Source organism: Reticulibacter mediterranei, from assembly GCF_016587455.1.
Map to the genome: position 1 here is coordinate 229,047 of NZ_BNJK01000003.1, position 57,671 is coordinate 286,717.

A 57,671-nucleotide genomic window follows, 5' to 3' on the forward strand; every position below is an offset into this window, starting at 1 on the left:
GAGCTGCCTCTCTCCCTCCTGCACCCACTCTCTGGTTGTTTTCTCGTGACTGTGAGCAAGAGGAGAAGTCATCAAAGAGAGGTGCTGTGCAGGAACCAGGGCGAGGGTCTGAAGAAATTCATGGACACTGGCAAAGCGAGCACCGGGATCTTTTGCCAGTGCTCGAAAAATGGCCTGCTCAATCGCCGGGGGAAGGGAAGGTTTCACCGCGATGAGTGAGGGGGGCATCTCGGTTGCGTGCAAATGAAGCAACTCCTGGAGAGTTGCCGCTTGAAAGGGGACGTGCCCACGCAGAAATTCGTAGGCAATACATCCCAGAGCATACTGATCAATTTCTTTGCAAATGATCCTCTTAAATTGTTCGGGGGCCATGTAGTCAACACTGCCAACCACTTCAGTATCACGCTGTTTACTCACTTCTTGCGCGATGCCAAAATCGGCTAAGTAGGCATGACCATCTGCGCGGAAGAGGATATTCTCCGGTTTGAGATCGCGGTGGACAATGCCCTGGTCATGAGCGTATTGCAAGGCTTCTCCAATTTGTTGGAGAATTGAGAGCACCTGACTCCAGGGCAACGGCTGCTCAAGGCGATCGCGGAGAGACCCTCCATCAGCATAATCAGTGATCAAGTAGGGTCGCTGTTCATGAAAGCCCACATCATGCAATGGGAGGATATGAGGATGCTGTAATTTATAGAGGACTTTAGCCTCATCGAGAAATCGGTCTCGGTCCTCTGATGCAGTCAGGTGCGTGTGCAGTAGTTTAATCGCCACTCTCCGCTCGGTAAGAATTAGATGTTCTGCCAGATACACGATCCCGGACCCTCCGGCATCAATTTCTGTCAGTAGACGATAATTGACAATCTGCTTTGGATACGCCTCTCCATTCATGCAGGATGATCCTTTCCAACTCTTCTCACTTTTCAGGCAAGATACACAACATCGTTCTTCTTGTCTATATTACCGTTTGTTCCAAAGAATATCCATGCTATGAGACACGTTCCTTGTTGCTCATAGCATGGGTTCTTTGGAAACGCACTGATGGGTAGCTATTACCGTTCTACGAACATTTCTGGGATAAGCATGGATTCTCTCCTATCATAATCATTCTCTTTGCTGCTTCAAAAGACGGTGAACTGCTCTATTCGCCTCCCCAGCAGGTCACGCGTGAGCGCTCTCGATACGAGGCGTCAACACATTGAGGACACGACGACGGGGAGGCGAAGGTGATGGTTCCCATTCAAGCAAGATGTGCCATCTCTTGCAGTGCTTCTAACGACGGGACCCTGTGTGTCTCCTTCCATTTAACACGGTCAATCCATGCTTGTAGCGCTCGGCGACTCTGCTGGAGCAACGTCTGCTCATCGAAGCGAATCACTTCTGGAATACGACCATCTAGTACACAATCGGATAAGCTACGCTTGGCGCTAATGATGTCCCAACGATATTCGTCCCAGGACCAGCGCGCTCCATCCTCTTCCAGGATGATCTGGGGAACGATGATCTCAATGACCTTGAAGCGACTGCCCTGTCGTCTCGCCCGTCCAATGATCTGCTCAAACGCTGCCCCTGTCCAGGGAAGGCTGACCACGATGATGCGATCGCAGCGTTGTTGGAGGCCATCGAGTCCTGTGCTGATCGCACTGCTTCCAAGCAACACGTCTATCTTGCCATCTAGAAATGGCTGGAGGCCTGATTTGTCGGCACCAGTATAGAAACCAACGGAGAAGCCCTGGTTCCTTATGGACTGTTCAAGCACTGGGAGTATGCCTTCCACATACTGGGTAGAGATGAGCGTCCCAGGTCGCACAAAGGACTGAATCGCGTCCAGTTTTGCTGGAAGCAAAGCCTGTTCCAGTGCAAGCGCACTGGATTGTGCGGCGGCGAGTGTTTCTGGTAGTTCATTGTATCGTATTGGAAGGAGGCGCAGGTGCATTTCCTGCTCATAGGGTGGGCGAAAGCGGAACCCATAGCGTAAGAGGGCGCGGTGCATCGCCAGAGCATTATTGACCGTCGGGGCGATTCCAAGATCTGGAAAAGGTATACCGGTCGTCAGTTCTAACAGGCGCTTCGCCTCAAGTAATGTATTGATCACTGGAGTCGCGCTCATGGCCAGGACACGCAGATCGCTCTTGTGTGCAGCCACCTCTCTGATGAGTGTCCCGACGGCGAGGCTTCGCTGGCTGATCGTTCGGTCACGCTGCTTGACGAGTTGGACTTCATCCAGGACAATGAAATCTATCTTCAGTCTCAGCAACTGCTCCACCAGGCGGTGCCGACCAGAGCCTTGAAATTTCTCATAGTTGAGGATCAGATAGCAATACTGGTGGGGATCTGTGGGCGCATTCACCATGGCAAGATCGGTTGAGACCAGACTATCCGGATAGACCTTGGCAATGCTCTCTTGCCATCCGGCGACGGTTGCGTAGTTGGTCACCACCAGTGTCATATGCGCTTTGCACACCCGTGCACTCAGGAGGGCGGAGATCGTCTTTCCAGCACCTACCCCCGACCAATTACCAACACGGCGATACTCCTGAATCATGGAGGCAATTCTCCGTTGCATGACGTTTGGACGAGCTGGTTGTCCATCAACAGCAAAAGCCCACCCTTCGGTCCAATCAAGACGCTTCATGGTCTCGACCTCGTCCATGAAGCGACGTTTCACTTCCAGGAAGAAGTGTCCCTCCTCTTCTGTTGCACCCAACAGGTCGGTCACCGCTTCTGATCCCTCTGCGCTGTAGATGTCCCAGAGCAAGCTGACTCGACTGGCGACCAGATAGTCTGCCGCCTCATCATCAAGCCCCCCAGGAAGTTGTGCAAGACGATCCATCAGGTGAAGATGGATCTTTCGTTGTGGGAGTGCCTGAGTATCGACACCAGCCGCTCGCTCGCTGTCTGCGTTCAGGACGGTCTCAAGCAAAGCCGACTGCTCGGCAGCAAGATGCTCTGGAACGAGGGCATCGTTGTCCACAGCACCCTCTTGCAAGCGCTCCAAATCCTCATCGGAGAGCTTCTGGAGGGCTTGCCTGACGACGCCTTCCCCAGTGAAGATGCGCTGCAACACCGGAAGCACTGATGTTTCCCCAAGGGCGAGACGCAAGGCTGGGAGCGCTCCTCCCTGCTGAAGGACGATATAAAGCTCACGTTCCGAAAGATGCGGGAGCGCTGATTGAAGATCTTCCAGCAGCGAGAGCAACGCGTTGCTGTTCCACTTGTTGATGATGCCGAGCCAATCGCCCCATCCTTTAAAATCCGATTGGTACGTTCGATCAGGATGACTCGGGATATCAGCAGGCTTCTGGCCGCTTTGACAATAGGCCCTCCACGCTTCATTGCCTGTGAGTCGAAGGGCACGCACATAGTCTCGTGCCTCTTGAAAGCAGCGATAGGATCGCTTGAATGTGGCAATAGTATGCGTTCCAAGCCAATCCCCTATACTTATGAAATCGGTCTGGTAGGCTTTCCGAGGCGTCGCTGGAATGTCTTCCGGTTTGTTGCCAGAGCGACAATACGTGCTCCATTCCTTCTCGTCCCGTAACTCCAGTGTGTGCACAAAAGCCCGTGCTTCTTGAAACGGTCGATACATTTTATATTGAGAGGCAACCGTATGCGTTCCAAGCCAATCCCCCATACTCACGAAGTCAGTCTGGTAGGCTTTCCGAGGCGTCGCTGGAATGTCTTCCGGTTTGTTGCCAGAGCGACAATACATGCTCCATTCTCTTCCACTGGCAAGACCCAACGTTCGCACAAAGGCGCGGGCTTCGAGAAACGATCGATACACTCTTTTCGAGCTCGCAACGAAATCGGTCCCTACCCAATCGCCCATGCTGACAAAGGCGTCGCCGTACACCTGATCAGGGGCACTCGGGATATCCTCCGGTTTGTTGCCGGAGCAGCAGTACGCTTTCCACTCCTTTTTATTCCGAAGGCCCAGCGTTCGCACAAAGCTGCGGGCTTGAGCAAAGGGACGCCATGTCTTGTTTTGATGCGCAATCATTCCGTTTCCCAACCAATCGCCCATACTGACAAAGGCGTCGCCGTACACATGGGAAGGTGCGGCTGGAATGTCCGCTGGTTTGTTGCCGGAACGACAATACGTGCTCCATTCTTTGCTATTCTGAAGGCCCAGGGTATGCACAAAGCTGCGTGCTTGGGCAAAGGGACGCCATGTTTTATTTTGTGGGGCAACCGTTCCACTTCCCAACCAATCGCCCATACTGACAAAGGCGTCGCCGTACACATGGGAAGGGACGGCTGGAATGTCCGCTGGTTTGTTGCCGGAACGACAATAGGCATTCCACTCCTTTCTATTCCGAAGGCAGAGCGTATGCACAAAAGCGCGGGCTTGCTGGAATGACTGAAAGATTCGGTGATTCTTGGCCAGTTCCCCATTCCCCAACCAATCGCCCCATCCGATGAAATCCGCGGTGTACGTACGATCAGGATAACAGGGAATATCTTTCGGTCGCTGACCACTTTGGCAATAGACCCTCCACGCTTTATAGTTTTTGAGATGAAGGGAGTGCACATAGGCTCGTGCCTCTTCAAACGAGCGAAATGATGGGCTGGAAGGTGCGCTCTCATCAATGCCAAGCCAGTCTCTCATGCCAAGAAAAGAGGGGCGATAGATCTGATCAGGATAGTCAGGCACATCCACTGGCTTGCGGCCAGAACGGCAATACCTCTTCCATTCCTGATAGGAGGTGAGTTTCAAGGATCGTACAAAGTCTCTTGCTTCAGCAAACGGACGCCACTGTATGGTCATCTCCTGTCCTTCTTTCATCACGATACGTCAGGAATTCCAGCGTGCCTCCAGAATCGTGATGATTCCATGCGAAAGGAAATGTTCAAAGGAAACCCAAATCCTTGTGGGAAGCCACCTCATTGCGCTTCCTTGTTTCGGAGATCGCCGAGAACCAAACGGGCATTTTCCACACGTTCCGGTTTCGGGGTGACGCTGGACTTCCTACGTAAGAGGAAGACGATAGATACCCACACTGTAGCAAGCAAACATGGGAGCAAGACGGGAACAACAGAGGAAAAACATGGGTAAACACAACAATTCTCTCCAGAGAGGACGAAAGGTCAGGGAGACACAAAATCCCATACGGGAGGCTTCACGCTCGTACAGCGTCCAAAGAGTCTCCTGGATGTTGGAAACGCAGGTACTCCTCATAATTCCGCCATAACTCAGAAACGACATGAGCGAACTGACTGGGTTTCGCTCATGTCGTTTCTGAGATTCAGAGAGGTACCCACCACATACACCCTTTTTCCCCATCTGCCTGTGGTGAAAGGAGCATCCCCAGGACACATTCCCTCTGACTTTGTCACGATATTCTTTTACAGGTGCGACCAGGGAAGGAGCGAGGGGCGATCCAAGCGAAAGGCCCACAGGTCCGTCGCCAAGGCACCGTTCGTGACACTGTCTGCAAGCAGTTGTCCGAGCCGCAGACCAAAGGGCATGCCATGTCCAGAAAAGCCCCCAACAAAGAACAGGCCAGGAAGACCTTCTGCTCTATCGACAATCGGATGCGCATCACTGACACATCCCATCAGGCCAGCCCAGCGGGCAGCAACCCGGAGATGAGAGGAAAGTTGGGGGAACAGACGCGGCACAATCTGCTCCAGTGCCTGCTGAACCACCGCAAGCGGTCGCTGGTCCCAGATGCCGACACCTCCCTCTGGCGCAAGGATACCACACCCCCCTACCAGCAGCGAGCCATCAGGAGTCTGCTGGAGATACTCCCCGTCAACCGCATCAACTCCTATGCCGACTGTAAAAAGCGGCGGCAGTGGTGCATAGGCGAGCATTTGTTCGAGGACCGGCACGAGGAACGGAGCCAGTTTGGGGAGCAACTGGCTGGTCCAGGCATTGACAGCGAGAATAACCTGGTGAGCCAGAAGAGTACCCTGGGTGGTCTGGAGCAGAAGTCCCTCTTTTTCGCTGTTCACCATACGCACTTCTGCCTGATACAAAGATGCTCCATGCCGCATGGCAGCCTGGGCAAGCCCCTGGACCAGGAGAGCCGAGTGGACAAGTCCTTGTTCTGGACGAAAACGCGCACCAACGATCTCGTCTCCGAGCGGGGTCTGAATCAGTTCCTGCGTTTGCGCTCGGTCTAACCAGCGTGCGTCATAGCCATCAGCCTGCAATTCAGCAATCTCCCTGCGGAACCGGAGGGCCTGTTCTTCGGAAAGCGCGAGGCGTAAAGAACCGGGTTCCCGATACGCACAGGCTATTGCTTCCTCAGCAAGCACCTGTCGAAGCAATGCGCGATTCTCTGTGGTGATCTTCATGACTTGCCGGGCGGTCTCTGCCCCCAGGCGTTCCTTCGCCTCAACATACGAGCCTGCTGACCCAATCCGCACAAACCCACCATTGCGCCCAGAAGCTCCAGAGGCGAGGGCTTCACGCTCCAATAAAGCAACAGGGACACCCGCACGTGCCAGCCAATAACAGGCTGCCGTCCCGAGAAGACCTCCACCAATCACGGCAACCTCGACGGAGGAAGGGAGATCAGAGGCAAGCGCAACCGTTGGGGTAGTACGCTGCCAATAGGAAGGAGGCACACTATCCATACTAACAATCCTTTCTCTTTAGAAGAAACCAAACAGAGGTTTCAGAGGCTGTGGACAAAGACGGTCTTTCAACAAGAACATCGTCCTTGTACAGAATTACTCTCATTCCTGTTGCCTTTTCTGTAGCCACTGCTGCCTTCTTTGTTCAAGATAGTGCTGAAGCATCTGGAGACGCTCCTCTCCGATGTCTCCAGCAAATTCCTGTGGTAAACGCTCATTTTTGAGAGCATTGCAAATTTCACACGCTGGAAGGCAGTTGAAGGAGCTGCTTGACCCACCGTGAATAATCGGAAGGAAGTGCTCCAATACTTCATATGGTCCAGTCTGGCAAAATGCACAGCAGAGGTTGAACTGACGAAGTGTTTCTACCCACTCCTCAAATGTGAGTGATGCAGCCTGCCCAATTCGCCTGGCACGATGGACTTGGCTATTGACGATCCGCTTTTCTCTTTTGACATCAATACGTTCATCAATTGGCGCCGTGACTACCTGGTTGCTGTAGTAGGCTGTGACAGCAGCATCGACGCGTGTTCGATAGAGCCAGCAGGTAATCACCGGACTGGCAACACCATGATATTCTGACTGGAGCGCTTGATCCAATCCATCCTCGAAAAGATCCCAATCTTCTAGAGACAGATATCCTTTGTTTTGAAGAAGCTTCAGTCCTTCGATCAGGTCTTCTCTTGAAAGATCGCTTCCCCATGTGAATTGTCTTCTCATTGCATCGTGCAGTTCAGCTAACGTCATGCTCAACCAGGTATCGGGATAACGCTCATAATCAAGATTGAAAGGGGCCTGAAAGTCTTTGAGGAAGTATTGATAGAAATCAGGAGAAATGACATCGGTGTAATTGCGCTCCAGCGTTCTGAAAAACAATTCGTAGGGACTTGGTATTTGAAAATAGAGATACAGATAATCTAAAAGAGCGGCAGCAATCTGATCACCATCGCAAATGGGTGCCAGCATCAACGATTTGCTTTCAAGGGCCAACGTTGCCATGTATAGTTCCTCCTTGGATAAGATCTCCTTTTCTTTTCTTCTCATTCTACTCCAACTTATTGCTCATTGAGTATATTCTCATACAAATATTTGAGAGAGGTCTGCAGGGAACGACATTCTCTTGAAACAGCCTAGAACAGAAAGAAATGAACAGCTTGCCTGCGATCTTTATTTCCTATGGATAGAGTAACCACGGTAGACTTTACCTATCAACAGAACGCTAGTGAGATGTGCGTCAGCGTTACTAGCATCTCCAAAGAAAACCGAGTATACTACCAAGTAGTTTCAATAAGAATTGTTCTGGAGAAGAGTAGGTCAAGAAAAGGGGAAAAACTTCCTCGTACTGAGAAAGCGATAGACGGCATGGCACTACGACGTAGCGTACCTGATTCCCTTCTAACAGACGAAGAAGATTTCGGAGCATTTATCGAGCGTATTCGCCGCCGCTGTCGCATACAAATCAAAGAGATTGTCGAGCTTTTTCCCGCTCATCTCAATGAACATACCTGTGGAAACAGGTGGAATCGCTATACGTACTCACATCTTGTAGGGGAAAGAAGACGCCGCATCCGCTTGCAAGAACTGCTTCCACTCTATACATGTCTGGTGCTAGCCGGCGTGCACTTTAATGCAGGTGAACGGAATCGGTTTCTCTTCCTTGCCTGGCGGATGATCGAGGAACCGGCAAACAATGATCCCTTTCCCACAGACGGTCCATGGGCCTTGCTTCTTCAAGAAGTTGCAACATTTGATGGCCTTCCCCTTTCTCCAGAGCCGAAACCACTGCTACACGTCTCTACGAATAATCTGATCGCCCCGTTTCCCGTTGATCTTCAAGAAGATCAACGACATCTCGTCGGGAGAGAGACCTGGATACACGAGATACAGTCCCATGTTCGCACCAATCCTCCTAGAAAATTGGTGGTCATCCCAGCAGCCCTTGGCGCAGGCAAATCAAGCGCGCTCCAACTCCTCAGGCGTAAACTTGAGGAACAAGGAAGCTATCAGGTGTTCTTCTTCACCTGCTCCACTGCGACGAATATGACTGCCGAAGAACGCCTGGATCGTTTTCTAGCCGACGCCTTTGTTTTTTTTCACCTTGACGCTTCTCAACAGGGGCACCTCTCTCTTCAAGAACGAACGGAAATGCTCCTAAAGTATGCCGCACAAGTGAACCACCAAGTCATCCTCTTCATTGACAATGGGGAAGTCATTTTACAGACAGATGGGCAACTGACGGCATGCTGGCATCAGTTTTTTCGAGCTGTAGTACACTATCAGCACGCTGCTACCTTTTTTTTTGCAAGCAGGGAATGGCCTGGATGGACAGAGCGCAATCGCTCCTACTTCACATTGCAGAAACTTCCTGCGCTCTCACCACAGGCTGGGGCTGCTATCTGGCGAAGAATGGGCTTCGACGACGTGGACGAAGAGCTTCTCCAACAGGTGAGTATCCGCTGCGGCGGCAACCCCTGGCTCATCGAATTGCGTGCCTCTACCCTGGCAGATCTTCCGTTCGACGAAGAAGACGGCATGCTCCAAGCGCCGGAAAATGCACAAGAAAACATGCATACCCGTCTCATCAGGCAGCTTTTACAAAAACCACGCTTGTTTGGCCCCGAAGCTGACCGTGAGACCCAGCACATGCTTCAAGAGGTCATTCGTGGTCATCTTTCGCCCCACGCCCATCTTCTCTTGGATGTGTTAGCGTGTTCGCCCCTTGCCCTTCCCCTCCATCCTTTGAAAGCATTCATCCCGCAAGTAGAAGAGGCGTTCGAGGAATTACAACATGCTTCTCTTGTTGATCTGGATACAAAGATCTATGCGCACCGTGCCCAACTCCTGCCAGTGGTTTCTGAAGCGGCCGTGGCGTGTCGGCTTACCGAACCATCTCGTCGGGAATCCATCGAGGAGATGGTGGCCGACATCTATGCACAGTGGCTCAAGGACGGGATTGAGAGCGATCAAGAAAAAAGCTCGGTCGTCACCGAACTCATCCTCTTTTCGCTCGGGAGAAAACGGCTCCTCGAAGCGGCAGAACAACTTTTACCTTATAGCTGGTTGCTTGCTCGCTTCGGACATGCCACGCGTATTGCACGCGTCGTCTACCATTTCATGGAAAGCGAGCCGTGGCGCTCCACACTTGGGCAGGAATGTGGAGGATTCCTCCTGCGCCACCATCTAGCTCCATATCTTGGGCAGAAAAGCTCCTACCAGGATCTGGAGTACGCCTACCAGCACATCTACTCGGCGCTGCTCTCAGGAGAAGTTTCTTTGTGTCTCTCTACCGAGTTACATGTGGTTCACCAATTGATGCGATTACATCGAGACTCGCTTCATTTCCAAGAAGCTGAACAGCTCATCGATCACACGTTAGAACGCCACCCAGATATGCAGCGTATCCATCCCACCCGCTTCGCTTCACTGCGAGGCAGACAGGCTGCATTGTTGGGAGCATGGAGCGACTATGCGAGCGACGAACAACAACACGAGCAAGCCCGCCTCCTGCGAGACCAGGCCATAGCGCTCCACCGACAATGCATCGGCCTCTGGGAAACATTGGAAGAACAAAAGCCAGCAGCAAAACGCAGTGGTGATCGGTATCGACGAGCCAGGCTCCTCAACGATCTGGGCTATTATTTGCGCAAGCAAGGACATGTTGAGCAAGCCCTCGCCGCCATCGAAGAAAGTTTACACCTGAAAACGGCGGGCTACGTTGAACCTGGCTCATTAGCCACAAGTTATAGCGAGAAAGCACAATGCCTTGCTGCTCTTGGCAAATTTCAGCTAGCTGTACACTTTGATCAGCTAGCCGTCGAGGATATCCAACAGGCAGCAGCTTCAGGAAATAGTTTGCTGCAGGAGGAGGTTTGGATTTATCTCGTTGAGCGTGGGAACCTCTTCTTGCGTCTTGGGAAGTTGCAAGAAGCAGAATCTCTCTTCCAAAAAGCATCAAACAACATTAGCAAAGATAGGAGATCTTATCGCGTCCTCGCGCAAGCAGGTCTCACTGAAATACGACAGTGGCGGCAAACCTCCCCCGAGGAAAAGCTCGATTGGCGCTGGTCATCTCGCTATCGTGACATCGTACGTTACGATCCCTTTGAGCTGATGACACCTGGAGCCTTTACCCGTTCCGAACAGGACGAGTGGGACTTTCTCCAGGAGCAGGAACCCAATGAGGAGAATCAGAAACGCATGGGAGAGCTACTGAGCCGCTCTCGCGACCGTGAGGTGCTGGACGCCGAGAGAGAAGGCCGCGATCCACAGTTCAGATACCCACGGATTCGCAAAAACCAGATCACCAAAACGATTGAAGAACTGGCAAGGCTCACCGCAGACATCGACTCGGCAGATGCTGCGATACGAGAACCCAATGCGCACGTTCGCACGTTCTACCTGGGTGTGGCCCAGGAACACACTTCCTACCTGAAAATGATTCAAGCAACGCATGACGGAGACACAACTGCCTTTCTGCGCTATAACGAAGAGGTCTACGGAAAACCCCTCGCAGAGGAAGTGGAACAGGCACTTACCTACATTGGTCGCCTGATTGCACTAGGACGGCAACGAGCAGATACCGTCGAGGTGAGTGATCAGGTGACGACATTTCTTCGGTCTATCGGCGCTCCACTGCGCATTCCAGCACATGCCGTCCCATTGGTCGTGAGGGGGCAACGAGCCATGCCTCCAGCAGAGACAATCAAGTTTTCTGCCTTGACACTGAAACACTTCCTGGATGCAACCTTACCAGAGTATGGCTTTGATGGGTGGCGGACACGAATTGATGCAACCGCCACGATCGAACGGATAGAGCAGCTGACCCAGGAGCTTATTTTGCCAGAGAAAGCGCGGACTCTGCCGGCAGTGCGTCGGCTCCTGAAAGAAGAACTCGAAGATCATATGCAGCGTGCTGTTCAGGGAGCGGCATCGCGCTTGGACCTGCTCGCGACTGGAACACGGAACTTTATGGCGACAGAGGAGGGGTTGGCCCAGTACGGGGATCGTGAGTTGGCTCGTCTCGTAGGAAAACCCGTAGAGGAGTTTACAGCTGGCAGCTTGTTTGGCACGATTTCGACGGGCCTGGCGGCTGGCGTCCTGACAGAGGCGCTTACCTTCTCGCGCCTCTCCCGCTTCCTGGTCCTTTTGCTTATCCTCTATAGAACGGTGATGGGCATTGACAAAACCGTCGAGCAAGCACAAAGTCGCGCACCATCCCTTGCCCGGCAACGATGCCTGCGCACGTTCCGAGGAGTACCCGATCTCTCTGTGCCAGGAGTAGCGCTGTTCAAAGACTGGCTCTACCACTACGGCTATCGCTGCGTCCTCTCTGCTATTGAACAAGACCCAAGGATACATCAACGGCTGATGGTTGGTGTTGTCGGCCTCGCGGATCTGGAAGCGTTGGCAGAACTTGATATTACTGAACCGTCTCTGCCAGTGAGGAGGCTTTCACAAGACCCTGAATTAGAGAAACGGCTCCTCGCGTTTCAGCTCTCGTAACTGGCCGTATCAGTAATCAATGGAAACCCTTCATGACTCTGTGATATGGTATGCTTAGCCCAGAAGTAGGTTATCTTGTCACAAGGAGTGGAACACATGCCAACAGAAAATGAAGGCGGCGAGGGCGAAGGCGGCGAAGAGTAGCGTGTTCAGCTAGTGAAGAGGGGCAACTCAGTGTTCGAGCAGTGAGTTGCCCCTCTTTATTTCTTCCCACCAAAAACATGGCACATGCATGTGCCACGAAAATGGCCCATATGTGACGACAGAGAGATCAAACTTTGGCTATACTTTCCAATAAGAGATGCACAAGGACTTGTGCTACGGCACATTACCAACTAAATAGCAGAAAAGCGTAAGTAAGGAGCATCGGGAGTATGCTCGCCCTCACCGACATCTTTGTTTGATAAAGATGTCTATGAGGGTCGGGTATACTTTGTGCTAGATGATCTCTAGTATGTTCTTTTCTTCTGCTGATCATGCAACTTGAAAAACTTTTCTCTCACGTCATCGCTTTTTTGACCAGATCAAATGCATGCGATACACTATAGACAGATCCATACGTTGGACGCATAGTGCTTAGAGAAAGATACAGGCATGATCAGAGACGAAAATCAAGGGATAGTCCTCTACTCCTATGAACTTTTTCGGCCATTTCCTCAGGTTGTCAATATTGTAACAACCCGTATAGGAGGAGTAAGCAGAGATCCTCTCAGTTCACTGAACCTTTCGTTTAGCAAAATGGTCGATGACGAGGAGCAGGCTGTGATTATCAATCGATCTCGCCTGTACAATCTCATCAATATAAAGCCAGAACACGTGGCGCAAGCAGAATTGGTTCACGGGTCGAACGTCGAAATAGTTTCTCATACAACGCCTTGTGGCACATTTGAGAAGCTTTCCCGCACGGATGGACTCATCACCGCTCTGCCAAATACGGCTCTTCTTATTCCCGTAGCGGATTGTGCAGCAATTTCCTTTTTTGATCCTCAAGCTCACATCGTTGCGATGATTCACGCGGGTTGGCGAGGGGCCACAAGAGGTATCATTTCGGAAACCGTCGAGAAGATGAGCACACTTGGCAGTCATCCCTCTGACATCCTGGTAGGCATCAGCCCCATTTTAAAAAGCTGCTGCTATCAAGTTCGTCAAGATATGGTTGATGCCGTAACACGTGCGTTTCCTACGCAAGCACAGGCTTTTTTCGTGTTGCAAGCAGACGATATTCATTATCAGTTCGACTTTTTGGCGATGCTCCGATGGTGCCTGGAAGAGAGTGGTATCCTTCCTCACCACATGGAGGATTCTGGAATATGTACCTCCTGCTCAACATCTGAGTTTTACTCGTATCGCGCAGAGCAAGGACCAAACGGCAGAACCGGCCGCTTTGCAGGCCTGATCGTTATGAGAGAGTGAGGAGACTCATGAAGGACAACACACAGCTCGAATATGTTTTTTAAGCTGTGCAGCCTCCTGCTTACGACCTAATTTGCACAAAAGAGTGGCATAGCGTTCCTCTGTGGTAATAACTTTCGGATTGTCTTCGCCCATCATCTTCCTCCGCATTGCTAACACTTGCCGATAAAGGTCCTCTGCTTCTGTATAGCGACCTTGCGCCTCTCGGAGAAGGGCCAGATGGTTGAGACTGTTTGCCGTCTGAGGATGATCTCGCCCTACTAATCGCTCGCGGATGACAAGCGATTCTAGGAGAAAAGCATCTGCCTCCTCATAACGATCTTGCCGCTTCTGCTCTATATAGAGCCATGCTAGATTTTGCAAACTTCTGGCAGTATCAAGATGCCAGTGACCAAGCAATCGTTCGCGGATGTCCCACACCTGCCGCAGGAGTCGTTCAGACTCCTCGTAGCGTCCCTGACTCGCATACAACAATGCCAGATTACTCAAACAATGTGCAGTTCTGGGATGCTCCAATCCAATACTTCGCTCGAAAATCGGAATAGCCCGTTGAAAGAGCGACTCGGCTTGTTCGCTCTTCCCTTCCCACAAATAGTATAGGAATGCCAGATTGTTCAGGCTCAAGGCGATATCCAGGTGATCCGATGGTAATGTCTGCTCACGAATCGAGAGTGCACGTCTATTCAGATGCTCACATTCAGCGTACTCACTCAACTCAAAATACACACGGGCAAGATTATAGAGCGATTGGGCAGTTGCTAGATGATATGCCCCCAACGTCTGCTCACGGATTGAGAGCGAACGTTGACAGAACATTTTGGCATCTTCATACGATGCACACTCCCGCAAGTAGTATCCCACCTGATTATATAAGGTGGCAGCTTCTGGGATTGCCAGTTGATAGGATTCTAGATAGGCGAGAGAGAGAGAAGCATGAGCCAGTAAGCGCTGGCAGCGAGGCCAGACGTCAACTCTTACCTCGGCAGGAAAGACTGTAGCCAAAGCCCGGATAACACATTCGGCCCACATGCGCTGTTCCGCCCCATTCAACGTTTCCTTGAGTATTATTTGCACTAACCGATGTAAACTGATGCTTCTCGTTTCGGTATTTCGGCGAATGAGTGAATACTTCCAGAGGACACTCACCGCCTCATCAAATGCAAAAGGATCTGAGGCAAGCAGGGACAGCCGAGGGCCTAGTTCTTTGGCTCCATCAAGAAACAATTCGATAGGGATGGCATCAGGATCGAGAAAGGCACAAACACGAAGGATGTCTGCTGCTGCTGGTAGCGCTCGTTCAACAGCAGCAAAAGAAATCGACCAGGTAGCGGCCACTGTTTCTGGGTGATCACCCAAAATGTCTCCGCGTAGCGATAAGAGCGCCAGACGGCGACGCGTTTGATACAGACTCATATAGTCAGTGAGACGGCACTGATGTTCTTCTATATAGGCTCCTGCTTGATCAAGTGCGAGAGGCAGTCCTCCCAGTTCTCGTGCCAGTTCTACTGCCAGATTGCGTTCAGCAATGGATGCGGCATCGAACGATGCATCAGGTGCGATCCAACTTGTTCTCCGTAAGAGAAAGAGCGCTCCCACTTCAGGTCGCAGTTCTTCTACCTCTAGACGACGTGCAATCCGCCCAAGTGCCTGCACACGTGTTGTCAGCAAGACATGGCCGCGACATCCCGTCGGCAAAAACTCCTGAATGAGCGTCAGGTCATCTACATTATCAAAAATCAGAAGCCACGAACGCTGCTCTCTGAGCCAGCACGCAATGGCCCGCAGGATCACGTCCTGATCCTGCACATCACGTTCTGGTAATTCCAGGAGGGAGGCGAGCGACAGCATGCCAGCAAGCAGATTTTCACGACTGTCAGCTTTCACCCACATAATCGCCTGATACTCATCGCGATACCGATAGGCATATTCAAGCACAGTTTGCGTCTTGCCCACGCCACCCAGCCCACAGAGCGCATAGGCGACGTGACCACCTGCATCAATTCCATTCTGGTGGAGGACGTGATGTAGGTCGGCGAGCTCCTTCTCGCGCCCGGTAAAGAAGGGATTACGTTGATAGGGAATATTCCAAATTTCCCGTTTTCTCAGTAAATCTTCTGGTTGCACTCCTAAATATTTCGCCAGTGACTCCAGTTTACCAGGCGGGATCGGTGCCCTTTCATCGAGGATGCGCCAAAAAGTACGGTCTGCAATATCCACGTCCCTTATTACAGCCGCAACCCGATGAGTACCCATGCAGGCTCGAACATTATTCGGATATTTTCGCTTCTTCTCTGTCTGCTTTGCCATCTATCGACTCCTTCCGGCTTGCTCAGCCAGAAAACTGGCAGGATTTTGGCACGCTTTTGAGTTCACTTTCGTGGATTGAGCGGTATACACTTTATGTAGCACAAGGACTTGTACTCCCTAATGTACCTTACCAATTGAATATATAGACAGAATCCGAGAAATAACCAGTGGCAGCAGTGTTCTAAGTTGAGCTTATTTGTCGCGAAATGGTTCGGGAATACCCTCAGCAAAGAGGGGGAACGAGTAATCTAAACGGTAGACATCTCCACGATCTGTGAGATACTGGATCTCTAAAGGATGTCCTTGATCATCAAAGGTGCGACGGAGAATCTTAAACAAGCCACTTGGATCATCTGGAGACAATCCAAAAAGCTCCCGTTCAACGCTAGAGGCTTGCACCATATCTACTGTTTCTCGGCACCACGTAGGATTCTTTCCAAGTTGGCGCATGAGCTGATACAGATCAAAGTCTGGCTTGTTCATTTCTGGCATCAAAGAGGCAAACCAAAATGGCACATAGCTATCACAAATTGCAACAACTGTGTCATTGCGACGCTGGAGATTGCGATGGAAAATGACTGGTTCTCCTGGCTTCAATTCAAGGAGAGATGCGATTTCTTCATCTGCATATTGCATCTCCAGTTCAAGTGTATCCTTACTGGCAGCGTGGCCAACGTCAGATACAAAGTCGCCCCTCCGCGTCGAGAGCATGCGGTCTCGTACGTTGAAGTTCGCTACAAAGTAGCGATTGATTGCAGCATTATTTGGCCCTGTTCTTTCCCGAACAGGTTGAACTTGCACCAGTCCTTCGACGGCGAGGCGTAACAAAGCCGTTTGCGTCTCGATATTATTGAGGCCATAAACGTCCTTGATTGTTTTCACTGTGAGTAGTTGCCCAGGCCGATACTCACCGGTGAGGATTTTCTCTCGCAGATCAAGAATAGCTTTCGTCACTCGTGATTGCGTTCGCAACTCTGGTGGAGGGGTCGCTAAAATTTTTTGGGGAGATGGTCCTCTCATATATTCCCCCGTTGCGCATGTCTATTCACCAAATCCAACAAAGCCTTAGCTTGCTCATGCATGCTTTGCACCATTAGTTCAATCAGTATTTTCCCCTTTGCTGGATCGGCTTGCTCTGGCGCTCCCCAGGTCCCATCGCGGGTGACTGCATAAGACCCAAGAGCCTGGAGAATTGCCTGGGTCTTTGCCGGGGCAATATTTGGTTCAAAATGAATAGCAGCAGGAAGAGACTCTGGAACCAGGTGAGGCCAGTACGCCTGAACAATAGATACTTCCACGGCTCCGGCGTGAACATCTTTCGCGCCAGTTATCTTACTTTCATCCCAGGCACGCGCGACCGCTGCAATTGATGGAATGACCGCAGTATGAATGTTCTCCGTTGCTGAGATCTCGGTTGCGAGGGTGGCCAACACATCGTTTCCTCCATGCCAGTTAACAAGAAGGAGAAGCACAGGCATATCCCATGCCTTTAAGCTCCTTGCCATATCATGCAACAAAGCAGCAAGCGTGCTGACTTGTAACGCCAGAGTCCCCAACCCTGAGTGTTCATATGAACAGCTAAAAGGAATAGCAGGCAAGAGGAGCGTTTCCTCTTTTCCAAATGATTGCTCTAGGTTCCCAGCGAGTAATTGCGCGATTCTCAGGTCGGTGTCAATGGGCAGAAATGGCCCGTGCTGCTCGCAACTTCCGACAGGGAGTACCACTATTTTCCGTCGTAGCCCTCGAAAGGAAGGGGCAGCGTTCGATGTATCCATAGACTAATGACGTCCTTCTACTAAAACCCAGCAGTCTGGGAACTTTTCCTAAGAGCTTCTGGATAACAGCTCTCAAATTAAAAACTGAAAATGATTCTTTGAAAAACACTTTCATTGTAGCATATATTAAAAACGTTCTTCGATATATTTTTTCAAGCAAAAGCCTTGACATTTCAAATTCCTTATGCTACTCTCATTTTAGAAAGATTCTTTCAAGCTTCGAAAGATATCTTCCAGACAATCATCAGATCAGAAAGAATGGTAGGGAAGCAGAGGTAAAAACAAAGACGCCTGGAGCTGCAACTCCAGACGCCTGAATGTTTTTGACCCTGGGTATCTGAGCTTCTTTGCTGCCACGGTTTCGCAGTCACCACAGCAAAGAGGCTCCTATTTGAGCCAGCCTTTCGGCTGGTTAAAAAAATCGGGTCCTATGTATCATGACATGCTTTGGCCCGATCTGTCAATCTCGGAAGGGAAGGACTCACACGATGGGCAACAAGCAGCTTCGAGGATGGAAATTTCGTGGGGCGACCCTTGAAGATCTTCAAGGGCATCTAACAACACCTCACTATTTCGATCCCGATGACCCTTTCTTCTTCGATGAACCAAAACCATCGGAACAAGGGCAAGATCTTGCATGCCTGCCATCTGCCACTCCTGACCAACACGCATTCGAGAGCGTTCAATTGGTCACAGGTCCTACAGCTTGGAATGTGCAACTCAGGCTGAGCGAAGGCACATTCGCAACTCAGTGGTATCTTCCCTTTTTGCCAGGAGAATTTCCTCATGCTCCTGGCACTTTCTTCTGGTTTCATGGCGATCCCTACCTGCTCCAGGGAATTGCTGGGTGCAGGACGCTACGTGTATTTGCCCTCTCACGCGCTCTTGATCCACAAGATGATCCAGAAGACTTTCTGGTTTCACTTTGCGATCTGAGAAGGCTCTGGGGAAAACGGGCCAACGCGTTCAAAAAAATGACGCCCTTGCAGGACGTAAGTTTCGCCCAGCCTGATTTTGATCAGATCGCTGTGCATTACTGCTATCAGGTTGAGGCAATGGAGCTACCTGCTGATTTGTATGAACGTCTTCCAGAAGATACGCGGCGCTGCTATGTGCGGTTCGTCTCACCGTGCGGCGAGGCAGGATACTTTGCAAAGGTGGCACAGACGCCGAAGCAACTTGCGGAAGCTCGCGCCATTCCGCTTGCTGTACACGATGCACAGATCTTGGCCTCAGTCATTCAGGATGCACAGATGCTTCCTATCAAGGTGCAGGATATCCGCGTCCTCCCGGTATATCTTCTGCCCGGTACACTCAGGAGCAAAGTGAGTACTTCACTTTCTTTCCTTCTTTCCATTCCTGGCAGCCATACGGAAGCTGCTCAGTATGATGCATCTGCCTCGATGGTTGGATCGCTTATCAGCGTGCAGATGGAACGCATCCAGCAGTGGGCCAGGGATACCTCCTCAGCACTCTTCGACATTGCCTACATCGCCGTCACGGATGATGTGAGTGCCGATGGATTACGGAGAGTCGAGGTAGCGGCGTTTGTAGATCGGCTGACCGGGAGTCGTAGTGGATCGGTCTATGAATGCTGGCTGGATCAGGATACCATTGCTCAGGCACTTCCCTGGACTCCCGCATTTGACCGGCACTCCTCCCATGTACGCCGCGTGCAGGCAACTGCCTATGCGCTCGCACATGGAGCAGCACGACCGACTGTCGAGGATATCACCAAGGCTCTCCCTCGTCCACGAGCCGAGGAGCAGGAAGAGCTTGCGTTCATGGCATCGAAGAACATTCCTATTCCGACGCCCCTGATCCAACCGCTCCTTGAGGCAGCTGACAAAAGCAAGCACGAACCGTGTCAAGGGGACCTGATTCGCCTCGCCCGTCTCGTCGTACAGCAAGCGTACGATGAGCGACGATCTGGGCGACGGGCTACTGATGCTCACGCCGATCTCCTCGAATTCATCGACCTGGCTGAAGGCTGGATGAATCGGCAGCGCGTGCAACCGCGCATCATCGGCTTTGGCCCAGCTTACGAGGAACAGATGGTCGAGCGAACAGTTGAGATCATCAGATACGATAATCCCTCACCAAAACGGCATGAATCGTTTAAAAGGGTTATGTTAGAGCGTCAGTACGAGCAGCGGATTGAACAAAGATACCACCTGGTGGGATACCACCTGGTGATTGGAGTGCCGCTCTCAGTCAAGATTCCACCTGATGTGGATCTGGAAACGGTACTTCAGGTGCCGCGCAGAGAAAAAATCTGGGGACAACTCATTCCCAAGGAGGTTCTTCATCAGTAATTTCTGGACATACATTGCCCTTTTGTCGCACAATCACTCAAAAATGCACTGAAAGGAAGAAAAAAGACCAGACGCAGGATCTGAACAACAGGCGGAGGAGGCAGTGTGGAGGACGCCAGAACAGGCACGGCTCAAAGAGAAGCTAGTCTGGGATCGGGCATCTTATTGTTTCTTTTGATGAGATGAAAAGTGCATAGATGGTTCCTTCTTGCGGAGAGGCAGATACCAGTGGTTACATTAGAACTGTGCTATGAAACAGCTACAGGCAGAGGGGTTGTGAAATACTTGCATGATAAAGCCTCTACTGAAAAGTTGCTTAAATCTCTTCACAAGCGACATATCGAGGCAAAGCTCTACGTTCAAGGCGCTTTGGACGAGCGGGGCAATCGGCAAGAACCAGTAGGTGGTGTCATCAAGGCTTCTGGTGAGACATGGAATGGGCGACATGTGGAGTGGATTTGGTGGTTGTGGCCGCAGGTGTTTGAGAGTGACTTCTTGTTGAGGGGAACATAACAGTATTTCCACACTCATTCCCATTTTTCTTGAAACATGCTCTTGATATGCTTCTTTTCAAATCGTAAAAGGACGAGAAACGTATGCGGTATTATCTGGAACTATGGATCGCGGCTCCCAAGCCAACACCAGATCTTCTGCTCGATACCGAACTTCCAGGAGATCCGCCTCTACAACAGCGAAATGCTACAGTGAGAGCTCTCCTTTTTGACCTTATGAAACAGTATCGTCTCCCCTCTGTCGCAAAAGTGATTGTGAAATATTATTCCTCAGAGGATCACACATGTGTGGGTGGGAAAGTACTTGAACATGTTATGCTTCCTTCCAGAAAAGATCTTACTGAAATGTCGTGATCTTGGCAACGAAGATTTCCTTCTTTCCGAGTAAGGAAGATATGACTCATTCTAGTAAACACTGCTTTTCTTCTCGTCGCGGTTCCAGGAGGCTTCACCAGAAAGGTTACTCTCATGAAAAAGCCAAGTAAACGAGTTATACTCATTTCGCTTCTTCCTGGCATTCTCACCTTTATTATCATAAAGCAGTGTGCAACAGTCCCCCTCAGTCTCATCTTCGCACTGTTGGTAACACTTGCCATACTTGCACGAGTCTTTGTAAAAAAGGGCTTCTGAAAGCTGAACGTGCCAACAGCCACACAAACCGAGCTACTTGCTACGGAATTACGTTCGCACTTGCAACAAGGAGAGAGGTAATTCTGTCACATGGGCCATTGAGTCCAGAAGAGCAGGTCAGGTTTTGGCACGTGCAAGAGTCTTATGCGTCTACCTGTTTGAACAGCACACAGCAACCACCCTGGACGATCTCTAGGTAGCTCGCAACGATTATCCCCACACTCCACAATGGTTGGGAGTGCGCCGAGAGCTTCTGGGCGCGCCATGGGAAACACTATCAAGCGCCTACCGACCCATACCGAACTGAGCAGACATTACTCCTGCCGAAGCGCAGTATTATCAACAATATAGTTTCACCAGCTGTGGCTTCTTCTTTGAAGATCTGGATCGCATCGAGTCACGCAATGGCATTGTCTTTGCTCGCCGGGCTATCAGCCTGATCTGGTAGGCGACAGATGTTGATCTCCAGCAGAGCTTCCTTGAGAACCTTCGCGCGGCTAAAAGCTTGCGTACAGCGCTTACAGGCACAGATCTGTATAGGCAATTACCTGCTGTTGCTATGTTGCCCCAAGTGCTCTCCTGCACACAGTGAAGCGCAACGGCGTCGATCACACCATAATCAGAATAGCTTCCGATTCTTCATTCCTGCACACCGCTTCCTTTGACTCTCCAACCACACCATTTCTCAAGGTCCCCGTTATTCTTCTCTCCCCATCAATCCAAGGAGGACGACGATGAGCAGCAAACCAATCCCTTCTTATGCCAGCTTTCGCCAGGTCTCCATATTATGTGGGAATAAGCGTTGCGTCCGCTGCCGGCAGGAACGAGAACGACGCAGGCAGCGGCGGGCAGAGCAATCATCATCATTGGGGGCATCTTGCTCAGAACCCTCTTGGAAGGGACATGGACCGTATTGGTACGCGTACTGGAAGGAGGGAGGTCGTTCGTGCTCCTGTTACGTGGGAATATGCCTTCCACCTGGCATCGTCGCTTGATTTTTCTGTGCTCTAGTTCAACAATTGATTGACGCAACAGTGCGTTACAGCTGAGGAGTTCCCTCTCATGAAGCAGAGAAAACCTTCTTCTCTTCGTCCTGAATCATCATTACCAGATCGCGAGCGGCTTTGGCTGATCTTCGCACTGGCTCTCTTCATCGTAAATACTGCGACAGGAAGTGTTGCGAAAACGCTTCACTTTGTTGTTTCTCTTCTCCCGCGCTAGGCGCAGCAAAGAAGCCTTCGTAGCGACTCGAACGCACAGAGGAATACAACCATGGGTTATCAACAGATACAACGTACTGTCACGTTAGTAGAGCTGCTCGCTATTCTCTCCGAATGGACCTGTGAAGGAGCAGTTCTGATCACGCTTGAGAAAGACGCCAACGGAAATCCAACGCGTGCGGTACTTGTTGATCATGGCCAGCAGAGACGCGCCGAATATACGGTCGGACTTGTTTCTGAGCCGCCTGAGCCATATATCTCCCCAGAAGAGCACATGCGCCAAGAGACCATCGATCAGGCGTACGCTCTTGTTGACGAAGAGCCTGACATCTGTATTGAAACCTTCTACGAGAGCGATTGCCACAGGATCTCCTGCTGGCGCGTTACAATACTCTCACTCAACTGGCAACCAACATTGCCCTATGGGTATTGTTATACCGCTCACCAATTGTTGATGATTGTTGAGGAGGCTCTAGCCATCTACCGACGTATCGTAGGCTCCTCTTCAGATCGTACGACGACAGCAATGTATTGCGATCATGAAAAGATGAGTAGCATGCACCAACGTGCAGGCACCCCCTACGTTCATCTCCGTATTCGCTGTACCCAGTGTGGCGAGATTACAGAAGATGTTGCCAGCCAATCGGATGCGGCAGCATTCTCTGCTCAGAACGGAGATGGCACCGTTCGGTCGCTTCGTGATGGAAAATGCTTTCAGTGTAGCATGCCTCTGCCTCCCATCCTTGAGAGACCATCAGCGCAACACCGGCCTCTGTTGCCACCTCCCGCGCGACCCCGACCTCAGCCACCACGCTGTCGCTTTCGCCTCAAATGGTGGTGATCATATTCATCAGTGTTGTCTCTGCTTGCTTCGGTCTCCTCATACCATGTGTAGAAGAGATACTTGCTTTTGTTTCTTTGAGGGAGCAGCTTGTATGTATTGCATTGCGTGTACGAAATTCATTCCGCCTGGCCAGGTCGGCCACTTCGTTGGGGGCTTTCGTGAAGCGCCCCTTTGTCGCCCATGCTCAGACAAAGCACGCGGCATTGTTCCTCCACAAAAAACCGTCCAGCTTGATCTCATCCCAGGTATGCAGGTTGGACACCTGCATGATCAGGTCATTAGCGATCTCCTCGATTATCAACGCTGCGGCGGGATATGGAGCGAATTGCTCGCTCCAGCAGACTACTGGTGCGAGTGGGAGATTCGGAGGTTTGGCGGAACGTATACGCTGGGCCTCTTCTCACAGAGCGGCATCCCTGAGCGACCCCGCTCTTACTGGCAAGGCGAAGGGATACAGAGTGGCTCGTTGAGCGGGGTTCTGCTCTACCGCTCCATTCCTCGAAATCTGTGGTGATGGTATCCCCAGCACTCTTCTCTCTAAAGATCTACCTAACAAACAAGGAGGATGATCATGTCCTTGCTCGAAGAGGATATCTCCTCTGAAGATTTTGAGGCAGGTGTTCTGGCCCAACTGGACAGCCTCTCTCGTAAAGCGCTGAGCCTGACCCGGAATCCGCAGGAGGCGGAAGATCTTGTACAGGAAACGATGCTCAAAGCGTTTCGTTTTGCCCATCTGTATCAGCCAGATACGAACCTACGGGCCTGGCTCTTCCGCATTCTGAATACGTCAGCGATCAATCACTATCGTAAGCAGGCCACCCAACCACTCCGACTTCCAGACCAGGAAGTCGATGGTTCCCACATGAGCGCCTCTTTTCCTGATTCAGAATATATCGTGCTCTGTCAAGAACTCAGCGATGAGGTCTGGCACGCCCTCAAAACGCTCTCTCCACTCTCGCTGAGCATCCTCCTGCGTTTCAGCGAGGGAATGAGTACGCAGGAGATCGCGACTGCACTCTGTATTCCGAAAGGAACAGTACTCAGCCGCTTACATCGAACCCGCCAAACGCTGCGGAAACAACTGGCGGGGTATGCAATCAGAATGGGATATCAGATAAAACGAGCGAAAAAACAACGGGTTCTCTGTAAGAGAGCGATGAAACTCTGGGAAACTTCACCGACCAGCGAAAGCACGGGAGCGCTCACGCATTGACCAGATACATGCTCTTGCGGGGCAATTCCCAGAGGAATCATTTTCCATCGATGGCAAGTACCCGTGCTTTCGTTGCATGCCCGATATGATCGCCCTCTGGCTCTGACTCTACGAGAGCGTACTCCCCTCTTCATCAACCCTTTGAGAAACGAGAAAAGTGAACTATGAAAACAACGGTTCTCCTCAACGGCAAACAGCCACACATTTGCTTGCCAAAGCTTGTCCTGTTCTATGATGTGAACGGGACCTATGGTGCCTTTTCTAATCTTGCGCCCTATCCCATCGAGCAAGATGGTGTTTGGTGGCCGACGGTCGAACACCACTTTCAAGCGCAAAAATTCCACGAGCCTTCCTTGAGGGAACGCATACGGCAACTCCCGTTTGCGGAACAGGCAGCCGTTATGGGGCGTAGCCGCCACTTCCTCCTCCGTCCCGATTGGGAAGACGTCAAGTATGAGATCATGCGACGCGCACTCTATTGCAAATTCACCACACACGCTCCTATCCGCGAGTTGCTCATTGAAACGGGAGAGGCTCTCATCATTGAAGATGCACGCGATGATTACTGCTGGGGCTGTGGGCGTGATGGAAGTGGCCGCAATATGCTGGGTCTGCTCCTCATGGAACTGCGGACTGTATTGCAACAACGAGAAAGGTAAACCACTATATCACATACTCCTTTAACACCAGAAGAGCAAGCCAAGCTCCTGGCCGCGCAACAAGACTCACTGCTCAACGGAGATCAGCTCCTCGCGGGGACGAATCTTCCCACTAGTCAGTATGGATGGTGGGTGTTGGATGGATTAGTGGTGAGGGATGAATCAGGGAAAGAGCAAGCGGTACTGCAGCAACAGCAAACATATCTGCAATAAGCAGCCAGGCCGATGCTTGCCTATCCACAGGGTGTCGATGGACAGGCATCAGCCTTAAAAGAGCTGAACTCTCCCTGGACTATCTAGGGGCATAACCCATCCCTTTTCGCCCTTGTACCAGAACGTCACTTCACACTGCTCCTTTCCGTTTCTGAGAATAAGATTCATGCGACCGGCCTCTCTTCTTGCAGCAAGCAAACCAGTACTTCTTCGAGGAAAACCATGCCTATGACACCACGTCTCCCATGTCAGCTCAGCAAAAATCAACAACTGATTTTCGCCGCTATTGCTCACACCATTCATCAACAGGGAATGCCACCGACTATTCGCGAGATAAGCCATCTGACCGCTCTTCGCAATCCTAGCCAGATTGACTATCACCTGAATCACTTGGAACGGTATGGCGTCATCACCCGCGTCCCCAAGTGTCGCGGCATTCACCTAACCGACCTTGTCCGCTCTCTTCCTGTACTCGGTCAGCTCCATAACCAGCATTTGAAGCTGTTGCTTCATCCGTCAGTGCTCGACCGTTTCCCCTTTCCGTATGCCATCAACGTTGAGGGGTCTATCTGGCAGAGCGATCACATCTGCCACGGCGATTATCTGCTCATTTCAGGCTCCTATCAACCAGGAGACCTACTTTTAATCACTCAGGAACAGGACGATACCCAGATCGCTTTCCTCAAACGCTGGAACCTTCAAGAGCAGGTGGCCGCTCTGCATCCAGCGCATCCTGATAATATCGCGCCACCTCTGATGCTTCAGAGAGAGTACTGGGAACATGCCTGGAGGGTGATCGGGAAGGTGGTTGCACTCCATCGTTTTGTCAGTTGTCCTCCCCTGAGCGCGAGCGGTCCAGGAGAGCAAACAGGTCGAGGTGCTCACTAGATGAACGATCCCTTTCCGTGCCTCCTGCACGGCACTCAATCGCTTCCCACTGGCTCACAGGCAGGAAGTCCCACCAACGATGCGCGTCACCTATTGGTTGCAGAAAGAAAACGAGGAGGTTTGACACTTCTTTCCTCCGCGACGGGAGAGCCCCACAAAAGAGCATTGCGCGAAGCGTGGCTGCACGAAGCTGCAACACACTTCATTGCGTATCTGGATTCGCTCGGTATCTCCTGCCCTCCCGTTCGAGTTTCCTGCGGCTTTCCCTCGGAAGCGCGTGCGATCGGCCAATGCTTTGATGGAGTGGTGTGTGCTGACGGAATACCACAGATCTTCATCTCTCCAGTGCTGGGCGAGAGCATCGAGGTGCTCAGCACACTCCTACATGAACTGTTGCATGCCGCCATTGGATGCGAATGTGGACACGGAAGGTTGTTTTCGCAAGCAGCCCGCACAGTCGGATTGGTTGGCAAGCCAACCGCAACCACTGCTGGGGAGGCGCTGCGCCAACGACTTGAGGCCTATGTCCAGCGCAATGGTCCCTATCCACACGCCGCGCTCCTCCAAGGTGGCAGTCGTATAGGAGAGCAACATAAGCGAAAATCAGGCAGTCGTTTACGCCTCTTTGAGTGCGCCTGCACCCCGCCGATCAAAGTGCGGGTTGCCAGGGATGATTTACCGGTTCTTTGCCTCACCTGCAACCATCCATTCCATCAGGTGGTTCGTTAAGCTCTCATCAACAAGAAAGGACAAGACGTTGCGGTACTGGAACGTGGCAAAGAAAAGGCTCGGCAGCATCCATGAACATCTCATCGCCACCTGCTTCATTCGTGCTGCTACAGCGCAACATCGGCTTCTTACCTACTGGTGGCTCCATTGTTTTGCTGTTCTGGTCGTTGTATACAAAGCGGTGTTCGGTCTGCACGATCATGATCCCGTGTGATCGCACCATTTTCGCACAGAAGTATCAGCTTCTCTCCTACAATCAACGGATGCGCAGCAACACATTTGTTTGAAGAAGCCTACATCTCTTGGCGACGGTCCACCAGGGCCTGGTCGCCCTCTTCCGAAAGGAGGCGCAACAACGTGCAACCATTCACGCTGCATCTGAACGACAAAGCAACTGTCGAGGTCTTGCAGTCGCAGGCATCATTTTGTGGAATGTACAAAGATCACTATATCTGCGTCAATCCCCTCAGCCATTACATTCTCCTCCCGAATCAGACACAGGTGCTCAACTTTGGAGGAATGGCCATTTACACTGTTTCATCACAAGACGCAGGTCACGTCATAGACTTGTTTCTACATACCAAGAGCCAAAAGAAGGCCTCTCCCACCCAATCTCGCACTCCTTCTCGACGTGCTGCAAGAACGACTCGCAGAAAAACCCGCTAAGTCACTTTTGCTTCAACACATCGCAGTGCTGTCCCTCCATGATTGAACCAGGAGTACAATTTCTCATGCCCCACGCACTGGGATTACAGTGTTCACCACTAGCAATACGAGCCTGGCGAACTCGCATGAGAGCCGTTCTCGCACACGAGGACAGAAATGGTTCTATCTGTTTTTGTCGTCTCTGCTCTTTTAGATAAGGAGGTGATCCTCTCTCGTTTCTCTCCACTTTCTTTTCTTTTATCCCCCATCCAAGCGCGATTGCTTCTGCACAACTGCGCTACGAACAAAGGAGAACATATGCAGCGAAGAACATTACTCCCTACAGGGAACCAGACGCATCCAGGTGGTAGTTTCTATGGAGCCACGCCCGATCTGGAACACCGCCCACACCACGCAGGTCTGGGAATCCTCTCGGACTCGGTTAAACTGTTTGTTGGACAGACCCTGCGCGCTCTCGGTCTGCTGGGCAACCTCATTGAGCTAGCAACCTCGATCCGAGCATTATTCATCCAACTCTTGGCAAGCCCTGGTACCTTTGATCCCGGCCCAGTCGTTAAGTTTCTGCTGATGGCATTCATCAGCGTAGCGATACAAGCTGGAGCCTGGTTGCTGGTTCTCAACCTCGCTGATTCAGCGGTCAAGCATTTTGAGGACCATGTTGAGGCTTCTCAAGCACCAATTGTCACCCGCGGGGAGACACGCTGGAAGAAATTTCTGATCTTTACGTACGAACTGGTCAGCGGTGCCATGACCGTCTGGTGGGATATTACCTTCTGGTCAAGTATTACCCGTGATGGCTTTATCATCAGTTTGGGGACAGGCGTTCTCTTTTTCAGCAGCCTCCTCCTCTGGCCGCTAGGAACGCTCATCGCCAAGCCTATCCTCAATCGCCGCAAACTTGCTAAAAAGGTGGCCCGTCAAGCGGTACAGATCGGACCGGCTTTCGCACCGGGCATGATCCAGCCCGTACAGATCACCCCCATCGTCGATGGCAGTCTCGTTCCCGTAAACAACGCAGGCGTCGTTCCCTATCAGCACCAGCGTTAATCTCTCTCCCTCTCCGCCCAGTTTATGAACTGGGCAGAGGGGGACAAAGGAAAGGATGCATGTCATGCTTCCACAAGATCCACATGACAACAAACTACTCACCGTCGGCATCATATTGATCGCCGCCCTCATCATCTTTGCGAGCACAATTCTCACCCTGGCCAACAACCTCCACATCCCCAACGGTCAGAATGTTGTCGCTATTGGGATCGCCATCGTCATCGTAATTGGTTTGCTCATTGCGCTGTTCCACGATCAGTTACTCGCTTGGTATCAGTCTCATTTTGGAGGAGAAAATGAGGGTGACCACTACGCTCTTCCAGCACCAGGGCAGACGCAAGCGAGTGCTTATTCCTCTGATGAGCACTACTACACCTCGCCAACGGGAGGGGGATCATCTCCTGACCTCGGTGGCCCCGTGCTAGCACTCGCACGGAACTGCCCGCTTCCGTATGATTCAGCCCTCAACAGTACGCTTATTCTTGAAAAGCCGCAGACACGTCGAAGACTGAGTGTCACACGGCTCTATCTTGAACAGCTTGGGCAGTTCCAGCAGCCTATGCTGATCGTCACTATGAATCCCAGCTATGCTTCTCTCCTTCCCTTCTTCACCAACGGATGGCTCGCTGGACATGCAGAAGCGAGAGAAGATCGTCTCACACTCCTCAACCGTTACCAAGCACGACACACTGGCAATGAGAAAGCACGCTACGCCATCCTTAATGAGGAGAATGCTTCTCTGTTCGGTGCGAGAATGCTCCAAGTCGGGGCGCAAGTGGTCCTTGACTGTAGCACCTTTGATACCCCTGAGCAGGCAGGTCTGGTTCTGAGCAGGCTTCTGGAAGGATTGCGATCCTGCGACGTCCTGGCCTGTATTGCCTTTGTTGAAGCGCATCAGTGGATTCCCAATGGAGCTTGGCCTGGTATGATCCGGGATCTCCAGATCGCCACGCAAGTGCGCACGAGCATCGAGCAGCTTATGGCGGAAGAGAAGCATGCCATCTATCTGACGGCTGAAGTGCTACAAGCGCTTGATCTCTCGCTCGTGAGACGGTGCAAGCTCTGGGCCATTAACACGGTTCCAGACATGGCTGATCAAATATTCATCCAATACTATTGTGGGATCAGCGAACTGGCCATCCAACGTCTTCAACAGGTAGGGATGCTTGTGGACCTGACCACTCGGCAAGGAATGGAAGTGCTGTTTCATCCCAACAAATCGCTTCACGAAGAGGAAAGCGGTGGCCGCAATACGTCTGGGCTATTGTTCGATGATTTAAGCCAGTTACTCCCAGTTGTCCAGGAGCATGACCCAAAAAAAGCTGAGGCTGAGGACGGTCAGGAGAGGGAAGAGGGGGCAGTGGAAGGATCATCCTCAGCCAGAAAGGCTTTTAGTCGGCAGCTGATGGCCTACGCCGTTGCGCTTGCTGCCACGGGGCCGCAGCATTTCACGCAAACAGCACTCAAACGGCCCCCAAAGACGCTGCTTGTCCAGGACAATCTCCCCATCACCTTCGTGGACCTGGCACAGGAACTCCGCTTAAAAAATGCCCTCTCTGACAAGGATCTCCTGAGCAGCGAGCGGGCAGCTTTCTTATGGGAGGAGGTTCAGAAGCTCTCGGACGAGGAGCGTGCCGGGTATGAGCAGGATATCGAGGGTGCGCTCCAGGCCATCATCGAGCGACGCCGGCTCCTGCAGGAGGCAACGGGAGGAACACTCTCTCGCTGGCAATTGCCGTCCATCACGACCATTTTCCAGCCAGCCCCCAAAGAACAGACCATTAGCCGGGACGAGGTTCGGGCAATGGCTCAGAAAATTCAACTCCTCCTGGACGGACAGAGAGTCTATGCCGACGTCTTGGAAGAGTACATCAAAGTAGGGGCGAAGATTCTCAGCTTTGGTATTCTTCCGACTGGCCTTCCTCTCAAGGATGGAGACAATATCGCTCGTGATCGTTCTGGTGCCATCATTTATACGAAGGAAACGAGAATTGCTGAGATCACAAAACTCAAGAAGGATATCCAGGCGCGCGTACAGGCAAAAACCATTCGGATGCTTGAGCCGATCCCTGGAGAGGCGTGTGTTGGCGTCGAGATTCCTAACCCGTATCCGACAACGGTGGTTGTCCGCGATATTCTGGAAGACCCTGAGTTCCAGCGTGCGCATCTCAAGTCCGGATTGGTCATCGCCATTGGACGTGATCTTGCAGGCAATGTTGTCTACCTGGATATGGAGGATTCTTCAACACCGCACCTCTTGATTGCAGGCTCAACTGGTGGAGGAAAATCCGTCTGTGAAAACGTGATTGCAGCCAGTTTGCTCGCCTACTACTCGCCTGACGACGTGAAATTGGTCATGATCGATCCGAAACAGGTTGAGTTCGGGCTGTATCGTGACCTTCCCCATCTCATCGGCGGGAAAGTGCAGACCGACGTACGAGCAGCCGCTTTCGCGCTCCAGGACATAGAACGCGAAATGCATCGTCGGTACTCCATCTTGTCCAAGTACCAGGTCAGCAACATTCAAGAGTATCGACACGTACGGGCGGAACGGCTCAAGGCTGGTGATCGGACGATCGAACATCTTCCATCCATTGTCGTGTTTATGGATGAACTCGCGGCACTCATGAGCCAGGCAAAAACATTGGTCGAAGAAGAGGGTCTGGAGAAAACGCCAGAAGAGACTATCTGCCAGATTGCTGCCCTTGGCCGAGCGGCAGGTATCCACCTGATTCTTGCTACCCAACGACCGACGGTTGATGTAGTGACAGGGAATATCAAAGCCAATATTCCCACGAAACTTGCTCTGCTCGTTGCAAAACCGGTGGACTCACGCGTCGTTCTCGACGAGAACGGTGCAGAAGAACTCCAGGGGAGGGGAGATGCCATCTTCCAGTCTCCCATGCACAAGTCATTGCGTGTCCAAGCTGCATTTATTACGAAGGATGAGGTCAAGGCGCTCGTCGAGTACTGGCGCACCTGTCAGCCGCTCACGGGTGAGGAAGGCGTTGCCCCCATCGATGCAACTCACATGCACCAGCAGTCCTTCCTGGATCTCCCCGTTGTTCCAAGTCCTGCACCAATGGAGCAGGCAGAGGAGCAACCGGCAGCAGATGATCCGCTCGCCGCCCATCTTGAGGCATTTCTTCGCGGCAAGCAGCTACCATTTGTGTTCAGCAAGCTTTCTAACGAACAATTGTATCCATTTGTCGAAGCCTGGACGAGCCAGCGCCCCACAGTGACGCGCGATGAGATCCGCATCGAGTTTGGTGTGAGCCAGACCCGAGCAGGCACGATCCTGATCTGGCTCCATAAGCGTGGCATCATTGGGGATACTCAAAGAGGGGGAAGACCCAGGCAGGTTCTCGTCTTCCAACAGCACGATGGTGCTGTCTTATCAGAAACAACACTATCCCTTGAAGAAACATCTGTGTAGTCGCCCTTCTCCCTACGATGCGGGTAGGGAGAAGGGGTTGACCTCGTCGTGTCCACCATCTGTGCGTACCAGGACACGCATCGAGCTGAGTTCGCACGGCAGCACGAGGCACCACATTTTTCTCAACAATTGAACCACGTTGAAAGGAGGATCACCACGCTTTTCCCAGAACAGACGTGCGCTTTTCCGCTGAGTATCTGAGGCTCTGGAAAAGCGCACACAGAGATAAACTCCTGAGCTGTATTATAACACAGTCCGGTTTTGACAGAAGGAGGCGTTTTATGTCAGATAGTTGGCAGGAGGCGGCATAATGTACCTGGACGAAGAAGACATGCTGCCATACCTCCTGCAAGATCCACGATTCCAGCAGGAAGTCAATAAAGAGATTCGTCGGCTGCTCCCCCCACCCAGCACTGTACCCTACACCTATACCCCCCTGCCCATCGAAGGTGTAGTCCCGCCGTATCACGCTCCGCGACACGATCTGGGTGAGCAGCCTCAAGCGTCGAGAAGTAGTTTCCTGCCAGCCATCATTGGTCTGTTGCTTCTCATCGTCGTGGGAAGTGTGCTGGGCCAGTGGTACAGCACCGCGACACGCCCCCCCATTCAGCAGGCACGGCCTACTCCCCCCTACACCCTGTTTGGTCCACCGAGTATCACGGCGACGTTCATCAATCAGGTGCTGGACAGGTATCACTCACCTGCCGTCGGGAAAGGGCAGACACTCTATGACCTGGGGGTGAAGTACGGCATCGATCCGGTATTTGCACTAGCTTTTTTCATGCATGAAAGTTCCTTTGGCACGCAGGGCGAGGCGACATCTACGCTCGCACTAGGGAACGAACGCTGCATCCCAGATCGTCCCTGCATTGATCAGGATCGGGGAGGCTATGCCCAGATGTACAGTTGGGAGGATGGGTTTGAGCAGTGGTATCAACTCATTTCTGGCCCTGTGTACAAAGGATCAGGGCGAACAACCGTTGACACCATTATTCCGCGCTATGCGCCAAGCGCAGACAATAATGATGAGGCGGCCTATATTGCCGCCATCAAACATGCAGTCTCCACCTGGCGCACCGGCACAGTTATCGTCTAACTCCCTATGAAAAGGAGTTGCAACATGCCCCATCTTCAGCAACTTCTACTCATTTGTCTCGTCGGCTTTCCAACACTGCTTCTCATCCAATCCATTGTCATCCTTTGGCCATCACTCCGTTCCTGGTGGAGGCGCATGCGGTCCTCACTCCGGCACGTCTCCGTCAGACCATACCTCAAAGAGGCTCCAGCAATTCGGGCGGCGATTGCGCGTGAGATCGATAAAGATTTCCAAACGATTGCAATCATAGACATGGTCAAATAAGAGGTGTCCCACTTGAACGACCACTGTTCCCTCTTAGAGCGTCAGACATACCTTCCATCTTGCCTGCGAAAGTACAACGCTTGCGCGGCATGAAGAGACTCACGTGGAGCAGACGGGAGGGCGTGTCGTGAAGGCCAGGGTACGAATTGCCAACCGCCACCCTGGCCAGGCAGGAGAGAGTCCTGCTTGTGCATCATCGTAACACACGCGTGACACTCTCCTCAAGCAAAGTAGGAGAGAGACTATGCTCCCCAAAAGTATTTGGGTCATCGATGACAGCCCTACTGTCCGTACCATATTGCAAGGTTGTCTGACAAGAGAAGGATTTACTGTTCACGCTTTTCACGATGGCATTGAAGCATTGCGCTTGTTGAATCGTTTGTTACTTCAACAAGATGTCTCAGCCCTCCCGGTTCTTGCCCTCGTTGATCTTGGGTTGCCACTCATGGACGGCTACGCAGTGATTCGCTATCTCAAAGAACACCTGCCCTCTATCATTTGTATCATCGTCTCACGCCGCAATGGAGAGATCGACCGATTACTCGGATGGCTCGCCGGCGCGTCATTCTATATCACCAAACCGTTTCGGCCCAGTGACATCATCCAGGTGGTTTCAGACCAGCTTGGCATCATCACCGTAAAGCTTCCACACGATCCTCCACCTCTTGACATCCCAAAGGAGTACTTATGACATCACCGACAGTATCAACAAATGCACACCTAGAATGGCGGGACGGCGGCCTGTACTGTCAAGGCTGTCCTGTGGTCCATCTGCTGCCAGCACCCAAGATGGGTGAGCTGGTGATCGAGACAGAACCGCCTCTTCCAGATCATCAAGCTATCTGTGGAGAAGAATTGCTTTTTGCCATGACCGGGCAAAAGACGTTCTCCCATGCGCAGGGAGAACGGTGGCTGCACGCCTACATTCACGTGCGCACAGTTTTTTCTGGTCTGCTCGACCAGCTGTTTTTTACCACCCCTACGGCCCGCGTTCTCGGATATCTCGATGGAGGTGCTGACCTGCTCGATACGCTAGAGGATATCAAAAAGGTCATCAACACCCTTCCGCTGCAGGTATCCTCTCCAGGTGTCCTGTATGCGACTTGTATCCTGGCCCGCCTGCACTGCTTTCTGCTGCTTGAACGCATTGAACAGATCTGTCCGAGCACCTACCTCCAGCACATCTCGGGCGGGTCGGTCGTCATACAGACACTCAAAGATCTGCGATTGGCACTTGTTCCCCTGCCGTCGCTTGCGCTGGAAAAGCGACCTCAGGCCACTGTTGATGAGTGCCCTTCGAGTACCGTCATTGCACCAGATGACACGAAGGATGAGCGAGCATTGCTCTTTGGCGAAATTATGAAGCGGATCGAACTGCAAGATACCCTTTTTCTTGCCGGATTCTTTGGAGGCGTCTCTTTTTTAGGCATCTGTCTACAGCCCGGGGTCGATGGGCATACCGGATTCCTGCTTCCCATCGCGCTGTCTGCGCTCATGCTCAAACATTACGTCCACAACCTTCGGATTGGGCAAATTGGGTTCTACCTCCGCTTTGTTCTCAAATCAAGGTGGGAGGTCACACGCAGGCACCTTTTCTCCAAACAGACGCTCTCCTCGCAGGAAGATCAGACGTTCGACGCTCACTTGCTGAAGGAAGCACAGAAGCTCACCCCCTTTTATAAACATATCGACATGCTGGCCAGCCAAATTCTTTTTAGTACGTTGAGTGCGACTGCCCTGATCATTGCGAGCCAGCGCACCTACGACCAATTGTTCTCGCATCCTTTCACCCTCAGCTTGTGGATTCTCAGCTATGGACTTGCCGCTGCCTCCTCGTGCTTCCTGGCAGTCAAAAAACGCGTTCGCTAGTGCATCTTTCCTGAGCAGGTCACCCTCTGGCCTGCTCACTTCCGATTTGAGTGGCTTTCGGGAAGCTTGGCGAGAGCCATTGAAATGGGCAGAGAAGGAAGCGCTTCATTGTAAACAGGAGTCGTATCATGAAACGGAAACATCACCCTTCACGCACCTTGACTGTCTATGTTGAGGGGACCGCAGAGCTTCTTGGAGCAACACCCTATAGATCCCCTTACCACTGGTTACGGGTACTCGTTCCCATTGGACTTCTCTTCACCTGTATTGTGGTCTACCTCGGATGGGGGACAACTGCGACGGTGCGGCTCGCGCTCGCAACATCGACCCAAGAACGCACCATCACGATCACGCTCCTGGAACGGCCACAACACCCAACAGAGAGTCTGCTCCGACACCTGACCGCTGTTCAAACAAGCACTGTCACGGCGTTGGCAACCAAGCGCGTGCATCACCCTGCCACACAGGCGAAAGGGGTGCTGACCTGGTTAAACCAAAGCAGCGTCTCCCAAACGATTCCAGCAGGGTTCTCTCTCGCACTAACCCCTCATCTTCACGTGGTGACTGATGCCACGATTGTCGTTCCGGCGGCAGCTCCCCCAGCGCTTGGCAGTATAACCTCCCTTGCTCACAGCGAGGAAGCCGGGACACAGGGAAACATCGCTGCGGGAAGCCTCTCTCAAGCATGCCCTGCTTGCGGTTCAGGTCTGACCGTCACAAATCTCCAAGCGTTTACCGGTGGACACGATGAAGACACCGAAAGCATCCTACAACAATCAGATATTGATCATACTGTTGGGCAGCAACAGTATCAGCTCCTCCAACTTGCTCGTTCTGACCTGCAACAGCAACTCACAAAACCAGAACAGTTTGCAGAAGCAGCCCAATGCACGACTCAGATACACACGCTCCCCCAGTGGGGAGTATTACAGAGCACGCACACATCACGCTCGCTGCAACGTGTCAGGCGAAGGCCTATAACCACGACGACGTGCAAACGAAAGCGCTCTCTCTCTTTCGCCAGCAGACGCAACCAGGAAGCACTTATACCCTTACTCAGATACAGGTGACGACAGGGCGAATGACACATGCCGAGGCGTCCTTGACCATTACTCTTCAGGTGTGGGGATACTGGCGTGCTGTCGTCAGTCAACAGCAGTGGGATATCTTGCGTATCCAGCTTGCTGGTCTGACCCAGGATCAGGCGCGGCAGATGATTACAACTCATATTCCTACCGTCCAGCAGGTCACCATAGAGCATCTGTGGTTCTGGCTTCCCACCAATCCACATCAGATTACCCTCGTCCCTACCTATCCCTAACAGAGCCGGTTTCTTCTCGCGAAAGAAACACTTTTCTCTTTGGCATTCTTATGGTATGATTAAAAGGAGTTCCAGAGACAAGAAAGAATTTTAGAGAGGTCGAACAATGTTATGTCATACGAGCGCAACGATGCGCTCACGCACAGGAGTGCAAAACGACAGATGGCCATTACAGCACCACGTATGAGAAAAAAGGAGTCACTGCTTCCATCCCCTGTTCCCGTTGAACAGCTTGGGAAACAAAAAAAACAACGCTGGCTCCACCATCCAAAATCACTTTCACGCGTGATCGTGTTTGTGTGTGCCATACTGATCCTGGCTCTTGTGAGTATTGGCGTGGTATGGTCTATTCCACCAGTACACGCAACGATCACCGTCACCCCTCAGCAGCAGATAGTCGCTGAAGATATATTACTCCAGACCACAACATCCATGCCCAACACCTCTCAACTCCAGACACACATGGTCACGATGCACTCATCTCCTCGCCAGGTGACCACTTCGGCCACAGGAAGCACTCACATCCCAGCTCAAAAAGCGCGTGGCGTGATGACCTTTTTTAATGCCAATACAGCCGCCACAACCCTGACAGCAGGCACGCTGATCACGGCCAGCAATGGGGTCCAAATCATCACGCTGGCCCCTGTCACCGTGCCACCAGTCACGCTCAATGATGGCATCATGGGGCAAGCCACCGTCTTGGCGCAAGCCGTGCAGACCGGGGCACGTGGGAATATTCCAGCCAGGGCAATCAATAACGTCCTCTGCTGTGCAGCTCACATTTCAGCGATGAATTATCAGTCGTTTTCGGGTGGTCAGGATGCAGTAACCGCTGCAACCGTCACGCAGCACGATATCGATACCGCTGCGGCCCCAGTGATCCGGCAGGAGAGTATGGCAACCCGGTCAGCACTGATCGCACGTGTCCACGCACCAGATCAGCTTGTTGAAGCCAGCCTGGCCTGTCAGCCTTCGGTCCAGGCTTATCCCGCCGCCGGAGAACAGGGAACACACACCTCCATGACGATCACCGTCTCCTGCCTGGCCCAAGCATTCAACAGTGCTCTCGCGCGACAGCTCGCCCGACAACAGTTGAAAGGGCCAGGCCTGCCGTATAGACTGATCGGAACACCGACGACGGGTTCTATTCATACCTCATTGAACCAGCAGGGAATCGTAGACGTGATAGTGCCTACCCGTGGACAGTTTGTCTACCAACTGGATCGTGCAGTTCTTCAATCACTCATCTCGAAACTTGCAGGAACCGAGCAACACAAGGCACAAACCTTGTTAGAGAAGCAACCAGGAGTGGGAACAGTTCGCATTTCCGGCCTCGTTGGCACAACACTTCCAACAGATGTCCGCCAGATCTCCATCCAGGTAGACCTCCACAACGCTTCTTAAAAGAAACAGTTCTCACACTCGTGAGGTGCTACACCACCTCTTGCTCTTTATCCCAAGCACGCACCAGTTGCCTGCTCCAGATGTTGGAACAGGTAATTGGCACAGGTAACACGCACGCGTCCATCAGAAGGGAGATTACTCATGCCATTTTTGAGGTGGAGATGGCCCCATACCTTTCAGCTCCAAATTCCTCAACGCTCCTCGGTGTCTGACCAGCAGTTGGATGCTGAACGGGCAAAAACACGGGCAGCGCTTGAGGAACTCCATCGGGTCACACGAGAGTTTGAGGAATACAAACGGCGTGCGGAGAAGCGTCTCGCATCCGCACAGACACAGGGTATGATGGCAGCGTGTGCGAAAATGCTTAGTGGTATCGACGATATGACAAGAGCCTTTGAAATCGTTCCTGAAGTTCTCAGCGAAAGCGATGATAGCTGGCGGCGCGGCATGTACCTCGCCACCAGCGTATTTGCGCAATCCTTGCGCTCGCTTGGCATGATTCGTATCGGTCTGCCTCCAGACCGCACATTTCATCCAGACCGGTTTCACGCTATCGCCGTGGAGTATCGGCCAGATCTACCAGAGGGAACCATCCTCAAAATCATCCAATATGGCTATCTGTTCCGCAGCACCGATGGCACAGAACGGCTCATACGACCTGCGCAAGTGCTCGTCTCCACGAGCACCGGACCTCCATGATAGCCTGTTCTCAGGTCGTGCTATTCCATCAGCGGTATGTATCTATCGACTTTTTTGCGTGAATATCGAGATGGTGGGATAGCTCAGCCCGGAGTGTCTCATTGTCTTCTCTCATGCTGTTTGCTCTCACTCTCTCCCTCATATGGCCCACCTTTGCCCACTTCAGCAGTGCAGTCAGAAGGAAAAAGCATATGCCAACCTCGCAAAGCCAACAACCAGTAGAACAATCATCGCGCCAACTTGATGTTTTCGTCATGAACGCCTCTGATGAAAAAGCACGCCGACAAGCAGCTCTCATCGTCGGCCGCCTGGTACACATCATAACGACGTATTATGGCCCCGATCTGCTCTTCCACACAGGGACACTCGTCGATATTGATCTCCACTCTCCTTTTCCGTATCACGTCGCCGTTGAAAACGTTCCTGGCTTTGATTTGCCAGTTGTGCGTTCTTTTGAATGGTATGAAATCGATCTCATAGGGCATTGACGACACAGAGACGGAAGACCAGCGCGTCGCATTGACGCGCCAACGCAGCTTGCAACGATAAGAAGGGTATTCCTGTCCTCGTGTTTACCTGGTACTCCGCAGTGCTAGACGTATGTAGAGCAGGCAGTCAGTATCCTCTCGCTTCGTTCAAACATCTCCCTACAATTTCTCATGGAGAAAAGGTGACCTATGAAGATCTTCAAGCTCCCTCTGCCAGAGCCATGGAACATCGATACAGCAGTAGCCCACCTCTATGGAGCGTGGAGTAACCAGGGACGAGAAAAGATACAGCAAATGGAACGACACAACCCACTGATGGTCAACGCGCTTCTTACTTTGTGGGAGCGCGATCATCACCAACAACATGGCCCAAAGGGCGTTCTTCCCGATCATCGTTCCTGGAAGTTGCTTCTACACCAAAATGGGACAGGGATTATTGTTCTTGAATACTAGAAAAGAAAGGCTCTGCCATGTTGTCTTGGCTCGGCCCTCTCGGGGGCATCATTCTGGTCGATCTCATTCTCAGTGGTGATAATGCGCTGGTCATTGGCGCAGCCGCCTCTAAATTGCCTCGGAAACAGCGTTGGCTCGCTATTTTGCTTGGTGGAGGTGGTGCTATTGTCTTGCGAATCGCGTTTGCCATTATCGCAACATTGCTGTTGCAGTTGCCCTTGCTCAAAGCCATTGGCGGCGCTCTGCTCATGATTATTGCCGTTCGTCTGTTGATGGATCGCCATACGGCGGCTGATGACAAGAGTGATCCGCAAAAGCAGACGGGAGAGCGCTGGGTCAAGCGTGGGTTCTTCCCGGCGTTGTTGACGATTCTTGTTGCCGATGTCACGATGAGTTTGGATAATGTGCTGGCGGTGGGTGCTCTGGCGGCTGGCGAGCTGCTGGTTCTGGCAGTGGGCCTGGTGATCAGCATCCTCTTCTTGCTCGTGAGCAGCGCCTTCCTTGCTGAGCTGATCGAACGCCTCCCCTGGTTGCTGGACCTTGCCAGTCTGGTGCTTGGCTGGACAGCAGCCCATATGTTTCTGGAGGATATCAAGCTTGGCCCGGTGCTGGATCGTTTCCCCTGGACCGACTATGCTCTTCCCGCTGTGGCTCTTGCGCTGATCCTTGTCGCTGATCTTTACTTGCGCTGGCGCGACCATCATAAGCAGAGTCCAGGACATATCTGAGAACATGGCAGAAAATGTTGTGTTGGCCGTCGTGCTTTCTCCATCTCATAACCAATCCCTCAATGACGGAGAATGATCACCTCTCAGCACCGTTTCCACGTTTTGCCCCGATCACCTGTTTACTCCAAAATATGCAGCTACTCACTCTGAGATATTACACATCTAAAATACTTTTTACTCTTTTTTTCTTATTGTTCCCTCAATGCATATATATTCATGGTTATATTCTCTCTATCGAATCTCGTCCTGCATTATCGCCATTCCAATTGCACTGGGCAGAAAGGGTGCCTCATGATCAGGCGCATCACCCAATTGCGTGAGGCTGGCCGCAAACGAGCCGCAACCTTTACCAAAGAACACCAGCAGGCCGCTGCTCGTGGCCGAACACAACAAGCCTCATTTCTTCCACATAACCGGCAAATTGCCCCAGATGGCTTTCGCTCCCAAAGCGCCTCGATGCGCTCTTCCCTTGGGTTACGCCTCCTGAGGCCTGAACACGTGCAATTCCTGCGACCAGAACAACTCTGCGGTCCAGGTGGTGCACCACTCACTCCAGAGCAGCAGCGGGTGCTTTATGGCCTCTACATTTGGAAGGCTCTCTGGGACAATCTTGCTCCCCTGCCACAACCGCCCACCGATAGCGAGTTTCTGACCTGCGTAGCATACGTCCAGGCCAGGCTGCATCACGGGTTGGGCCTGGAATATCCGCTGCATGTCATGTACGCTGCTCCCAACGACTTCTGTGACAGGACTGGCGCTCCCTGGAGCCGTCGCAAGCAACGGAAATTGTTCCGCGAGGCCATGCGCAATGGACGAGCCTGCGCGGAAGCCCTGGCCTTGCAATGGCAACAACAAGACAGACCACAATCAGTCACTCAACCACGTAAACTTGGCCAGCGACGTTCCAGCAGACACGGTGATCCATTGTTCCCACATCAAACAATCGTGCGCTCTTCCTCTAGCAGACCCGATCTGCCTTCCTATGATCGCTACAATCTCTCACCACAACGACCGTATGCGGTACCGTCGGCAAGTTCGACTCATCCCGTGTATTGGCTTGCTACGCAAGAAGATCCTGATGAGAGGGAGGATTAATATGAGTGTCTCTGCTGAGACCACTGTGGTAGAAGGTCGTCCACCACGACAATTGAGCACTGAAACTGAACAGCTATTCCGCGCTTCCTATGATGGCAGCGCTGCCGTTGTTCGCCGTCTGGCACAGCAGTATCACGTCGCCGACAGCACGGTACGAGCCTGGGCACGACAGCTTGGATTGACTCGGCGTTCGCGCCCTCGGACCCCGTCACCATCTCATCAACTAAACCGTCCATCTCAAAGAATCGTCCTTCCACAAGCAAGCGAAGAGAAGCAAGCCTATGTTGTTCCAGACAAGGAGACTGTCGATCTTCTTGGCACCTTCCTGCGAGAAGTAGAACGCTATCCACTCCTCACGGCTCAAGAGGAACGTACTCTAGGCGAACGCCTTCTTCGCGGAGATCTCCAGGTGAAACAGATGTTTTTTCACGCCAATCTCCGTCTGGTGATTCGCATTGCCAAATCATACGCTCGTCGCCGCTCCTCTTGTGCGCTGACTATTCTAGATTTGATTCAGGAAGGTGCATTCGGTCTCTTGGAGGCGTGTAACAGATATGATGTGCATCGCGGGTATCGTTTTTCCACGATGGCCACCTGGTGGATTCGCCAAGCCATCAGCAGAGCCATCCAGGAACAAGGACGGATGATTCGGCTCCCCGTTGGGATGCAAGAGCAGATGAGCGACCTGCAACAACTTCTGAAAACCAGCCCAGAAGGCCTCTCGCTTGAAGAGCAAGCCCAACAACTTGGGCTGAGTCCTGAACGTCTTCAAACGCTTCTTGAGGCTCCACAAGCGCTCTACAGCGTTGATGCACCAGCATTCCGCTCAGATGAAGAACAAGAACTTGGTCAGTTTCTTGAAGCCCCAATGCTTCCCCTCCAAGAGCACGTAGAGGCAAATGACTTACACCAACATCTCGACGATCTGCTGCAACAACTCCCTCCTCGCGCTGCCCGCGTCATTGTGCTGCGTTTTGGCCTGGATGGACAAGGGGTACGAACATTAGACGCAGTTGGCAAGGAGCTTGGGGTGTCACGGGAACGAGTTCGCCAAATTGAGATTCGCGCCCTGCAGCAACTTCGCCTCCTTGCTCAAGCGCGGGACTTGCAGGAGTATCTCCGTCTCTAAAGCGACCATGCTCCAAGACACGAACATGAACTTCCCCTGAATTCATGGAGTAGGAAAACCTTTGAGGTATACTCCTTCAAAAGGAAGGTGAACACGAATGAAGAAAGTGCAAAAGACCTATACGGCTGAATTCAAGCGGGAAGCTGTGCGGCTGGCCCAAACCAGTGGCAAGCCGATTGCCCAAATAGCCCGTGAACTGGGTATCTCGGACACCTCCATCCATCAGTGGCGCAAAGAACTCGCTACTCACGAGGCTGAAGCCTTTCCGGGCAGTGGGCATCAGACTATCCAGGAGGAGGAACTGCGCCGTCTCAAACGCGAATTGGAGGTGACACGACAGGAGCGTGATATCTTAAAAAAAGCTTTAATTGTATTTTCAAAAACGTAAAAGAGCGATATGCTTTTGTCGCAGAATATGATCAGGAGTATCCGGTGAAAACGATGTGTCGTGTGTTGGACGTATCCGAAAGTGGCTTTTACGCTTGGCGCAAGCGCGAGCCAAGCCACCGCCAAAGGGAGAATGAGCAGCTGACCGAACAGATTGCTCAGGCATTCCAAATGGGCCGAGGAGTCTACGGCAGTCCGCGTGTCCGTGCTGAACTGCAAGGGCAAGGGATCAGATGTTCCAAGCAACGCGTTGCTCGTCTGATGCGACAAGCTGGCTTGCGGGCTGTCCACAAACAACGTCGCGTGTGTACCACTGATAGCCATCACAACGATCCTGTGGCTCCCAATTTGTTACAGCGCGATTTCACGGCACCGGCTCCCAATCGGAAATGGTTGACCGATATTACCGCGATATGGACAGCTGAGGGCTGGCTGTACCTGGCAGTAGTTCTCAATGTCTATTCACGGTTCGTCGTAGGGTGGGCCATGGCAAGCCATCGGGAGGAGAGCCTGGTGGAAACGGCTCTCTGGATGGCGCTTGGCCGACGCCAACCTCTTGAGGAGTTGCTGCACCATTCTGACCGAGGCAGGAAGTCAACCAGCCTGGCCTATCAAGCGGTCCTGGCTCAATTTCCTATTCAGGTGAGCATGAGCAAGAAGGGTGACTGCTACGATAACGCCATGATGGAGAGCTTCTTTAGCTCGCTCAAAACCGAGTGTGTGCATCGGCAAGCCTATCAGAGCCGTGCACAGGCCAAACAATCCGTCTTTGAGTGGATCGAAGTTTTCTACAACCGACAACGACGCCATTCATCCTTAGGGTACATAAGTCCTGTTACCTATGAGCAGCAGACTTGTCTTTAGTGACTCTACGAAAGCCGGGGAAGATCAACACGTGGAAGCGTAGAGACTTCCACGAACAACGAAGAGTGCTTCTTGTGTGTATTCTCTGTTGTGTCTTCATTTTCCCTACGAAGACACGTTCTTTTTGTTTGAGAGAAGTGTTATGTACTACTACGATCCAGACCGCAACGTACTCGTTTCGACTGATTCAACATGGCAGTCCCCCCCTGGTCCTTACCCTGTCTACCCGCTAGGCGGTTTCATTAACCAGCAAGCAACGGCGTATCCAGCAACTGCTCCTGAGCCTCCCCCCATCTACTACTATTACGTCTCTTCCCCTCAACACCACCCTGCATCTATACCCAAAAGGAGAGGAGGAGGGGGCATGGTACTTGTATTCGTTGCGTTGCTTCTTTTCCTGTTGCCATTGGCGGTCCTCTCACTCCAGCAACAACCAGCAGGGACGCCGCCACACTATCGTATTGCCCCTGAAGTTCCTGTCCGTTTAAATCAGCTTGACCCAGCGCAGTATTGTCCGACATCTGCTCCGTGCGAGGAGTGGCGGACCTGGGCCGGTTCGGCGTGTTCTGCGGCAGCAACAGCGGCAAATATCAACGCGTTTTTGCCAGAAGGTGCACGTCCCTATAGGGTCGTGGACATCCTTCACGAGGAGATTCGCCAAAGGCAAATCAGTCCGAGGCTCGGCCTGCTCAACGGAGCAGAAAGTATCGAAAAAACCGTGAAGCGGTTCGGGTTTACTACTCATCCCCTCGACCATCCCTCGCTGAATGATGTCTTACAGATCGCAAATTTGGGCACACCGGTCATTGTGAACTGGCCACCGGAGCTGTGGAAAGGGGGACATTTTCTCCTGGTACGTGGAGGAAATCAGACGTCTGTCTTTCTGACGGATTCCTCCAGCTATAACTTCGTCACACTGCCTCGTGCCACCTTTTTAGCCCGCTGGGCAGGCTTCGCGGTCGTGATCGAACCTGACGGAAGTGGTCTGCCAAAGACAAGCAGCATGCTACAATGGCCAGCTGCGTAAGGGTGTATGGCATCTTCTCCCGCTTGGAGGGGATGCCGCCTGAAGCGCTCAAAACCTTGCACGCTCTCGTGAAGCTCGTTGCCCCATGGAGATCTCCGTGGTCAGGCAACCCGAAGAAGAGAGCAGATGCTCTCTGTCGTCATTTCAGCAGATCTCGATAAAGTACGAGGTACGTGAGCAATCGTAGTACACAGGCTTACAGCCTATTACCCACTTTATTACTGAATAGCGTCTATTTTCTATTTTTCTCTTTACACACTCTTTCCATGGAAAAAGCGAGGAACATACGTATGACCTGGCCCACACTGGCTGTTGACGAAACTGTTGCAGATCTGACACGACGGCATGCTCCGGTCGCCGCTTGCCTCTCTGGAGGGATTGACGGGGCGACAGCCGCTGCCTATGCATTCAGCAATTTGCGCGCAAACGGCTATCAAGGCCCATTCATTGGTATTCACAGTGATCTAGGACGCGTTGAACATACAGACTCGCAGCCGCAGTGCCAACGGCTCTGTGATCAGCTCGGTATTGAGTTAGTAGTTGTTCGCCGACAATCAGGAGATATGATGGACCGCTGGCTCCAGCGCTGGCGAGACAACGTAAATCGCTATTCACAGCTCTTATGTGTAAAATTAGTACTTCCTTGGAGTACTGCAAGTATGAGATTTTGCACATCAGAACTCAAAACTGCTATTATCTGCCGTGAATTAGTCCAGCGCTTTCCTGGCCAGACCATTTTGCAGATCCTTGGCATCCGGTGGGATGAAAGCCCTGACCGGGCCAAAGCTCCAATTTGCACGCCGCAGCCAAAACTCTTCAGCAAAACATTAGGGACGAACGGCTACTCCTGGAATCCTATTCTGGCCTGGGAAAAAGAGCAGTGCTTTGAGTACCATCGAGCGCATGGCCTCTCTATTCATGAAGCATACCGTCATGGAATGTCTCGCATCTCTTGCATTTTTTGTATATTAGCAAAGCTCTCGGACCTTGTGGCGGCCACCGCGAACTCAGCGTACCATGACTTGTATCGTGAGATGGTCATGCTAGAGATTATCTCTACCTTCAGTTTCCAATCCAAGCGTTGGCTGGGTGATATAGCTGAACATCTACTCACCGATGAAATGCGTTGGGGGCTGGCTGAGGCAAAACGGAAGGCGACGCTTCGAGAGGCAGTGGAGAAACGCATCCCGAAGCACTTGCACTATACTCGCCATTGGCCGACGGTCATGCCCACTTGGGAAGAGGCGAGGCTGCTGGCAGAGGTGCGCTGCGAGATCGCCGCAATCATGGGGATCGAAATGAGCTACACCGAACCTGATGCCATTAGAGGCCGCTATAGTGAGCTGATCGAAGAAAAAGCCAGGCGTGACGAAGAGAAACAACGAGCAGAGGCGCGAAAAACGCTCTCGGCAGCCTGAACGCTTGCCAGGAAAGTGAGCAGCTGCTTGAACACATTGCAAGCGTTTCCATCGGGGTTGAGCAGTAATAGAGTATGAAACTCTCTCTCATCCGCAATAGACGCTCTTATCACCGTTCCCAACCAAGCCTTGCGCTCTTGCCTAAGAGGTTCCGTGTCGGGTCGCACGCATCTCTTCAAGAGGCTAGGCTATCAGATTTCTCTCTCCTCATCATCTCACCACCTGAAACGACCCTGTAGTATGTTCCCTCTCTTTTTCAACAGATCCAACAATTGGGGCCAGCGTCACCTGACCCCGAATCAGCCAAAGAGAAGACTAATTTCGATGGCAAGCAGATCCATTCTACCGCTTCCTGCCGGGCAGCAATATCGCAGATTTGCGCTCACTCTCCAACACACCGAAATCGCGTTGCTTCCCCCTGGACATGAGTTCACTCTGAACCTGGAGACAGGGCCGTTCATCGTCATAAACTGGACCAACCACCATATTGCCACTGACGACGTATTCAACGCGCAAGAGCTGCCGCTGATACTCGCTCTCCTCGACCATTGGCCCTCGTATGTCCAAAACGAGAGACTCTTGCAAGCCATCACTGACCGCCCGCCCGAAGAGATTGCCTATGTGCTTTACGCTACTTGCGATACAGAGCTGGAAGGCCTGCATCAGCGCGTAGAAACTTGCCAGGCTCGCTTCCACCAGATCGGCATCCACATTGAAAACATCCATCAACAAGGACACAAGCCCAGCCAGCATGAAACGCCGACGGCAAACTGAAAGGCAGAGATGGTCAGTGGGACCTCCTCAACGAAAAAGAACGGTGTGAACAAGAGTTGGTGGAAGGTGCGCCTGTGTGCATTGTGACGAATTAGTATGGGCACGATGGAATCATCGTTGCCATTGATTGTGACAGCCCTATCCCTACGCAGTGAAAATTCACACTGTACCAGGGTATCCCAACACAATACGGGACTTTGCCTGGTACGAAATCGACAGACATTCCAAGAGAGGAGCGCTTCTATGCTAGAGTCAACGCTTAATACCTTTTTCAATGATCGTCGCTTGCGTCCAGATGCGAAGCATTTTTGCCCTCAAACTGGCGCGAACTTGATCGAATCGCGCAGAACGGACAGCTATGTTCTTCTTATCCCGTTAAGAAATACAGAGATTCTCCGTCAATGGAAACGGAGCGAAGGACCGTATGAGCAAATCCTCGTACGAGCGCAGGAAGCGCTTCATACGACTACTATACCACTGGCAGCTAGTCCGCTCCACAACGAACAACCGCTAGGCAGCACGCGGAAAATCAACAAAGCCATTTGTAGAGGGGAGAGCGTCTACTGGATGGACGAAACTAATGTCTTTCACAAGCTTCTCTGTGCCCGACAGCGCAAACACCGCTTTCAAGTCAAGTTGGTCCTTGATCAGCACTGGCATGATGCCAACAGTCACCGAGTGTTTTGCTCAAAGCAGCCTGGCGAGCAGAATCCGCTCGCCTCAAACAGTGAACCTCCTGCTGCAACACCAACCTCATCAACGTAGCAGAAGAATCCCACTATAAGCGGGAATGAAACAAGCCACGAAGAGGAAGTTTCTCTCTAGCAACCTCTTACCAGCCTCTAGTCATGGCGTGCAGGAGAAGGGTCGAACGTACGAAGGACTTGTACGGCGAACCTCGCCCCTCGTCGAGGAGGCTATTGGTCTCTCTCCATCATCCATCAGCCACCACTTGATTTCGGTGCCTGCCTCACCCGCATAGACCATTCTCGACACAAGCAAGAACAGATGTATAGACAGAGTGCCAACCAAAGGAGCAAATAAGAAGCATGGACACGCTAGCACAAGTACCATCTACCCCTGAACCCTCCAATTGGCAGCAACATTGGCTGACCCGCGGGGAGGATTGGCGGAAAGAGCCTGAGATTGAAAAAGAGCGCAAAAAGTTTCTGGATCACCGTCGCGCCATCCAGATCGATGTTGTACAGGGCATCTATCCCTTTTCCCAACTCCCTCAAGATCAGCGGTTGACACGCGCTGATCTCGAATACCTTCTTAGCAGTCATGAAGAGGGACGTGGTCCTGTCTGGTATCAGAAAGAATGCGGTAAGGTACCATTAGAGCGACGCAACGGTCTCGACCTACGCGGAGCCAATCTGGAAGGGCTTGATTTGAGCGATCTGCCGCTGTGCCGCGTGCTTTTCGGTCCTACCTGGGATGCAAAAGACCAGTGTACGGAGCAACAATGCCGTCAGGCCGCAGCGAATTTGCGATGGGTCAATTTGAAAGGAGCCAATCTGGAAATGATGCGTGCTCGCTTTGTTGATTTCTCCCATGCAAAATTGGCTCATGCCTACATGGCAGAAGCCCAGTTACAACAGACTATTCTGATTGGCACCGATCTCCACCACGCTTGGATGCAAAATGTAGATCTGGATGGTGCCATTCTTTATGGAGAAGAGGCAGTGGCTCCACGTCTCGCCGATATCAGCTGGGGAGCCACCTTGCTTTCAGTTCCCAATTGGGATGGAGTGCGTCGGCTAGGGGATGAAGTGTATATAAAACAGCTTCTTACCAGAGCCGATGTGCCAGAAGACAAGAAGAGGGATGATACGCTTGAAATGCTTCGTGCCCATCTCCAGGTAGCAACCATCCTAGAGGGCCAGGGGCAGAAAAGTGTCGCGGCGTCATTGCGATTTCGCTATAACGTGCAGGAACGCAAGATGCTCTGGCGGAAACGTGCATGGAAAGAGTGGCTGTGGTCCTTACTCCTGGCAGCGATTGCTGGTTACGGCTACCGCCTCTGGCGAGTTCTTTTCACGTATAGCATGAATATACTGATCTTCGCCCTCATCTTTTGGCTCGTTGATCCTCCTTTGACGTTTCTCGGTGCAATTCTGCTCGCCAGTACAGGCAGAGGGTTATCAGAAGCCCCGCTGAGTATATGGCTCGTGGGAAATGCAGAAGCTGTGATCAATTCCATCATTGCAGGCCTCTTCTTCGCATTGTTACTCCCACGCTTCCAGGGAAAATAAAATGATTGATACCTTTCCATTCTCAGAGAAGGAAGCGTCACCCAGGTTGCAACTGACAGCAGAGTGCGTAAAGCAGCAAACGACTTGGGATCTCTTTATCAAGAAGATGCCTACGCGAATCCGCCCATTCACCGCACAGGATCTTGTGGAGATTGGTCCCACCTTCACTGATCGAGAGGGACACATTCACACAGTAGAGCCTGAACACTGTCTCTGTGTTGGACCGCTCGGCGATAGATGGTCGTGCTCGCTTGAGGATCTCAAACAAGATCGGTATCCAGTGAGTTTGCCGGATCATGAGGGATTTCGATGGTATCGCGAGCGACACCCCAGAGCACTGCACGCCTTGCACGTGACCGAACCATTCGACCTTGACTGTCAAGATGGCAAACCGGCTCTGCAATGTAACGAGGACAGGGGAGGATACATCACCTGGAATAGTCAGCCTCAGCCTGATCAGGACCTTCGGGTGGTGCAGGGGACAATTTTCCTACGAACGTATGCTTGCTATACGCTCTTCCAAAAATTGAAGAAAGCCTACACCCCCATTGAGCGAGGAACATTCAGCCTGACGTTCTCTCTTCTTGCGCTTCTCCCTGCCCAGGAAAGATAATCCCCCCTCCTCTCTTTCAGCTCTGCAACAGACGCAAATGGGAGACACTGCGCTTGGGCCAAGACCGAACAACGCTCCCAACAGCAAAAGGATCTTCGATGCGTATTCACAATCAAGATAAGCGATATGTTCTTGATATCCCTGCTTTTGAAGTGTTTCTTCGAGAGCAGGGATTGAGTGAACAAGAGATTTTACAGCTCATTATTCACGTACGGATCGTTCACCCCAAAGATCCCTTGACGTATGGCACATTTACAAAGCCTTCCACGATCTATGTCTACACGCATGGAGAAGGGCTCAAGGAGGTCAATGATACGCTCCTGCATGAAACGTGCCATTACTGGCAAGAACACCAGGAACGTATCCGGCTCGCCCAACGCCAGAGGGAATATGAGCAGATGCGGAAAGGGCGAAAGAAAGACGACTTTTACTTCACCTACATCTGCTGGGGAGACACAACGAAAAGAGAAACCGGGATCGACTACTGGAATCGCCCCAGTGAAGTCCATGCGCGCGCCTTTGCTAAACAGCACGCTCATCAACTGATGGTGAGCTATCAACAACTCTACGCCTTGCATGTGCCACGCAGCCGCTTACATCCCTCACAGGTGGACCGGCTGAAAGCGCAGAGCAAAAGGCTCATCTGGACAGAAGACGAAAGGCACCTGTGCTTCCCTCATCTGACGTTGAAAGAGGCACAGTTCCTCATCCGTTTGCTCGAAGCATTTGGATTGCGCTTCTACATCCCTTCAGAGAAGTAAACATCACCGAAGCCACATCTATTGGCACGCTTTCCTCCTGAAGAAACAGGCTCTTGCATTGTTTTCAGGACAATGTTCAGCACTCTTTTGCAAGAAGGAACCAGCCATGACGAGCACGTCACTGATCGACGTGAGAGGTGCATGCGATCAAACACGCCCAGGTCTCTCAAAAAGTTTTCAAGCCGCCTTCCGGCCAGGCTCATGTCTGTCCCTTGCGATAAGGCGAGGGCTAGACATGAGCCTTTTTCCCAAGGCTCACACATCTTAGAGGAAAGGAGGAAGCTACACATGCTTGGAGCAGATGAACAACGCAGTGAAGTCGCACGCTTGTTAACACAAATCAGCGCCGAGTACGAGGCCGCCCAGCGTGGTTTGTCTGGACTCTCGTACGGCGCATCCCGGCATGACTTTATCGCTGCTCGCATGGAAAACATGGGTCAGCTCCATAACCAGTTACAATCCCTGGTTGGTGATGTGGCCATCGCGATGATTGCCGATCAACTGAGCGCTGTCCGTTAAATACATGCAATACGGTGTCAAGATGCAGCGTTAGGAGGCGAGGGGAGGATACATGTTGCCTGATGTTTGCCGCACGGGCAACGTACCATCCTCTCCTGGCGGGTCAATTGGCACAGTATAACATACAATGTGCCACAATGAGAGATCAATGGCTGAGTATCTGAAAAGTCCTTGACCTCCTCCTCTGCCCCGGATCGGGCTCATTCTACCTTATTTCATTCATCCGAATACACCTTATCCCATTTTCTTCAGAGATGGGGCCTCATATGCACCATGAGCGTAATCCGCAGGGAGCTGACACGCGATCAGATAACAAAACCGGCAGTTTATGAATCTGAAGCGCAGGAAAGGTCATCAAGACAACACCCCTCCTAATGAGAAACAGAAGGGCGGCAGAAACGAAAGACGAGAATGGTCGCGCTAATCTGCTGCATGGCGTAAATCGACACTTTGCACATAGAAGATAGGAAAAGCATCCATCATGCGCATTTATAGATCAACATGCATTACGATCCAGTCAAATGAGTGTGTCCCTGATTTGAAACATTCGGGATTTACAACGGAATATGATGTCAATGGAATAGATAACATGGAGGCCTCTGTCCGAAAGGCGTTGGCCAATGGCCATCTGAATGCAGAGCAAGCACTGTGGCTGCACGAGAGCGGCATTGATTGGCAAATTAATGTTCAGCGTTAGAGAGAAAGGGGATCACATGCCACCAGTCACTCTTGCCGATCTCAAGCGCGAAGCAAAAACACTTGGGATCACCATGTGTATCCGAGACGGCTTTGTGGATTTGTCATCTCAGCAGACCTGCCTCTATTATCGTTCGCCCCAAAAGGTCAACGATCCGCAAGCACTCTGTGGTGCCTGGCAGTGGCTTCAGCGCTATCAAGGTACGTTGCAATGGTTTGAGCAGATCTGTGCCCATTTGCCAGGTGGGCGGGTGAGGCAGATTGTTGCCTTCCTGGTTCTCATGCTGTTCTTCTCGGGCAACGACGGCATTAATCGGGAATAACCTGGTGGATGGCCATCACACGTACGATGGTCTTGGCGAGAGTGGTAAGCATCTCAATGCAGCCAAGACAAATGCAAGAGTTAATTCAGCAGGCCTATCAGAACAAGTTTCCCTCTGTTTCCCAACGGAGAATAGAGACATCCTTGCCATTGGGCAAGGTCCGCGTCTGAGTGACCTTTATCCAGGCAAAACAGAGGAGCAACTTGCACAACGTCTACGCGAACTTGTTCTCATCATTATGCAAGATAGGCAAAACGCATAAATTTCGTGGCGTCATTCCCTTCATTCACTAACATCTCTCCGAGACCAAACGAGGTATCTATGCTTACTCATCCGAATCCTTACCAGATGATTGCCCAAAGCGATCATAATCAGATCCTCCTCGTGCAAGCTCCTGGGGGCTGCTATATTGTGAAGCGTTTGCAAACTTCAGCAAACCAACAGGCCCGCCTGATGCTCTCTCAGGAGGTGAGAGCATTGCAAGCACTCCGGCATCCTGCTATTCCGAGCTTCCTCGGTCAGCCATCGCCTACCGAACTGGCCATATCCTTTATCCAGGGTGAAACCCTCGGTGCTTATTTGCGCCGAAACGGTCCGCTTCCCTGGCAACAGGCATGCAGCATTGCATTGAACCTTACCCGTATTCTCGTCAACATCCATTGGCAGAAATGGCTCCATCGCGATATCAAGCCAAGCAATATTCTCCTAACTGGGACGGGGCATTCGGTTGCCCTGATCGACTTTGGGAATGCCATCCAAATTGGAACACTGCCATTCCTCTCGCCGCTTCGTTACAACGGCACGCGGGGGTATGCGGCACCGGAACAATACGAAGGGAGCGGCTATCGAGGCGCTCACAAAGCACAGACGGATTTCTTTAGTCTGGGGGTCGTGCTTCATCAGATGTTGACCGGCCATAATCCAAGATCGCTGCCTGTATCCCTCCTCTTTGATTTTCCGCCTGTAGAGCAACTGGCTCCATTTTCGCCACCTATCCTGGTCCAGTTGGTCGAAGCCCTCCTCCAACGAGACCTCTCCCAGCGACCTTCTGGCCTAGTTGTACAACAATACTTAGAACGCCTTCTCTACGGTTCAACGCTATGAAAAATCGGCTATCCGGCGGGGAATTCCAACGTCCCCCACCATCTACCTTTATACGCATGGAGCCGCGAGTGACAACTACCTCCAGGACAAGAACCACAGAGTGCGTACCATTTGAGTGAAACAAGGCGGAGATGTGTCCCCTCGGCAAAGCCATTTTCCCGTATCTCATTTTCTCCCAACGTTCTCTGAAAGAAGGACACCTATGAGCATCACCTCCTTTTCAGCACCAATCCCTGGGCTGGCAAGAATCACCCAATCCGCTTCATTTCTGCAGGATGTCGCAGAAATAATCAAGGAAAGAGAGGCAAGTACCGGACCATTTGCAGTTGACCTGGAGACCACAGGGCTGCATCCGCAAAAAGATCGTGTGATTGCTATTCTCCTCGGAACGATTGGTCATGTATCCATCCTGGATATGCGTCCGTACTATACCCTCATGGAAGAAGAACAGGCGGCGTGGCGTGCCAGCCTGCTCACACTTTTTGCTCCATCGGAATTGGTCTGGATCGGGCATAATCTCAAATTTGACTGGAAGTTTTTAGCGTTCCACTTTGGAGTGAAGCTGAAAGGCATCTATGATACGATGCTTGCCGAACAACTGCTGCATGGCGTGGGCTTACATGATCACGCCATCTCCGTTAGCCTACAAAAAACTGCTGCACGGTACGGCCTCTCCGTTACGAAAGAACAGCGAGCCTGGTTTCCGGGGCTTGATAGCCGCCCCGAGGAGTGGCATGCCCCTTTTCCGGCGGCCCAGCTGGCCTATATGGTCCAGGATGTAGAAATGGCCTACCAGCTGTATGAGCGGCAGCAACCAAAGATCCGGGAGCTTCAATTGGAGGCAATAACAGCCCTGGAAAACGAAGCGCTTCCCGCCCTCGCTGCAATGGAACTCCAGGGGGTCTGTATTGACGCCACCCGGTGGAGAGCCATCCTTGCTCGCAAACGCACTCGGCAAGAAGAACTAGAACAGAAGGTACACACCGTCTTAGGGCAGGCACTCCACACTGCCTACAACGTCTATCAAGAGGCGAAGCGTGCCGAAGAGAAGCGCTTGATGCAAGCCTATCAACGTGCTTCTGGGAACAGCACCTGGCCAGCATTCCTGCAAGCCGGATTACAGCAATGGCAGCAGGCACACTCAGAGGTGCCAGCACCTCCCAAAGAGGGGATCAACCTCGCCTCCTCCGTACAACTACGGGCGGCTCTCGCGGCTATAGGTATTCAGGTATCCTCTACCCGCGAGGCCGAATTCGAACGAAGAGCAACGACGCATCCCATCATTGCGGATCTGGTAGAGTGGCGCAGATTAGAGAAATTCAGGAGCGCGTTTGGGGAAAACATGCTTGCGAAAATTGATGCCGATGGCAGGTTACGCACCGACTATGCACAAATTGGCGCGGTCTCCGGTCGCATCATTTGCAGTCACCCGAACCTGCAGCAGATTCCGGCGAAAGAGACGAACGAGGAAGAAAACTTGCGCAGTTGTTTTGTGGCCCCGCCCGGATCACTCATCCTCAAAGCAGATCTGAGCAACATTGAATTACGCATTCTGGCGGAAGTGTCCCGCGACCCAGTAATGCTACGGCTGTTTGCGGAGGGGCGGGATCTGCATGCAGAAACCGCGAAAATGATGTTTCGCTTACCGCCAGAGACAGACCCCAAAAAACACCTCTACAAAGGTGGCATCTCGGCACGCACTGTTGCCAAAACGATTAACTTTGGTCTCGCCTATGGTATGGGGGCACAAGGGCTTGCCAATCGTATTGGATGCTCTATTGAGGACGCGAAAGCGTTGGTCACAGCCTACTTTGCCACCTATGCAGGCATTGCTGCCTGGCTCCGTCAAGCGGGGCAACAGGCCAAGAAGCATGGCTATGCGGTAACGCTGGCTGGCCGCAAGCGCTGGTTTCATTTTGCATTTGATGAGGATGGGAGTCAGGAGCGATCAGCAAAGAATCATCCGATTCAAGGGGCAAACGCAGACATTTTAAAACGCGCGTTAGCCCTGCTCTCCGAAGCACTGCCAGAGGGAGCCTCGCTCATTCTGGCAGTACACGACGAACTGGTCATCGAATGTCGGGAAGCCGTGGTCTGTGAAGTGGAAGCGCTGATGAAAGAGATGATGGTGCGTGCTTGTCGCCACTTTCTCGCAAGCGTCCATATACCGGCTCCTGATGTCATTATTGCCCCGTACTGGAAAAAAGATGAGTAACCATTCTATAAAGAGCGGTCTTGTAAACAAGGTCACGAGAGAAGAGATCAGCGCGTCTCTCGTAGAGGATGTGTTTCATTCCTACTCTATCGAGCGGCAAGATGAAACCGATACAGGTGTCTTTCCTTTCCCGAAAGAAGGGGAGATGCCTGTGTCTCTGGGCAATATCGCTACTGGCTCCAGCGTTGGTGGGAGCCTGCGCAGGAAATCCTGCTTTGGGTTCTCCTCAATCCTTCCTGGGCCGATGCGCAGAAAGGCGACGCAACATTGAGGCGGCTCATCAGCTATTCCACACGGGAGGGCTATAGCCGTTTGGAGATCGTAAACCTCTTTGCGTTTCGCGGTAAGGAACCGGAGGACCTGCAACGGGCTATTGATGCCATCGGCCCGAAAAAGGAGTATGGGAGATGTTTGAGGGAACAGCTCAAGGACCCCCCGGCATTTCAGGAACTCTCACGAGAATTGCACCAGACTTATGACAATGGAGCGCAGCTTCTAGGACGTTTTATCGCCTCATACAGAAAAGATCCTGAATCGGAGGAAACAAAGGCACTTCAAAAACAAATAGAACAGGCGGGCGGCACTGTCACCCCTGTTCCGGGTGCTGATTCTCAAGTGCAAATGCCGCTATAGGCAAGCAAGGGAGGGTACTGTGTCTGAACACGAACATATCCATGAACCACTGACACCAGAACAAGAGCAGGCCTTTGACCTGTATAATGTGGCGGAAGAACTCTCCGACCAGGGCCAGTATACCCAGTGCATAGCTGTGCTAGATCAGGCATTGGCCCTATTGCCTGATGAGAGCGAGATCTGGCGGCTGCGCGGGAATGCGTTGCGTGGGTTGAAAGACTACCCACCAGCATTGCAAGCCTTCAAAAAGGCGAATGAATGCGATCCCTCTAACTGGCGAGTGGTTACTGATCTTGCTTTTACACAACTAGAGCGGGGCAAACTTGAAATCGCCTTGAAACTCTATGAAACCGTTCTTTACGAGATAAAGCCCTATGATGAGACGGCTCGAACTGACCTGCTCTTTAATCGAGCCTTCGTGTTGCAGCGCCTGGGACGCTTAGAGGAAGCATACGCCGGATATAGCGAAGCATATTCCCAAACAAATCAGGATGAGGACCATGAATTTGCAGGTCAAATAGTAGCCAACCGAGGGAATGTTGCCGCCAGTTTAGGACGTTTTGCTGACGCTGCGGCTGACTATGACCATGCGAAGATGCTTGATCCTAAAAATGCAAACAGCGCCTGGATGGCTCTCTGGGCACATATGAGCGAGGAGGGGGCAAACCTCCAGATCAACGATCATCTTCGCGCAATTCAATTACGCACAATCATGGATCTGGAACCAGCACACTACATAGCCAAACTGTGTGTGGGTCTTCTGATACTGGGTGAGGGCCATCCTGAGATTGCTCAGGCGCACTTTGATGCTGCTGCCCTACAGGAGCCTGAGGAGTGGGATCCGCCATTCTGGCGGGGGCTCGCCCTGGCCCTTCAGGGCGAGAGCGTGCAGGCGAAGTTCGCCATTGACAAAGCCCTGACGATGGGCCTGCCGCCGATGCTCATTATTCCACTCTATTGGACGCGGGACAACCTGGCCTTCTTTGAAGGCTACGCCGCGCCATTACTTCAGAACTTTGGCTTGTAACCTGGTGAACGGAGCATTCCTACAAAATGATTTCATCCATCCGTTTCATCTCGCTATTGACCCACTCCCGAACGGCTCAATCCCCTTCAAAGAAAAGGGATAAAGGCAAGAACTCTCCGGATTTACTTGGCAACAAATTTTGACTTTTCAGAGAGGCTGACGGTATTTTATTCTGTCTGCGTTCTCTCTATCACATTCGAGAAAAGGAACCTCTCATGCTCAAGAAGAAGGCATATTCTCACAAAGAGGCACTGGCCTAGGTCTGCTGGCGTAGGAGCCAGCAGACCTATCAGGCACACTTATCTGCTGGTAAGGCCTGGCCTGACGCCTTGCGCAAGGCGCAGCGCTGGAGTTCTCTAGGGCGGGCAGGAACGCTCTTCAGTGTTGATACAGAGTTGGGGCGCTGCTTTGATACAGCAGGAGATCTCATTTCTCCCCTCGAATTCGTCTGGCAGGGAGATCCAACGGTGATCAGTAGTTTCCTAAACGACCTACAATTCACTGTCACCATCCCAGACCCTCAGACCGATACCTCCTGGCCACGCCTGACCATCT

General features: G+C 52.0%; 51 protein-coding genes (1 of these 51 only partly in view). 43 read left to right on the plus strand and 8 right to left on the minus strand.

The window, feature by feature from the left end; translation table 11 throughout:
• The 4 genes from K3T83_RS53875 to K3T83_RS53890 all read right to left on the minus strand — a co-directional run.
• Nucleotides 1-891 carry the 5' end (the start) of a serine/threonine-protein kinase gene (locus K3T83_RS53875; protein ID WP_220211393.1) on the minus strand. Its footprint begins 1,809 nt before the window's first position, so 891 of the gene's 2,700 nt are visible here — the first part of the coding sequence; the start codon lies at nucleotides 889-891; the stop codon falls past the left edge of the window.
• A gap of 349 nt (nucleotides 892-1,240) precedes the next feature.
• Nucleotides 1,241-4,768: an integrase repeat-containing protein gene (locus K3T83_RS53880; protein ID WP_220211394.1), complete on the minus strand. Its 3,528-nt coding sequence runs from the start codon at nucleotides 4,766-4,768 to the stop codon at nucleotides 1,241-1,243.
• A gap of 578 nt (nucleotides 4,769-5,346) precedes the next feature.
• Nucleotides 5,347-6,585 carry an NAD(P)/FAD-dependent oxidoreductase gene (locus K3T83_RS53885; protein ID WP_220211395.1) on the minus strand — a complete coding sequence of 413 codons (1,239 nt, stop codon included), beginning with the start codon at nucleotides 6,583-6,585 and terminating at the stop codon, nucleotides 5,347-5,349.
• Between the two features lie 102 nt (nucleotides 6,586-6,687).
• The gene (locus tag K3T83_RS53890; RefSeq protein WP_220211396.1) at nucleotides 6,688-7,584 is read right to left on the minus strand and encodes an HNH endonuclease; all 897 of its coding nucleotides are present in this window, start codon (nucleotides 7,582-7,584) and stop codon (nucleotides 6,688-6,690) included.
• Between the two features lie 363 nt (nucleotides 7,585-7,947).
• Between K3T83_RS53890 and K3T83_RS53895 the strand changes: the two genes are divergently transcribed.
• Nucleotides 7,948-12,087 carry a tetratricopeptide repeat protein gene (locus K3T83_RS53895; protein ID WP_220211397.1) on the plus strand — a complete coding sequence of 1,380 codons (4,140 nt, stop codon included), beginning with the start codon at nucleotides 7,948-7,950 and terminating at the stop codon, nucleotides 12,085-12,087.
• A gap of 594 nt (nucleotides 12,088-12,681) precedes the next feature.
• On the plus strand, nucleotides 12,682-13,500 hold the full coding sequence (gene pgeF, locus K3T83_RS53900) for a peptidoglycan editing factor PgeF (RefSeq protein WP_220211398.1): 819 nt from the start codon (nucleotides 12,682-12,684) through the stop codon (nucleotides 13,498-13,500).
• A gap of 6 nt (nucleotides 13,501-13,506) precedes the next feature.
• Here the strand turns inward: pgeF and fxsT are convergent, their stop codons facing one another.
• The 3 genes from fxsT to K3T83_RS53915 form a co-directional block, all read right to left on the minus strand.
• Nucleotides 13,507-15,807 (minus strand): FxSxx-COOH system tetratricopeptide repeat protein, encoded by a 2,301-nt coding sequence (fxsT, locus tag K3T83_RS53905; protein WP_220211399.1) that lies wholly within the window; start codon nucleotides 15,805-15,807, stop codon nucleotides 13,507-13,509.
• 192 nt (nucleotides 15,808-15,999) lie between these two features.
• Entirely contained in the window at nucleotides 16,000-16,827 is an 828-nt protein-coding gene (locus K3T83_RS53910) for a GntR family transcriptional regulator (protein ID WP_220211400.1), read from the minus strand.
• A complete protein-coding gene (locus K3T83_RS53915; protein ID WP_220211401.1) occupies nucleotides 16,824-17,582 on the minus strand; it encodes a creatininase family protein in 759 nt (252 codons plus the stop codon). The genes K3T83_RS53910 and K3T83_RS53915 overlap by 4 nt, the downstream gene beginning before the upstream one ends.
• A gap of 488 nt (nucleotides 17,583-18,070) precedes the next feature.
• Between K3T83_RS53915 and K3T83_RS53920 the strand changes: the two genes are divergently transcribed.
• From K3T83_RS53920 to K3T83_RS53975, 13 genes are all read left to right on the plus strand, one after another.
• The gene (locus tag K3T83_RS53920; protein WP_220211402.1) at nucleotides 18,071-19,897 is read left to right on the plus strand and encodes a hypothetical protein; all 1,827 of its coding nucleotides are present in this window, start codon (nucleotides 18,071-18,073) and stop codon (nucleotides 19,895-19,897) included.
• Nucleotides 19,898-21,352: 1,455 nt separating this feature from the next.
• A complete protein-coding gene (locus tag K3T83_RS58510; RefSeq protein WP_220211522.1) occupies nucleotides 21,353-21,487 on the plus strand; it encodes a DUF3536 domain-containing protein in 135 nt (44 codons plus the stop codon).
• A 286-nt stretch (nucleotides 21,488-21,773) separates the two neighbouring features.
• On the plus strand, nucleotides 21,774-22,034 hold the full coding sequence (locus K3T83_RS58825; protein ID WP_505912374.1) for a DUF6788 family protein: 261 nt from the start codon (nucleotides 21,774-21,776) through the stop codon (nucleotides 22,032-22,034).
• A 67-nt stretch (nucleotides 22,035-22,101) separates the two neighbouring features.
• Entirely contained in the window at nucleotides 22,102-22,260 is a 159-nt protein-coding gene (locus tag K3T83_RS53930) for a hypothetical protein (RefSeq protein WP_220211403.1), read from the plus strand.
• 51 nt (nucleotides 22,261-22,311) lie between these two features.
• Nucleotides 22,312-23,100: a hypothetical protein gene (locus K3T83_RS53935; RefSeq protein ID WP_220211404.1), complete on the plus strand. Its 789-nt coding sequence runs from the start codon at nucleotides 22,312-22,314 to the stop codon at nucleotides 23,098-23,100.
• Between the two features lie 94 nt (nucleotides 23,101-23,194).
• On the plus strand, nucleotides 23,195-23,617 hold the full coding sequence (locus K3T83_RS53940) for a hypothetical protein (protein WP_220211405.1): 423 nt from the start codon (nucleotides 23,195-23,197) through the stop codon (nucleotides 23,615-23,617).
• 57 nt (nucleotides 23,618-23,674) lie between these two features.
• Nucleotides 23,675-24,316, plus strand: coding sequence for a sigma-70 family RNA polymerase sigma factor (locus K3T83_RS53945; RefSeq protein ID WP_220211406.1), 642 nt, complete (start codon nucleotides 23,675-23,677; stop codon nucleotides 24,314-24,316).
• A 164-nt stretch (nucleotides 24,317-24,480) separates the two neighbouring features.
• Complete coding sequence (ybiA, locus tag K3T83_RS53950; protein ID WP_220211407.1) at nucleotides 24,481-24,975, plus strand: riboflavin biosynthesis intermediates N-glycosidase; 495 nt, start codon at nucleotides 24,481-24,483, stop codon at nucleotides 24,973-24,975.
• Between the two features lie 441 nt (nucleotides 24,976-25,416).
• The gene (locus tag K3T83_RS53955; RefSeq protein ID WP_220211408.1) at nucleotides 25,417-26,076 is read left to right on the plus strand and encodes a LexA family protein; all 660 of its coding nucleotides are present in this window, start codon (nucleotides 25,417-25,419) and stop codon (nucleotides 26,074-26,076) included.
• Nucleotides 26,077-26,805 carry a hypothetical protein gene (locus tag K3T83_RS53960; RefSeq protein WP_236065349.1) on the plus strand — a complete coding sequence of 243 codons (729 nt, stop codon included), beginning with the start codon at nucleotides 26,077-26,079 and terminating at the stop codon, nucleotides 26,803-26,805.
• Nucleotides 26,806-26,876: 71 nt separating this feature from the next.
• Nucleotides 26,877-27,092: a hypothetical protein gene (locus tag K3T83_RS53965; RefSeq protein WP_220211409.1), complete on the plus strand. Its 216-nt coding sequence runs from the start codon at nucleotides 26,877-26,879 to the stop codon at nucleotides 27,090-27,092.
• Nucleotides 27,093-27,768: 676 nt separating this feature from the next.
• Nucleotides 27,769-28,518, plus strand: coding sequence for a hypothetical protein (locus K3T83_RS53970; RefSeq protein ID WP_220211410.1), 750 nt, complete (start codon nucleotides 27,769-27,771; stop codon nucleotides 28,516-28,518).
• 64 nt (nucleotides 28,519-28,582) lie between these two features.
• Entirely contained in the window at nucleotides 28,583-31,954 is a 3,372-nt protein-coding gene (locus K3T83_RS53975; RefSeq protein WP_220211411.1) for a DNA translocase FtsK, read from the plus strand.
• Between the two features lie 12 nt (nucleotides 31,955-31,966).
• On the opposite strand, the gene K3T83_RS53980 is transcribed toward K3T83_RS53975, so the two are convergent.
• Nucleotides 31,967-32,173, minus strand: coding sequence for a hypothetical protein (locus tag K3T83_RS53980; RefSeq protein WP_220211412.1), 207 nt, complete (start codon nucleotides 32,171-32,173; stop codon nucleotides 31,967-31,969).
• A gap of 91 nt (nucleotides 32,174-32,264) precedes the next feature.
• Between K3T83_RS53980 and K3T83_RS53985 the strand changes: the two genes are divergently transcribed.
• The 28 genes from K3T83_RS53985 to K3T83_RS54120 all read left to right on the plus strand — a co-directional run bounded on the left by K3T83_RS53985 (nucleotide 32,265) and on the right by K3T83_RS54120 (nucleotide 57,116).
• The gene (locus K3T83_RS53985; RefSeq protein ID WP_220211413.1) at nucleotides 32,265-33,050 is read left to right on the plus strand and encodes a glucosaminidase domain-containing protein; all 786 of its coding nucleotides are present in this window, start codon (nucleotides 32,265-32,267) and stop codon (nucleotides 33,048-33,050) included.
• A 24-nt stretch (nucleotides 33,051-33,074) separates the two neighbouring features.
• Nucleotides 33,075-33,314 carry a hypothetical protein gene (locus tag K3T83_RS53990; protein ID WP_220211414.1) on the plus strand — a complete coding sequence of 80 codons (240 nt, stop codon included), beginning with the start codon at nucleotides 33,075-33,077 and terminating at the stop codon, nucleotides 33,312-33,314.
• 244 nt (nucleotides 33,315-33,558) lie between these two features.
• Nucleotides 33,559-34,005 carry a response regulator transcription factor gene (locus tag K3T83_RS53995; protein ID WP_220211415.1) on the plus strand — a complete coding sequence of 149 codons (447 nt, stop codon included), beginning with the start codon at nucleotides 33,559-33,561 and terminating at the stop codon, nucleotides 34,003-34,005.
• Entirely contained in the window at nucleotides 34,002-35,183 is a 1,182-nt protein-coding gene (locus K3T83_RS54000) for a hypothetical protein (RefSeq protein WP_220211416.1), read from the plus strand. The genes K3T83_RS53995 and K3T83_RS54000 overlap by 4 nt, the downstream gene beginning before the upstream one ends.
• 128 nt (nucleotides 35,184-35,311) lie before the next feature.
• A complete protein-coding gene (locus K3T83_RS54005; RefSeq protein ID WP_220211417.1) occupies nucleotides 35,312-36,253 on the plus strand; it encodes a baseplate J/gp47 family protein in 942 nt (313 codons plus the stop codon).
• A gap of 11 nt (nucleotides 36,254-36,264) precedes the next feature.
• The gene (locus K3T83_RS54010) at nucleotides 36,265-36,504 is read left to right on the plus strand and encodes a hypothetical protein (protein ID WP_220211418.1); all 240 of its coding nucleotides are present in this window, start codon (nucleotides 36,265-36,267) and stop codon (nucleotides 36,502-36,504) included.
• 162 nt (nucleotides 36,505-36,666) lie between these two features.
• Complete coding sequence (locus K3T83_RS54015; RefSeq protein ID WP_220211419.1) at nucleotides 36,667-37,908, plus strand: baseplate J/gp47 family protein; 1,242 nt, start codon at nucleotides 36,667-36,669, stop codon at nucleotides 37,906-37,908.
• 141 nt (nucleotides 37,909-38,049) lie between these two features.
• Nucleotides 38,050-38,607 (plus strand): nucleotide exchange factor GrpE, encoded by a 558-nt coding sequence (locus tag K3T83_RS54020; protein WP_220211420.1) that lies wholly within the window; start codon nucleotides 38,050-38,052, stop codon nucleotides 38,605-38,607.
• Between the two features lie 191 nt (nucleotides 38,608-38,798).
• Nucleotides 38,799-39,095 carry a hypothetical protein gene (locus K3T83_RS54025; RefSeq protein ID WP_220211421.1) on the plus strand — a complete coding sequence of 99 codons (297 nt, stop codon included), beginning with the start codon at nucleotides 38,799-38,801 and terminating at the stop codon, nucleotides 39,093-39,095.
• Between the two features lie 189 nt (nucleotides 39,096-39,284).
• On the plus strand, nucleotides 39,285-39,548 hold the full coding sequence (locus K3T83_RS54030) for a hypothetical protein (protein ID WP_220211422.1): 264 nt from the start codon (nucleotides 39,285-39,287) through the stop codon (nucleotides 39,546-39,548).
• A 17-nt stretch (nucleotides 39,549-39,565) separates the two neighbouring features.
• A complete protein-coding gene (locus K3T83_RS54035; RefSeq protein ID WP_220211423.1) occupies nucleotides 39,566-40,276 on the plus strand; it encodes a YjbE family putative metal transport protein in 711 nt (236 codons plus the stop codon).
• Nucleotides 40,277-40,567: 291 nt separating this feature from the next.
• Entirely contained in the window at nucleotides 40,568-41,371 is an 804-nt protein-coding gene (locus K3T83_RS54040; protein WP_220211424.1) for a hypothetical protein, read from the plus strand.
• A gap of 1 nt (nucleotide 41,372) precedes the next feature.
• Nucleotides 41,373-42,500 (plus strand): sigma-70 family RNA polymerase sigma factor, encoded by a 1,128-nt coding sequence (locus K3T83_RS54045; RefSeq protein ID WP_220211425.1) that lies wholly within the window; start codon nucleotides 41,373-41,375, stop codon nucleotides 42,498-42,500.
• 97 nt (nucleotides 42,501-42,597) lie between these two features.
• Nucleotides 42,598-43,751 (plus strand): IS3 family transposase gene (locus K3T83_RS54050; RefSeq protein ID WP_236065350.1). Its coding sequence is split into 2 segments (ribosomal slippage): nucleotides 42,598-42,864 and nucleotides 42,867-43,751, totalling 1,152 coding nucleotides; the frame shifts between segments, so codons are not numbered across the junction.
• Nucleotides 43,752-44,115: 364 nt separating this feature from the next.
• Complete coding sequence (locus tag K3T83_RS54055; protein ID WP_220211426.1) at nucleotides 44,116-44,778, plus strand: cysteine peptidase family C39 domain-containing protein; 663 nt, start codon at nucleotides 44,116-44,118, stop codon at nucleotides 44,776-44,778.
• A gap of 290 nt (nucleotides 44,779-45,068) precedes the next feature.
• Nucleotides 45,069-46,196, plus strand: a complete 1,128-nt coding sequence (locus K3T83_RS54060; RefSeq protein WP_220211427.1) for a phosphoadenosine phosphosulfate reductase domain-containing protein — start codon at nucleotides 45,069-45,071, stop codon at nucleotides 46,194-46,196.
• Between the two features lie 324 nt (nucleotides 46,197-46,520).
• Entirely contained in the window at nucleotides 46,521-46,970 is a 450-nt protein-coding gene (locus K3T83_RS54065) for a hypothetical protein (RefSeq protein ID WP_220211428.1), read from the plus strand.
• A gap of 243 nt (nucleotides 46,971-47,213) precedes the next feature.
• Entirely contained in the window at nucleotides 47,214-47,735 is a 522-nt protein-coding gene (locus tag K3T83_RS54070) for a hypothetical protein (protein ID WP_220211429.1), read from the plus strand.
• Nucleotides 47,736-48,019: 284 nt separating this feature from the next.
• Nucleotides 48,020-49,225 (plus strand): pentapeptide repeat-containing protein, encoded by a 1,206-nt coding sequence (locus K3T83_RS54075; RefSeq protein ID WP_220211430.1) that lies wholly within the window; start codon nucleotides 48,020-48,022, stop codon nucleotides 49,223-49,225.
• Nucleotides 49,226-49,331: 106 nt separating this feature from the next.
• A complete protein-coding gene (locus K3T83_RS54080; protein WP_220211431.1) occupies nucleotides 49,332-49,838 on the plus strand; it encodes a hypothetical protein in 507 nt (168 codons plus the stop codon).
• A 98-nt stretch (nucleotides 49,839-49,936) separates the two neighbouring features.
• Nucleotides 49,937-50,599, plus strand: coding sequence for a hypothetical protein (locus K3T83_RS54085; RefSeq protein ID WP_220211432.1), 663 nt, complete (start codon nucleotides 49,937-49,939; stop codon nucleotides 50,597-50,599).
• A gap of 288 nt (nucleotides 50,600-50,887) precedes the next feature.
• Complete coding sequence (locus K3T83_RS54090; RefSeq protein ID WP_220211433.1) at nucleotides 50,888-51,118, plus strand: hypothetical protein; 231 nt, start codon at nucleotides 50,888-50,890, stop codon at nucleotides 51,116-51,118.
• Between the two features lie 713 nt (nucleotides 51,119-51,831).
• Nucleotides 51,832-52,137: a hypothetical protein gene (locus K3T83_RS54095; protein ID WP_220211434.1), complete on the plus strand. Its 306-nt coding sequence runs from the start codon at nucleotides 51,832-51,834 to the stop codon at nucleotides 52,135-52,137.
• Nucleotides 52,138-52,458: 321 nt separating this feature from the next.
• Nucleotides 52,459-53,241 carry a serine/threonine protein kinase gene (locus K3T83_RS54100; RefSeq protein ID WP_220211435.1) on the plus strand — a complete coding sequence of 261 codons (783 nt, stop codon included), beginning with the start codon at nucleotides 52,459-52,461 and terminating at the stop codon, nucleotides 53,239-53,241.
• 202 nt (nucleotides 53,242-53,443) lie between these two features.
• The gene (locus tag K3T83_RS54105) at nucleotides 53,444-55,456 is read left to right on the plus strand and encodes a DNA polymerase (protein WP_220211436.1); all 2,013 of its coding nucleotides are present in this window, start codon (nucleotides 53,444-53,446) and stop codon (nucleotides 55,454-55,456) included.
• Nucleotides 55,449-55,727: a hypothetical protein gene (locus K3T83_RS54110; RefSeq protein ID WP_220211437.1), complete on the plus strand. Its 279-nt coding sequence runs from the start codon at nucleotides 55,449-55,451 to the stop codon at nucleotides 55,725-55,727. Before K3T83_RS54105 ends, K3T83_RS54110 begins: the two co-directional genes overlap by 8 nt.
• The gene (locus K3T83_RS54115) at nucleotides 55,667-56,089 is read left to right on the plus strand and encodes a DUF1643 domain-containing protein (protein WP_236065356.1); all 423 of its coding nucleotides are present in this window, start codon (nucleotides 55,667-55,669) and stop codon (nucleotides 56,087-56,089) included. Before K3T83_RS54110 ends, K3T83_RS54115 begins: the two co-directional genes overlap by 61 nt.
• A 19-nt stretch (nucleotides 56,090-56,108) precedes the next feature.
• Nucleotides 56,109-57,116 (plus strand): tetratricopeptide repeat protein, encoded by a 1,008-nt coding sequence (locus K3T83_RS54120; RefSeq protein ID WP_220211438.1) that lies wholly within the window; start codon nucleotides 56,109-56,111, stop codon nucleotides 57,114-57,116.
• Nucleotides 57,117-57,671: the final 555 nt, after the last annotated feature.

What these genes read in the sequence shown, in the direction of transcription:
- K3T83_RS53880 (WP_220211394.1), bottom strand. Translation starts at nt 4,768, where the DNA reads ATGACCATACAGTGGCGTCCGTTTGCTGAAGCAAGAGACTTTGTACGA.
- K3T83_RS53885 (WP_220211395.1), bottom strand. Translation starts at nt 6,585, where the DNA reads ATGGATAGTGTGCCTCCTTCCTATTGGCAGCGTACTACCCCAACGGTT.
- K3T83_RS53890 (WP_220211396.1), bottom strand. Translation starts at nt 7,584, where the DNA reads ATGGCAACGTTGGCCCTTGAAAGCAAATCGTTGATGCTGGCACCCATT.
- K3T83_RS53895 (WP_220211397.1), top strand. Translation starts at nt 7,948, where the DNA reads ATGGCACTACGACGTAGCGTACCTGATTCCCTTCTAACAGACGAAGAA.
- pgeF (WP_220211398.1), top strand. Translation starts at nt 12,682, where the DNA reads ATGATCAGAGACGAAAATCAAGGGATAGTCCTCTACTCCTATGAACTT.
- fxsT (WP_220211399.1), bottom strand. Translation starts at nt 15,807, where the DNA reads ATGGCAAAGCAGACAGAGAAGAAGCGAAAATATCCGAATAATGTTCGA.
- K3T83_RS53910 (WP_220211400.1), bottom strand. Translation starts at nt 16,827, where the DNA reads ATGAGAGGACCATCTCCCCAAAAAATTTTAGCGACCCCTCCACCAGAG.
- K3T83_RS53915 (WP_220211401.1), bottom strand. Translation starts at nt 17,582, where the DNA reads ATGGATACATCGAACGCTGCCCCTTCCTTTCGAGGGCTACGACGGAAA.
- K3T83_RS53920 (WP_220211402.1), top strand. Translation starts at nt 18,071, where the DNA reads ATGGGCAACAAGCAGCTTCGAGGATGGAAATTTCGTGGGGCGACCCTT.
- K3T83_RS58825 (WP_505912374.1), top strand. Translation starts at nt 21,774, where the DNA reads ATGAGCAGCAAACCAATCCCTTCTTATGCCAGCTTTCGCCAGGTCTCC.
- K3T83_RS53930 (WP_220211403.1), top strand. Translation starts at nt 22,102, where the DNA reads ATGAAGCAGAGAAAACCTTCTTCTCTTCGTCCTGAATCATCATTACCA.
- K3T83_RS53935 (WP_220211404.1), top strand. Translation starts at nt 22,312, where the DNA reads ATGGGTTATCAACAGATACAACGTACTGTCACGTTAGTAGAGCTGCTC.
- K3T83_RS53940 (WP_220211405.1), top strand. Translation starts at nt 23,195, where the DNA reads ATGTATTGCATTGCGTGTACGAAATTCATTCCGCCTGGCCAGGTCGGC.
- K3T83_RS53945 (WP_220211406.1), top strand. Translation starts at nt 23,675, where the DNA reads ATGTCCTTGCTCGAAGAGGATATCTCCTCTGAAGATTTTGAGGCAGGT.
- ybiA (WP_220211407.1), top strand. Translation starts at nt 24,481, where the DNA reads ATGAAAACAACGGTTCTCCTCAACGGCAAACAGCCACACATTTGCTTG.
- K3T83_RS53955 (WP_220211408.1), top strand. Translation starts at nt 25,417, where the DNA reads ATGACACCACGTCTCCCATGTCAGCTCAGCAAAAATCAACAACTGATT.
- K3T83_RS53960 (WP_236065349.1), top strand. Translation starts at nt 26,077, where the DNA reads ATGAACGATCCCTTTCCGTGCCTCCTGCACGGCACTCAATCGCTTCCC.
- K3T83_RS53965 (WP_220211409.1), top strand. Translation starts at nt 26,877, where the DNA reads ATGAACATCTCATCGCCACCTGCTTCATTCGTGCTGCTACAGCGCAAC.
- K3T83_RS53970 (WP_220211410.1), top strand. Translation starts at nt 27,769, where the DNA reads ATGCAGCGAAGAACATTACTCCCTACAGGGAACCAGACGCATCCAGGT.
- K3T83_RS53975 (WP_220211411.1), top strand. Translation starts at nt 28,583, where the DNA reads ATGCTTCCACAAGATCCACATGACAACAAACTACTCACCGTCGGCATC.
- K3T83_RS53985 (WP_220211413.1), top strand. Translation starts at nt 32,265, where the DNA reads ATGTACCTGGACGAAGAAGACATGCTGCCATACCTCCTGCAAGATCCA.
- K3T83_RS53990 (WP_220211414.1), top strand. Translation starts at nt 33,075, where the DNA reads ATGCCCCATCTTCAGCAACTTCTACTCATTTGTCTCGTCGGCTTTCCA.
- K3T83_RS53995 (WP_220211415.1), top strand. Translation starts at nt 33,559, where the DNA reads ATGCTCCCCAAAAGTATTTGGGTCATCGATGACAGCCCTACTGTCCGT.
- K3T83_RS54000 (WP_220211416.1), top strand. Translation starts at nt 34,002, where the DNA reads ATGACATCACCGACAGTATCAACAAATGCACACCTAGAATGGCGGGAC.
- K3T83_RS54005 (WP_220211417.1), top strand. Translation starts at nt 35,312, where the DNA reads ATGAAACGGAAACATCACCCTTCACGCACCTTGACTGTCTATGTTGAG.
- K3T83_RS54010 (WP_220211418.1), top strand. Translation starts at nt 36,265, where the DNA reads ATGACACATGCCGAGGCGTCCTTGACCATTACTCTTCAGGTGTGGGGA.
- K3T83_RS54015 (WP_220211419.1), top strand. Translation starts at nt 36,667, where the DNA reads ATGGCCATTACAGCACCACGTATGAGAAAAAAGGAGTCACTGCTTCCA.
- K3T83_RS54020 (WP_220211420.1), top strand. Translation starts at nt 38,050, where the DNA reads ATGCCATTTTTGAGGTGGAGATGGCCCCATACCTTTCAGCTCCAAATT.
- K3T83_RS54025 (WP_220211421.1), top strand. Translation starts at nt 38,799, where the DNA reads ATGCCAACCTCGCAAAGCCAACAACCAGTAGAACAATCATCGCGCCAA.
- K3T83_RS54030 (WP_220211422.1), top strand. Translation starts at nt 39,285, where the DNA reads ATGAAGATCTTCAAGCTCCCTCTGCCAGAGCCATGGAACATCGATACA.
- K3T83_RS54035 (WP_220211423.1), top strand. Translation starts at nt 39,566, where the DNA reads ATGTTGTCTTGGCTCGGCCCTCTCGGGGGCATCATTCTGGTCGATCTC.
- K3T83_RS54040 (WP_220211424.1), top strand. Translation starts at nt 40,568, where the DNA reads ATGATCAGGCGCATCACCCAATTGCGTGAGGCTGGCCGCAAACGAGCC.
- K3T83_RS54045 (WP_220211425.1), top strand. Translation starts at nt 41,373, where the DNA reads ATGAGTGTCTCTGCTGAGACCACTGTGGTAGAAGGTCGTCCACCACGA.
- K3T83_RS54055 (WP_220211426.1), top strand. Translation starts at nt 44,116, where the DNA reads ATGGTACTTGTATTCGTTGCGTTGCTTCTTTTCCTGTTGCCATTGGCG.
- K3T83_RS54060 (WP_220211427.1), top strand. Translation starts at nt 45,069, where the DNA reads ATGACCTGGCCCACACTGGCTGTTGACGAAACTGTTGCAGATCTGACA.
- K3T83_RS54065 (WP_220211428.1), top strand. Translation starts at nt 46,521, where the DNA reads ATGGCAAGCAGATCCATTCTACCGCTTCCTGCCGGGCAGCAATATCGC.
- K3T83_RS54070 (WP_220211429.1), top strand. Translation starts at nt 47,214, where the DNA reads ATGCTAGAGTCAACGCTTAATACCTTTTTCAATGATCGTCGCTTGCGT.
- K3T83_RS54075 (WP_220211430.1), top strand. Translation starts at nt 48,020, where the DNA reads ATGGACACGCTAGCACAAGTACCATCTACCCCTGAACCCTCCAATTGG.
- K3T83_RS54080 (WP_220211431.1), top strand. Translation starts at nt 49,332, where the DNA reads ATGCCTACGCGAATCCGCCCATTCACCGCACAGGATCTTGTGGAGATT.
- K3T83_RS54085 (WP_220211432.1), top strand. Translation starts at nt 49,937, where the DNA reads ATGCGTATTCACAATCAAGATAAGCGATATGTTCTTGATATCCCTGCT.
- K3T83_RS54090 (WP_220211433.1), top strand. Translation starts at nt 50,888, where the DNA reads ATGCTTGGAGCAGATGAACAACGCAGTGAAGTCGCACGCTTGTTAACA.
- K3T83_RS54095 (WP_220211434.1), top strand. Translation starts at nt 51,832, where the DNA reads ATGCCACCAGTCACTCTTGCCGATCTCAAGCGCGAAGCAAAAACACTT.
- K3T83_RS54100 (WP_220211435.1), top strand. Translation starts at nt 52,459, where the DNA reads ATGCTTACTCATCCGAATCCTTACCAGATGATTGCCCAAAGCGATCAT.
- K3T83_RS54105 (WP_220211436.1), top strand. Translation starts at nt 53,444, where the DNA reads ATGAGCATCACCTCCTTTTCAGCACCAATCCCTGGGCTGGCAAGAATC.
- K3T83_RS54110 (WP_220211437.1), top strand. Translation starts at nt 55,449, where the DNA reads ATGAGTAACCATTCTATAAAGAGCGGTCTTGTAAACAAGGTCACGAGA.